Source organism: Sphingobium rhizovicinum, assembly GCF_042647625.1.
Classification (GTDB): Bacteria; Pseudomonadota; Alphaproteobacteria; order Sphingomonadales; family Sphingomonadaceae; genus Sphingobium; species Sphingobium rhizovicinum.
In genome coordinates this window covers 2,831,551-2,888,706 of record NZ_JBHRVU010000004.1, presented here as the reverse complement: position 1 = coordinate 2,888,706, position 57,156 = coordinate 2,831,551, and the positions used below count along the sequence as shown (strand labels likewise).

The following is a 57,156-nucleotide window of genomic DNA, read 5'->3' as shown; positions in this document are numbered from 1 at the left end:
TCGCCCGGACCGGGACTATCGGGATGACGGGCGGGGCTACCCGAAGAAGCGCAAGAAGAGCTTTCTCGAAGAGCTGTTCGATTAAGGAAAGGCCGGTCCCGATGGGGCCGGCCTTTTTCGTCGGTGCGAAGTAAGGAAGAAAGCGGCGATGCCGGCTTTCGCTGGGATGACGGGTAGCTTATGGCGAGCTGATGCAGCGATTGAGGAATTGGTTGGCGCAAGAGTTTGCGACCCTTGGGCCAAACAAAGTCTCGATTATCCTCTTTCCCCTCCTTCTCTTAGCTATTCCCATCGCTGCGCGCCGTGAATTGTTCTCCAGCCCAAGGAGTTTGACAGCCTACTGTATCACGGCCGGCTTGATAGCCTGCTGGTGGGGTTGCGAAATCCTGCGGGCGATAGTCCGCGCGAAGGATCGTCGCGGGCGCTAATGCGCCGCGCCCCAACTCGGCCCCGTGCCGATCTCCACGCCCAGCGGGACGCTCAGTTTCACGATCGGTTCGGCCGCCGTCTCCATCACCTGCCGGATGACCGCGCTGGCTGCGTCCACATCGCCTTCGGGCAGTTCGAACACCAGTTCGTCATGCACCTGCAGCAGCATCTTCACATTGGGCAAGCCCGCCGCCTCTAGCGCCGGTCCCATACGCGCCATCGCCCGCTTGATGATATCCGCGCTAGTGCCCTGAATGGGCGCGTTGATCGCGGCGCGTTCGGCGCCCTGTCGTTCATGCTGGACCGATGCCTTGATGCGCGGGAACCAGGTTTTCCGGCCGAACAAAGTCTCGGTGTAGCCCCGCTCGCGCGCCTTCTCGATCGTCTCGTTGATATAGATGCTGATGCCGGGGAAGCGTTCATAATAGCGGCTGATCATGTCCTGCGCTTCGTCCGCGCTGATCTCCAGCCGGCCGGCCAGCCCCCAGCGTGAAATGCCGTAGAGGATGGCGAAGTTGATCGTCTTGGCCCGGCCGCGCGTATCGCGATTGACCTCGCCGAACAACTGCATCGCGGTGGCGGCGTGAATATCCTCGCCATTGGCGAACGCGTCTTTCAGCGCAGGCACGTCGGCCATATGGGCAGCCAGCCGCAATTCGATCTGGCTATAGTCCGCCGCCAGGATGACATTGCCCTGCTCGGCGACGAAGGCGTGGCGGATCTGGCGGCCGACTTCGGTGCGGATCGGGATATTCTGAAGGTTCGGATCGGTCGAGGAGAGGCGGCCCGTCTGCGCGCCGGTCAGCGAGTAGCTGGTATGGACGCGGCCGGTATCCTTGTTGATCTGCGCCTGAAGCGCGTCGGTGTAAGTGGACTTCAGCTTCGATAGCTGCCGCCATTCCAGCACCTTGTCCGCGATCGGCGCGCCCTGCGCCTTCAACTGCTCCAGGATGGTGACGTCGGTGGAATAAGCGCCCGACTTCCCCTTCTTGCCGCCCTTGTACCCCAGCTTGTCGAACAGGATCGCGCCAAGCTGCTGGGTGGAGCCGATGGCGAAGGGCTGGCCGGCAATCTCATGAATCTCGGTTTCCAGCGCCGCGATCCCGGCGGTGAATTCGGCCGACAGGCGGGACAGCGCTTCGCGATCGACCTTGATCCCCTGATGCTCCATGCCCGCGATCACGCTGACCAGCGGCCGGTCGACCAGTTCATAGACGCGGTTGGCGCCCTCATTGGCGATGCGCGTCTTGAACCGTTTCCACAGGCGCAACGTGACGTCGGCATCCTCGGCCGCATATTCGGTGGCGCGGGGCAGGGGCACTTCGGCGAAGCTGATCTGGCTCTTGCCCGTGCCGACCACTTCCTTGAAGCTGATGCAGGTGTGATTGAGGTGGGTCTTGGCCGCCTCGTCCATACCATGCCCCGCCAGCGACTGTCCGGCATCCAGGTCGAAGCTCATGACGATTGTATCGTCATAGGGGGCGATCTCGATGCCATGGCGGCGCAGGACTGTCAGGTCATATTTCAGATTCTGGCCGATCTTGAGGATGGAGTCATCCTCCAGCAGCGGCTTGAGCTTTGCGATGACCAGTGCCTTGTCCAACTGCTCCGGCCGCTCGGCGAACATGTCGGTGCCGCCATGGCCGACCGGGATATAGCAGGCCTTGTTCGGCCCGGTCGCCAGGCTGATGCCGACCAGCTGGCAGGACACGGCGTCCAGCATGTCCGTCTCGGTATCGACCGCCACCAGACCTTCGGCATAGGCAGCGGCGATCCAGCGGTCGAGTGCCTCTTCCGTCACCACGGTTTCATAGAGACTGCGGTCGATCGCGGGTTCTTCCGCTGGCGCCGGGGCGGCGGGCGCGGCCGTTGCGCTGGCCGTCGCGGTCGCTGCTGCCGGGGCCGCAGCGGCAGGCGCGCCGAGGCGGTTGAGCAGCGTCTTGAAACCATGATGCGACAGAAATTCCTGCAAGGGTTCCTTGGGGATGCCCTTGAGCGTCAGATCGTCCAGCGGTTCGGGCAGGTCCATACTGTCATGCAGCGCCACCAGCCGCCGCGACAGCCGGGCCATATCGGCATGGGCGATGAGATTTTCCTGCATCTTTGATTTCTTCATCGCAGGCGCAGCTTCCAGCGCGGCCTCCAGCGATCCATATTCGGTGATCAGCTTGGCCGCCGTCTTTGGGCCGATGCCGGGGATGCCGGGGACGTTATCGACGCTGTCGCCCATCAGCGCCAGCACATCGCCCAGTTGTTCAGGCTGAACGCCGAACTTGCCGACCACATAGTCCGCGCCGCGCCGCTCATTCTTCATCGTGTCGTACATGTCGACGCCGGGCTGGATCAGCTGCATCAGATCCTTGTCGGAGCTGACGATGGTGACATGCCAGCCAGCGCGCACGGCGGCCTGCGTATAGCTGGCGATAATGTCGTCGGCCTCGAACCCTGCTTCCTCGATACAGGGCAAGGAAAAGGCGCGGGTCGCGTCGCGGATCATGGGGAATTGCGGGACCAGATCTTCCGGCGCTGGCGGACGGTTCGCCTTATACTGGTCGTACATGTCGTTGCGGAAGGTGTGCGATCCCTTGTCCAGCACGACCGCCAGATGGGTCGGCCCTTCCGCCTTGCCCAGTTCCTCCGCCAGTTTCCAGAGCATCGTCGTATAGCCATAGACCGCGCCGACCGGCTGGCCATGCTGGTTGGTGAGCGGGGGAAGCTGGTGATAGGCGCGGAAGATATAGCCGCTGCCATCGACGAGGTAGAGATGATTCTGGGTCATGGCGCGCAGGGATAGCGCCCCGCAGCCTTCAGGACCAGTCGCGCGTCAAAGCCTCTGCCGTGGCGTCCATCAGGCGCGGTTCGCCGCTGCCGGTCAGCGCATAGGACATGTCGCCGCGCCGCCAGTAGGCGACTGATTCCGTGCCTTCCTGCACCGCATCGGGCCGTTCTGGCGCGCGGCTGCGATCGCGCAGGGCAAAGAGCGAGAAATTCTGCCCGCCCTCCGTCTTCACCGCGATCACCAGCGCCGGGCCGCGTTCGGTGGGGAAGAGCTGAACGTCGGTCACGCGCCAGTCGTCGGGCAGATGCGGCATGGCGATGCGCGTATTGGACGCGATTTCGCGAGCGTCATAATGGGGCGTTTCCACCTGGGAAACCATGGCCGCGCGCATCATGGCGATGCGATGCGAATTGACTGCATAATCGACATAGTCGGGCGGGCCGGATGGACGCAGGAAGACCAGCGCCAGACCCGCCGCCGCGGCGAGCGGGGCGACCAGCGGCAGGGCGCGGCGCCAGTGCGGTCGGGGCGGCATGGCCGCCATTTGCGCCGCCGCCTGCGCCATTGCGGAGGAGGGCGGGGCGACCGGCGGGGCCATCATCTGAAGCGCGCTGCGGGTCGACAGGTCGGCCATCACCTGCGCCGCCTGATCGGGATTGCGGGCCAGATGGGTTTCCACCACAAAGCGGCGGGGCAGGTCCAGCTGGTCATCGACATAGGCGTCGATCTCCAGCGCGCTCACATCATTGGTCATCGCGTCCTCCCACAATCCGCAGGCGCGATCCGGCGCCGGCCCCTTCGCGCAGCGCGGCGCGCGCCCGTGACAGGCGCGACATGATCGTGCCGATCGGCACGCCCAGCACGTCCGCGGCCTGCTGATAACTCATCCCCTCGATCGCGGTCAGGTGCAGCACGCCGCGCTGGGGTTCCGGCAGGGCGCTGAAGCCCTGCGCGACCTCGGCCAGCCGCATATATTCTTCCTGCTGCGGATCTATGCTGGATAGCAAGGTTTCGGCAAAACGGTCGTTGCGGCGCGATTCCGCCGCCTGCCGCCTTTTGCCGGATACAAAGACATTGTGCACGATCGCCAACAGCCAGCGGGTGCGGCTGCGTTCGGGCTGATAGGTCGCCTTGCGCTCGATCGCGCGGAGCAGGGCGTCCTGCACGACATCGTCGGCATCGGCGTCATCACGGGCGAGCGCGCGCGCATAGCGGCGCATCGCCAGCAGGTCTGCCTCCATATCGCGCCGATCGTCCATCACCGCCCCTTATCCCGTGCCGGCGCGCGGCGGGCAAGCGGGCAGGCGCAGCGGCGGCGCGCGGTGGGGCAGCAGGCCGGCATAGGCGCGCACCACATCGTCTAGCACATCGTCCCAGCGATAGCCCGCCGTCGCTTGCGCCGCGGCCTGCCGCAATGTGGCGAGGCGGGCGGGGTGACGCATCAGCATGGTCGCGGCGTCGGCATAGCTTTGCGCATCGGCAGGCGGCAGGAGCAGGCCGGTGCGGCCATGGTCGATGAGGGCGCTGGCGCTGGGCACATCGGCCGACAGCACGGCCAGGCCCGACGCCATCGCCTCCAGATTGACGTTGCCAAAGGCTTCGGTGACGCTGGGGTTGATCAGCAGGTCGGCGCTGGCGACCGCCCGGCCCAGCGCTTCACCCGCCAGATGGCCGGCGAAGGTGGCGTTGGGCAGGCGCTGCGCCAGCCAGCTGCGCGCCGGGCCTTCGCCCACGATCAGCGGTCGGACAGCATGGCCCTGCGCCCGGATCGCCATAATTGCATCGGCAAAGACGCCCAGCCCCTTTTCCAGCACCAGTCGCCCGAAGAAGAGGGGGACGATGTCGCCTTCCTCATAGCCATGGGCGGCGCGGAAGGCGGGATCGCGCAATGCGGGCGAAAAGCTCAGCGGGTCGATCCCCCGGCTCCAGATCGCGACCCGATCCGCGCCATGGCGGGTTGCCATCTCGTCCCGGATCGGCGGGGTGGGGGCCAGGATCAGGTCGGCGTCGCCATAGAAGCGGTCGAGATAACGCTCCATCGAGCCGCGCAGGAAGGAAAGGCGATAATAATCGAGATAGGTTTCGAACCGGGTGTGCAGGCTGGCGACCACCGGGATGCCGCGCGAACGGCCATATTTCTGCGCCTGCCGCCCCAGCCGGTCGGGGCAGGACAGGTGGATGATGTCGGGCGCGAAGGCCGCCAGATCGCGGCGCACCCCCTTTGTCAGGCCGATGGCGACGCGATATTCGGGGCGGCCGGGAATCGAGAGCGAGGGGACCGACCGCACATCGCCGACCGACTGGAAGGCGGGCACCGGCGCGGTCGGCGAATAGATGCGCACATCCATGCCCGCCCGATGCAGAAGATGGCCGACCAGTCGGTTGAGCGCGCGATTGGCGCCATCGCGCACGCAATCATAATTGCCGGAAAACAGCGCGACGCGGATTGGCGGAGGGCTGGCGCGGCCGGGGCGCAGGGGGACGACATTATGGTCGGCCGGAAACGGACTATGGGCATTCATGACCGGCTTACGCCTGTCGCGGGACGTTTATTCCCCCGGCCGTTCGTCGCTTAGCTTCGCATATTTCCCGTAAAATTCGACATTTTGTTGCGCTCGCCTGATCCTATCGGAAAGGGGCGATGATGTGAGGAGAAAAGTGCGGGCCCGATTATGACGGTGGGGCGTCCTGTAGGACAGCGGCCCGCCCTGCGCGATCAGCGGTGATCGCGGTTCAGGCGGCCAGTCGCAGGAAGGGCACCGGCTCGGTCGAGCGGAGCACGATCGGCTTGCCTTCCGACGCCTCGAACAGTTCGCCGTCCAGAATGACGCTGCTCTTTTCGCCTTCGATGCGGATGATGTCGCCCTGTTCCAGATGGATGCCCTGCATCTTGCTCTTGCCCATGCGGTTGAACAGGCTGGCCCAGACGAGGCGGAGCACGGCCGGCAGGCTCTGGTCGACGGCCATCAACTTCATATTGCCACGACGGCTGTCGCCCGGTTGCACGCCCAGCAGCAATCGTTCCAATGTCGTGACGATCAACACCGCAAAGCGCCCCACCAACTGCCCGTCGCGGATCAGCGAGATGCGCACCGGGCTGCCCGAGGGCGGCAGGAAACGGGCGCGGATGCCGAACAGGAGCGACAGCACCACCGCGACGGCCGTGATGAAATGGCTAAGGCCATTGGACAGGCCCAGCGGATAAATCTGGTTGCGGCAATAGAGCATGGTGTCGGCCAGCCCCGCGCCGCCCAGGAACATGCCCAGCACCGGCCGCGTCTCCGCCTGCCCGTCCGACAAAGCGATCAGTTCGCGCGCGACGACATGATCGTCCACGCCCGCCTTGGCGATCTGCACGATCCGCTCCAGCGCCTTGATGGGATCGCCATGGATGCCCAGGTCCAGCGCAATCAGGTTAGTCTTGCCATTGGGCAGCACCGCGATCGGCGGCACCCGGCCCTTGAAATGTTCGCCCTGATAGAGTTCGGTCAGCGACGCCTGCACCGTGCCGTCGCCGCCATTGATGACGATGACGGCCGGATTGACGCGGGCGATCGTTTGGAACGCCCGGCCAATCTGGTCGACCTGCTCCACCTCATAGTGGAAGATGTCGGGATTGCTGGCGCAGTAACTGCGCACGCGCGGAAGCGTCTGCCGGTTGCCCGTGGATTTGGGATTGGACAAAAGGGCGACGCTTACCATGGGGGCCGATCACATATATTTGAGGTTGATCGTGATTTTCGTCACGCCCGGCCCGGCATGGAAGGCCGCCTTCTCCACCCCGGGCTTGCCCAGGTTGAAGATGCTGATCGACGGATTGTTGGAAAATCCGCCGCCGTCGCGCGAAATGTCGGTCTTGCCATTGCCATCGCGGTCGTGCCGCACGGCGATGCCATATTCGCCGGCCTTGGGCACCGGCACGCAAAAGCGCATCGCGCCATTCGCCGCCCGGACCGGCACGTCGATTCGATTGATCCACTCGCCCTTGGTCAGCCAAGCGGCCTTGGTGGCGGGATAGGACTGGATTCGCACCTTGCCGGTGGCGGCGGCGAAGCCGCGCACATCCACCAGCACCGCCGGCCCACGGGCATCGGCGCCGCAGCGTTCGAGATCGTTGGCGATTTCCTGCCCATGGGCCATGGCCGGGACCGCCGCGACCAGCGCGGCTACCGACATCAGACCATATGCAACTTTCAACATGACCATCAGACTCCTGGAAGCTATAGCCGACCGGATGGACCGGACGGCTTGCCCCTGTTCGCCCCGCTTACCTGACTCGCATATGGGATGGGTTTGCGGCCAAATCATGGTGATGGAACGACGACTTAGAGAATGCTGACCGCCACCGACCGTTATCTCGCCCGCCTGATCGCCCTGCCGATGCTCGGTACGCTGGTGATCGCCGCGATGCTGTTCATGCTCGACAAGATGTTGAGCCTGTTCGATTTCGTCGCGGCGCAGGGCGGCCCTGTCAGCGTCGTGTGGCGCATGCTGGCCAATATGCTGCCCGAATATATGTCGCTCGCCATCCCGATCGGGCTGATGCTGGGCATATTGCTGGCCTTCCGCAAGCTGGCGACGACGTCGGAACTGGATGTGATGCGCGCGGTGGGCCTGTCCTACGGCCGGTTGCTGCGCGTCCCCTATATGTATGCGATCGCGCTGGCGCTGATCAATTTCGGGCTGGTCGGCTTCGTCCAGCCGCTGTCTCGCCATGCCTATGAGGCGCTGCGCTTCGAATTGCGTTCCGGTGCGCTGGGCGCGTCGATCAAGGTCGGCGAGTTCACCACGCTGGGCAAGCGCATGACGCTGCGCATCGAACGCAGCCGGGACGAAGGCCGCAATCTTCAGGGCATTTTCGTGCGGGCGGTCAGCCGCAATGGCCAGTCGGTCGCGGTGACGGCGGCGCAGGGCACGTTCCTGGCCACCGACGATCCCGACACCATCATCTTCCGCCTGCGCGACGGCGTGCTGGTGAATGACGGGCCGAAGTACCAGACGCCGCGCATCCTCTCTTTCTCCAGCCACGACCTGCCGATCGACCTGCCCAAGATCGAGAATTTCCGCGGCCGCGACGTGGACCGGGAAAAGACGATTCCCGAACTGGTTGTGATCGGCAAGAATCACCAAACTCCCGACAAGCTGCGCAATGAAGTCCGCGCCAATTTCCACTATCGCATGGTGGAGGTTGTGTTCATGATGCTGTTGCCGCTTGCTGCGCTGGCCTTTGCCATACCGCCAAAAAGATCGACATCGGCGCTGGGCGTCTTTGTGTCGATCATCTTCATCGTCACCTATCACAAGATCAACCAATATGGCGAAAGCGTCGGCGCGCTGGGCAAGGTCGATCCCATCATCGCGCTGTGGGGGCCGTTCGTGCTGGCCTCCGCACTGGTGCTCTGGATGTATCATGTGATCGCGCACCGCCCCGGCGGTCAGCCGATCGGCGCGTTGGAATATGCGTTCAGCAAGATCGGCAAGCAGGCCGCCCGCCTGCTGCGCATGGGCCGCCGGCGCGGTTCGGCTTCGTCTGCCGCGGAAGGAGCGGCCTGATCCCATGAATCTCGATTTCTTCCCGTCGCGCCAGGTCAGCTTCTACATGATGAAGCTGTTCTTCACCCGCACCTTCGCCGTGCTGACGATGCTGGTGGCGATCCTGCTGACGCTCGATCTGCTGGGCGAATCGGGCGACATCCTGGCCTATGCCGGCAATGGCGACGCGCAGCTGTGGCATTATGCCGGGCTGCGCGCGCCGCAAATTGCCGCCACATTCCTGCCATTTTCGGTGCTGCTGGGCACGCTGATCATGCTGGCGACGCTTAACCAGAACAGCGAAATCATTTCGATGAAGGCGGCGGGCCTGTCCGCGCACCAGATTTTGGCGCCGCTGGTGGTGGCGGCGCTGGGCGTTTCGGTGCTCAGCTTCCTCTTCAACGAACGGATCGTGGTGCGATCGACGGCGGCGCTCAGCGCCTGGCAGGCGGTCGATTATGGCCCGGTTCCCACCGACAGCGGCGTGAAGGCCAATCCGTGGGTGCGTGACGGCAACAACCTCGTCAACGTCGCGATCGTTGCCGGGCGCGGCACGGCGGTCCAGTTGCGCAAGGTGGAGATCTACAACCGCATCAACAACAGCCTGACCACCATCGTCCAGGCGCCCAAGGGCCATTATGACGCAGCGAACAAAAGCTGGGTGCTGGAAAATGCCCGCCAGTTCGATGTCGCGCGGGGCACGATGAAGAATGTCGGCACCGTCCGCTTCGGCCGCGATATTCGGCCCGACCAGTTCACTTTGGCCAAGGTCGATCCCGATGCGCTGACCTTCACCGAATTGCAGGCTGCGATCACCGACCTGCGCGACGCGGGGCGGCCCACGGCAGAGCTGGAGGGTAATCTCTGGCACAAGATTTCCGGGCCGCTTTCGGCCATGCTGATGCCCATATTGGGGTCGGTCGCGGCCTTTGGCCTGGCGCGGTCGGGCCAGCTATTCCTGCGCGCGGTGATGGGCATGGCGCTGGGCTTCGCCTATTTCGTGGCGGACAATTTCTCGCTCGCCATGGGCAGCCTTGGCGCTTACCCGCCGCTGCTTGCCGCCTGGTCGCCCTTCTTCCTGTTCCTGCTGGTCGGGGAAACGGTGCTGTTCCGCACCGAAGAGTGATTTCGAGGGCGATGGCTCATCGCACGCCCTGGAAAACGGAAACCCGATTATAGCTCAAAATAAAAGGCCCCGGCGACCAAGGGACGTCGCGCGGGGCCTCCATGGGGGCGTTCCGACCCGCTACAAGGGGGAGGGGTGGGACCGGAACAACCCCGATATAGGGGCGGCAAATCCCGTTTCAAGGCGCAACTGAAAAATTGTTGGAAGCAATGGCCGGGAGGTGGCCTGCTAGTGATGCGGTGCTTGTCCGCCATTTGCCGGTCGCACAAAAAAAAAGGGGCGCCCGATAGCCCGGACGCCCCTTCCTTCGTGACGGTGGGAGCCGTTGTCAGAGGATCATACGATCGGATTGAACCGCATCATCCTCTGGAAGTCTTTTTGTTTCGCATCGCTTCATGCCAAAAATCGGTGCCCATTTTTGGCGCGATGCTTTACGCCTTGTAGACCTTGTCCACGGCGGCGCGGAACTTGGCCATGTCGTCGGCTGAACCGACGGTGACGCGCGAGACATTGGGCCAGATCGGCCAGTTGCGGCCGATCTGCACCTTTTCAGGGGTCGCGAACAGGGCGGCCTGCATCTCCTTGGCCGGCTTCTTCCAGTTGACCATGAACATATTCGCCTGGCTGCCGGGCTGCACTTCGATGCCCTTCTTGGTCAGCCACGCGATGGTTTCGTCGCGGTTGCCGATCATCTCTTCACGGCGCGCCTTGATGAGGGCGGCTTCCTTGTACACCGCATTGCCGCAGTGCATGGCGGTGATGGCGAGGCCGCCGGCCGAGGGACCGAACAGCGAGATGCGCTTTTGCACTTCAGGGTCCGCGAAGGTCAGGCCAAGGCGCACGCCGGCCATGCCGAACAGCTTCGAGAAGGTCCGCATGACAATGATGTCCTTGCGGTTGCCGATCAGCGAAGCGGCGCTGGGCGCTTCCGAGAAGTGGATATAGGCTTCGTCCACCAGCAGCATCGAGTCGGCGGGCTTGTTGTCCAGCAGCCACTTGATGTCGGCCAGCGGGGTGATGGTGCCGGTCGGGTTGTTGGGGGTGCAGATATAATAGAGGCCGGCGTTCGGGTTGGCGGCCAGCATCGCCTTCACATCATGACCCTTGCCGATCGCCTGGGGCGCCTTGGCAATGGGCGCCTTCATGTAATCGGCGGTGCGCCAGGCGGATTCGAAGGTCGGATCGGCAGTGACGAGGCCCTTGGTCGGCGAGCAATAGGCCGCGACGATGCTGACCAGCGGGCCGCCCGAGCCGGGCCAGGGCATGACCTGCGTTTCAGGGATGCCCTCGACAGCGGCGACGGTCTTGATCAGGTCGCCCTTGTAATTGTCGGGGTCGTACCAGTTGCCGAACGAAGCGGCTTCGGCGGCGGCCTGAACGCCCGAGGGGAAGGGGCCGGTCCAGCATTCGTTGGAGCCGATGCGCACTGCGCCCTTGACGCCGCGTGCGGCCTGCTGCTGCGCCATGGCGCTGCCGCTCAGCAGCGAACTTGCGGCGACGCCGGCGCCCAGCAGCGCGGCGACCTCGCCCAGCTGGCGGCGCGAATAGCCGCGTTCGATCAGATCTTCCTGCGCATCCTTGTTCAGCATCATGGTCATGTCGTCCGTCCCCGTCTGAATAGCGGTGTCTAAACACGTTCAAATCACATGGGACGAAACGAAAGGGCGGCGCATTTCCACAATGCGCCGCCCGTCGTTTTTTACTTTCCTGCGGAAAATCTTACGGCGCCGCTACGGGATGGGCCTCTTTCGGCGCATCCCGCAAACAGGTCAGGCCTTCCAGACCTTGTCGATGGCGGCGTTGAACTTTTCCATCTCTTCCATCGATCCAACGGAAATGCGCGAGATGTTGGGCCAGATCGGCCAGCTGCGGCCGATCTGCACATTCTGCGTCATCAGCGCGTCCATCATGCCCTTGGCGGGCTTGCCCCAGTCGACCATGAACATGTTCGCCTGGCTGCCGGGGATGACCTTGATCCCCTTGGCCTTCAAATGGCTGACGGCTTTTTCGCGGGCGGCGTTCATTTCGGCGCGGCGCGCCTTGATCAGACCTGCCTCGGTGATGGATGCGGTGCCGCAGGCGACGGCGGTCATCGGCAGCATGCCCGTCACCTGTCCGCCGTCATAGCGCATCATCTTTGCCATGAGCGCGGGGCTGGCGAAGGTGAGGCCAAGGCGCATGCCGGCCATGCCGAACAGCTTGGAGAAGGTGCGCAGGATCAGCACGTCGTCGCGCGTGGCGGCGAGCTTGGCGGCGTTGGGACCGTCGACCCAGTGGATATAGGCTTCGTCGACGACCAGGATCGCGTCCTTGGGCTTGTTGTTGGCCAGCCATTCAATGTCGGCGATCGGCGTGACGGTGCCGGTCGGGTTGTTGGGCGAACAGATATAATAGACGCCGGCATTGGGATCGGCCGCCAGCATCGCCTTGACGTCGTGGGCATAATCCTTGGTCAGCGGCACCTTCGTCACCTTCGCGCCCAGCCAGGCGCCGGTGCGCCAAATGGCTTCATAGGTCGGATCGGCGGTGACGATGCCCCGCGTGGGCGATGCATAGGCGACGGCGACGCGGCTCAAGGGATCGGACGAACCGGGCCAGGCGACGACGCGGTCAGCCGGAATGCCTTCGACCGAGGCGACGGCGTCGAACAGCTTTTGATGTTCATTGTCCGGCTCATAGCGATTGCCTTCCTTCACCAGCTTGAAGGCGGCTTCGGCGGCGACGGGAAAGGGGCCGGTCCAGCATTCGTTGGCGCCGATGCGCACCGCGCCGACAACCGCCTTGGCCGCCTGCTGCGCGCCGGCGCCGGTGACGTGAATGGCGGCAGCGCCGGCGCCCAGCAGCGCGGCGGCCTTCGCCAGCTGGCGGCGGGAATAGCCGCGGTCGATGAGATCCTGTTCAAATGCGGGTTCGAGTTGCGTGGCCATGTCCCATTTCTCCCTGCGGGCCTGTCGACGGCCCGTTCGATCCGTTGGACGATTGTACAGAATGTTCCCGCCATGCAAATAAGCTCTGATCAACAATATTGCGGCGCGGATGATAGGAAACGCCTTGGAAGTGGGCGCATCAATCTGATAGCGCAACTATTATGCCCAGTTCGCCCGCCGCCGCCGCCCGCCAGATCCTTGTCCGCCTTCAGGAAGTGATGGCCGCGCGCACCAGCGCGCAGGCGAAACTGAACAAGGTTGTCGAGATTATCGGCGAGTCGCTGTCGAGCGAGGTCTGCTCCATCTATCTGGTGCGCGAAGGCGTGCTGGAGCTGTTCGCGACGCGCGGGCTGAAGCAGGAGGCGGTGCATGTCACCCGCATGGCGATGGGGGAGGGGCTGGTCGGCCTGATCGCGACCAATGTCGAGGTGATGAACCTGGACGAAGCGGCGTCGCACCCCGACTATAGCTATCGCCCGGAAACCGGCGAAGAATTGTTTCACAGCTTCGCCGGCGTGCCGATCGTGCGGCGCGAGCGCGCCATTGGCGTGCTGAGCGTGCAACATGCCGATCCGCGCAAATATGAAGAGATCGAGATCGAGGCGTTGCAGACGGTCGCCATGGTGCTGTCCGAACTGATCGCGAACGCTGAACTGGCCGATGATGGCCCGGCCGATGCGCGGATCGCCGACACCGGCACGACCATGCTGCACGGCCTGCAACTGGTGATGGGCATGGCGCGGGGCCATGCGGTATTCCACCAGCCGCGCATCCATGTCGAACATACGGTTGCCGAGGATACGGAGGCGGAGCGGGCGCGCGTCATTTCCGCCTTTGCCAAGATGCGCGAACAGATTGACCGGATGACCGGCGCGGCCGAGTTCGGCACCGAGGGCGAGCATCAGGAGGTGCTCGAAACCTACAAGATGTTCGCCTATGACGAAGGCTGGATCAGGCGGATCAACGAGGCGATCGATAGCGGCCTGACCGCCGAGGCGGCGATCGAGCATGTGCAGCAGCGCACCCGGATGCGGATGCGCCAGATTGACGATCCGTTGTTGCAGGACCGGATGCACGATCTGGAGGATATGGCCAACCGCCTGCTGCGCATCGTGTCGGGCCAGCTGGGCACGGCGGCGCAACTGGGGCTGCGCGGCGACGCCATCCTGATCGCGCGCAATCTGGGGCCTGCGGAGCTGCTGGAATATGACCGGCGGCGGCTGAAGGGCGTGATCCTGGAGGAAGGGTCGTTGACCGCCCATGTCACCATCGTCGCGCGCGCCATGGGCGTGCCGGTGCTGGGCCGGGTGCGCGATGTGCGCCACCAGCTGAACGAAGGCGACCTGATCCTGATGGATGTGGGCGCCAATTCGCTGCTGATCCGCCCGAGCGCTGACATGGACGAGGCGTTCGAAAGCAAGCTGCATGTGACGCAAAAGCGCCGCGCCGAATTCGCCGCGATGCGCGATCTGCCGTCGGTGACCACCGACGGGCAGCGGGTGGAGCTGATGGTCAATGCCGGCCTGCGGGAAGATGCGCAGGCGCTGGACATTGTCGGCGCGGACGGCATTGGCCTGTTCCGCACGGAGTTTCAGTTTCTGGTGTCGGCCACCCTGCCGCAGCGGGAAAAGCAGCAGCGTCTGTACAAGGATGTGCTGGACGCGGCGGGCGACCGGCCCGTCATTTTCCGCACCGTCGACATCGGCGGCGACAAGGCGCTGCCCTATATGACGCGCGACGGCGACGAGGAGCTGGAGGATAATCCGGCGATGGGCTGGCGCGCGCTGCGGCTGGCGCTGGACCGCGACGGGTTGATGAAGGCGCAGGCGCGCGCTCTGCTGGAGGCGAGCGCAGGCAAGGTGCTGAACATCATGTTCCCGATGGTGTCGGAGCCATGGGAATATGAACAGGCGCGCGCGCTGGTGGAGCATCAGCGCGAATGGCTGGTGTCGCAGAAGAAGAAGATGCCGATCGCGGTCAAATATGGCGCGATGCTGGAAGTACCGGCGCTGGCCGAAGTGCTGGACATATTATTGCCGCGTCTCGACTTCCTGTCGATCGGCACCAACGACCTGACCCAGTTCCTGTTCGCCGCCGACCGCGCCCATCCCAAGCTGGCGGAGCGCTATGACTGGCTCAGCATCGCGGTGCTGCGGTTCCTGGATCGGGTGGTGCGCGCCTGTCAGGCGCATCAGGTGCCGGTGGGCGTGTGCGGCGAAATGGGCGGGCGCACGCTGGAAGCGATGGCGCTGATTGGCCTGGGCATCCGTCGCCTGTCGATCACGCCCGCGTCGGTCGGCCCGGTCAAGGCGATGATCCGCGCGATCGATGCGGCGCAATTGCAGGCTTTGATGCGCGAACTGCTGGACAGTGGAACGTCCGACATTCGCGGCCCGCTGACCCGGTGGGCGCAGGAGAGAAACATCGAATTGAGCTGAATTGCAGGGACATGGCGTTGACAAGGCCTGTCCCGCAGTGAGACAAGGCCCGGCCCACAAAGGTCGCGGGAGCAGCATGGCAGACGAAGCAGAACTGGAAACCGGCGCGAATGGCGCGCCGGAGGCGCAGCCCACTACCCCCGGCGCGAAGCTGCGCGCCGCGCGGGAAGCGCAGGGCCTATCGATCCAGGATGTTGCGACCCGAACGCACATTGCCGTGCGCCAGCTGGAAGCGGTGGAGCGCGACGATTACGCCTCTCTGCCCGGCATTCCCTATGCCGTGGGTTTCGCGCGCGCCTATGCCCGCGCCGTCGATCTGGATGAAGTGACGATCGCCGCCGAAGTGCGCCATGGCGTGCATGCCAGCGATCTGGGCGCCAATCGGTATGAGACGTTCGAGCCGGTCGATCCGGCCCGCGTCCCCCCCCGCCGGCTGGCATGGGTGGTCGCCGTCATCGTCGTCCTGCTGATCGCGGGCTATACGCTGTGGCGCACCCAGTTGCTGACCCCGCCCACCGGTGAGGAAATCGCGCAGGAAGAGGCTGCGCCTGCTGCCGCCCGGCCGGCCGGGGCCGCGCCGGTTGCGCCCGCCGCCCAGCCGGTCGTCTTCACCGCGATCGATGATGTCTGGCTGCGCATCGTTGACGAAACCGGAGAGCGGTTGAAGGACGGAACGCTGAAGAAGGGCGAGAGCTTCACCCTGCCCGAAGGGGCCAAGGGGCCGACCATCCTGACCGGCCGGCCACAGGCGCTGAGCGTGACGGTGGGCGGCAAGCCGATCGCGCCGCTGGGCGCGGCCGACCGCACCATCGCCGATGTGCCCGTCAGCGCCGAGGCGCTGCTGGCGCGCGGCACGACCGCGCCAGCCGCCGCCGTGCCGTCAGCCGCAACGCCCGCTGCGCGTCCTGCCCAGCGCCGGCCTGCGCCCGTCGGCACGCCGACCCTGGAAAGCCCGGTGCCGGCAGCGGCGCCGACCGCGCCGACAACGCCTGCGCCGTCCGCCGGGCAGGCCGGATCGGCCGGCTGAACGGATTGGCGAATTGGCCGGCCTAACTGGCGGCAACGTCGCGCTTTACCGCGGAAAATTACGCCTTATGGTTAGGGCGACCAAGTTAGTCGGGGATCCTCATGCGTCACGCCCTTTTTGCGACCACCGCCATTTTGCTGGCGGTCGCGTCACCCGCCGCCGCCCAGACTTCGGTCGAAGGACGGGTCGATCGGCTGGAAAAGGAAATGCGCGCCGTGCAGCGCAAGGTGTTTCCCGCCGGCACACCGCTGGAGGCGGAGATTACGCGCCCGGCCGCGCCGGTGGTAACGCCGGGCAGCCCGTCGGGCACGCCGATTTCCGACCTGACCGCACGGGTGGGGGCGCTGGAATCGCAGCTGGCCTCCATCACCGGGCAGGTGGAGGAGAATAATTACAAGCTCCGCCAGCTGGAGGAAGCGTTCAATAAATATAAGGCGGAAACCGACGCGCGGCTGGCCCAGCCCGAAGCCGCCTCGCCGGCGCCGCGCCCGACCGTGTCCGCACCCGTTGCCGTCGATCCGGCGCCGGCGGCCGCCAAGCCCGCTGCGCCCAAACCGGCCGCCGCCAAGCCAACTGCGCCAGCCCCCGCGAGCGAAGAGCGCAAGACGGCCGTTGCCGCGATCGAACGGCCGAGCTCCGGCGATGCTGCCAGCGACGCCTATAATTACGGCTTCCGCCTGTGGGACGCCAAATTCTATCCCGAAGCGCAAGGGCAGCTGAAGGCGACGGTCGAGAAATATAGCGCCAGCCCGATCGCCAGCAAGGCGCAGAATCTGCTGGGCCGCGCCTATCTGGACGATGGCAAGCCGGCGCTGGCGTCGGTCGCCTTCTATGAAAATTACCAGAAGCGGCCGCGGGGTGAGCGGGCGGCCGACAGCCTGGCCTATCTGGGCGAAGCGCTGATCCAGCTGAAGAAGCCGGCGGACGCGTGCAAAGTCTATGAAGAGCTGGAGCAGGTCTATGGCGATGGCCTGTCGTCCAGCCTGCGCGGCATGATGGCGTCGGGCCGCACGAAGGCGAAGTGCAGCTGAACGAGCAGGCGGCGGCGCTGACGGCGCGGCTGATCGCGGCTACGCGGACGCTGGTCGGGGATGATCCGGTGGCGCGTTTTGGCGTGGCGGTTTCGGGCGGACCGGACAGCATGGCGCTGCTGTATCTTGCTGCGCGCGCCTTTCCCGGCCGGGTGGCGGCGGTGACGATCGATCATCAGTTGCGAGCGGCGTCTGCGGACGAGGCGGCGATGGTCGCGGACTGGTGTGCAACGCAAGGCATCCCGCATGCAATATTGACCCCGGACCGGCCGGTCGAGGGCAATGTCCATGCCTGGGCGCGGGCGCTGCGCTATCGGTTGATCGAACAATGGCGCGCGCGCGCGGGGATCGACTGGATCATGACCGCCCATCATGCCGACGATCAGCTGGAAACGCTGATGATGCGATTGAACCGGGGATCGGGCGTGGCCGGGCTGGCGGGCGTGCGGGCGCGAACCGGGCGGGTGATCCGGCCGCTGCTGGGCGAGCGCAAGGCGGCGCTGGAGGCATTTGCGCAGGAACAGGCGCTGCCGCATGTGGTGGACCCGTCCAATGCCGATCCGCGTTTCGACCGGGCGGCGATGCGCGCGGCGCTGGCCCAAGCGCCCTGGATCGATGTGCAGGCCGGCGCGCGCAGCGCGGCGGCGCTGGCGGAGGCGGAGGCGGCGATCGCCTGGAGCGCGGCGGCGCTGGCGGCCGATCATGTCCGGGCCGATGGGGCGGGCTGGCGGCTGGATCGCACCGATTTGCCGCGCGAATATCTGCGGCGTCTGGTGCTGCATATGCTGGAGCAGGCGGGCGCGCCTCTGCCACGGGGGGATGGCCTGGACCGGGCCATTGCCGTCGCGACGGACGGTGGACAGGCGAGTCTGGGCGACTGGCTTCTCAAAGGCGGCGCGAACTGGACGCTGCGACCGGCTCCGCCGCGCCGTTGAAGATCGTTACGGAAAGGTTCCACGGGCAAACGTGCTATGCCCACGCTTTGCCGCTTTGATGCGGCGCAATGATCTTTTCTTAACCCGCTTCATGGTTAATCGTCGGGACGAGACTGCGGGGAATTTTGATCAATGATGGAATTTGCGGCCCTGACCTATGGCCTGCTGGCGAGCGTCATCCTTTCGGCGGCGCAACGGAACCGGAAACTGGCGCGGCCCCACCCGCCGCTGCTGCTCTATATGGGCTATCTGCTGTGCGGCCTGTCGGCGGGGCTGGCGCTGGCTTTGGGCTATGTCGCCCTCTCGCTGCTGCTGGGCCGCTGAAGAAAGCTGCATCCGCTTGCGCTTTTGCGGGCGCGACCTATCTTGGCGGGTGAAAGAGAGTGATGATGAACGACGAAAAAGACCCGCAGGGCAACCCCTGGATCAAAAGTGCGATGATTTGGGCGGGCGTGATCGTCGCCCTGTTGCTGTTCGTGTCGCTGTTCGACAGCCGCACGGCATCGACGGCGGGGACGGGCATCGCCTATTCCGAATTCCGGTCCAAGGTGCAGGAAGGCCAGGTCAAGGACGTCGCCATCGCGCCCGACAAGATCAGCGGCACGTTGTCGAGTGGGCAGAAGTTCAGCACCGTACCCGTGAATGATCCGGGTCTGACGGGGTTGCTGGACAGCTATAACGTCAAATATTCGGGGCAGGCCGAAGAACAGCCGAGCTTCTGGATGATCCTGATTTACCAGTCGCTGCCGTTCTTGCTGATCTTGGGCATCGCTTTCTTCGTGCTGCGCCAGATGCAGAAGGGCGGCGGCGCCGGTGGCGCAATGGGCTTTGGCAAGTCCAAGGCCAAGCTGCTGACCGAAAAGCACGGCAAGGTGACGTTCGATGACGTTGCCGGCATTGATGAAGCGCGCGAGGAATTGCAGGAAATCGTCGAGTTCCTGAAAGATCCGAGCAAATTTGCGCGTCTGGGCGGCAAGATCCCCAAGGGCGCGCTGCTGGTCGGTTCGCCCGGCACCGGCAAGACGCTGCTGGCGCGCGCGATTGCGGGCGAGGCGGGCGTGCCCTTCTTCACCATTTCGGGTTCGGACTTTGTCGAAATGTTCGTGGGCGTCGGTGCCAGCCGTGTGCGCGACATGTTCGAACAGGCCAAGAAGAACGCGCCCTGCATCGTCTTCATCGACGAAATCGACGCGGTCGGCCGCCATCGCGGCGCGGGTCTGGGCAATGGCAATGACGAGCGCGAGCAGACGCTGAACCAGTTGCTGGTCGAGATGGACGGCTTTGAGGCGAATGAGGGCATCATCATCGTCGCGGCGACCAACCGCCCCGACGTGCTGGACCCGGCTTTGCTGCGTCCGGGCCGCTTCGACCGTCAGGTCGTGGTGCCCCGTCCCGACATTGAGGGCCGTGAGAAGATTCTGGCCGTGCACATGAAGAAGGTGCCGCTGGCCCCCGACGTCAATCCGCGCACCATTGCGCGCGGCACGCCGGGCTTCTCGGGCGCGGACCTCGCCAACCTGGTCAACGAAGCCGCTTTGACGGCGGCGCGGCGGGGCAAGCGTCTGGTGGCCATGGACGAATTCGAATCGGCCAAGGACAAGGTGATGATGGGCGCGGAGCGTCGCTCCATGGTCATGACCGACGATGAGAAGAAGATGACCGCCTATCATGAGGCGGGCCATGCCATCGTGTCGGTCCATGAACCGGCGTCCGATCCGATCCACAAGGCGACGATCATCCCGCGCGGCCGGGCGCTGGGCATGGTGATGCGCCTGCCGGAACGGGACAGCTATTCCTATCACCGCGACAAGATGCACGCGAACATGGCCGTGGCCATGGGCGGGCGCGTGGCCGAAGAAATCATCTTCGGCTATGATAAGGTGTCGAGCGGCGCTTCGGGCGACATTCAGTACGCCACCAAGCTGGCGCGCGACATGGTCACGCAATGGGGCATGTCCGACAAGCTGGGTCCGCTGCAATATGAAGAGCAGCAGGGCGAAACCTTCCTGGGCTATTCGCAGAGTCAGCGTGTCCATATGTCGGACGAGACGGCCAAGCTGATCGACAAGGAAATTCGTGGACTGGTGGAGCAGGGCTATGCCCGCGCGCAGGAAGTGCTGAAGGGTCATGAAGACCAGCTGCACCTGCTGGCCAATGCGATGCTGGAATATGAGACGCTGTCGGGCGAGGAGATCAAGACCCTGCTCGACAAGGGGGAGATCACCCGCGACGACGGTACGACGATCAAGCCTTCGGTCGTTCCGGCAGCCGGCAGCTCGATCCCGCGCATCCGCAAGCGCAAGGGACCGTTTGGCGATCCGACGCCGGCCGGCGCGTAAAGCGCGCGACAGGTTGAGAAAAAAAAGGGCGCGGCTGTGATGGCCGCGCCCTTTTGCATTTTGGCGTAGCTGCGTTCCTGCATTGAAATGCGCGGCCGGAGCGGCGATGGGAGAAGGATCGACCGGAGCCTGCCATGACCCGCCTTTCCTTGCCCACTAGCCTGCACGATTTGCCCACCCCTTGCCTTGTTCTGGACGCCGGGCGGATGGAGCGGAATATCGATCGGATGCGCGCGCGCATGGCGGATCTGGGCGTGCCGTTGCGGCCGCACCTCAAGACCGGCAAGTCGATCGAGGTGGCGCAGCAGATGATGGCGACGCCGCAAGGGCCGGCGACGGTGTCGACGCTGGCGGAAGCGCGGCGCTTTGCGCAGGCCGGGGTGCGCGACATCGTCTATGCGGTCGGGATCACGCCGGCCAAGCTGCCCGAAATACTGGACCTGCGTGCGCAGGGCGTGGATCTGGCCGTGCTGCTGGATTCGGTGGAGCAGGCGGCGGCCGTGGCGGACGCGGCGCGCGAGTCCGGCGCGGTCATCCCGGCGCTGATCGAGATTGATTGCGACGGGCATCGGTCGGGCGTGCAGTCCGATGATCGCGACCGCCTGCTCGCCATTGCGGCGGCGCTGGGCGAAGGCGGGGCGCTGCGCGGCGTGCTGACCCATGCCGGGGACAGCTATGGCGCGCGCGGGGAGGCGGCATTGCGCGCCTGCGCCGAGGCGGAGCGGCTGGCGGTGGTGACGGCGGCGCAGCATCTGCGCGCGGGCGGCCATGCCTGTCCGGTGGTCAGCGTCGGCTCCACCCCCACGGCGCTGAGCGCAACCGATCTGGCCGGGGTGACGGAAGTGCGGGCTGGCGTCTATGTCTTCTTCGATCTGGTGATGGCGGGCATCGGCGTGTGCGATCATCAGGAGATTGCCCTGTCCGTGCTGGCGACGGTGATCGGGCATCAGGAAGACAAGGGATGGATTTTGGTCGATGCCGGATGGATGGCGTTGTCGCGTGATCGGGGGACGGCCAGTCAGGATGTCGACCAGGGCTATGGGCTGGTGTGCGGTGTCGACGGCGCGCCGTTCGGCGACCTGATCGTGGCGCAGGCCAATCAGGAACATGGCGTGCTGGCGCTGCGGACGGGATCGACGGGCAGGCTGCCCCGGCTTGCGATCGGCGACAGGGTCCGCATCTTCCCCAACCATGCCTGTGCAACGGCGGCGCAGCATGACCGCTATCATGTCGTGCGGGGCGACGACGCGGTGGAGGCGATTTGGCCGCGATTTGGAGGATGGTGACACGATGACCGAGTTGGAAACGATCGAAACGGGCGATGCGCCAGCGCCGGCGGGCCATTATGCGCAGGCGATACGGGTCAATGGCATGCTGTATGTGTCGGGGCAGTTGCCGGTCGAGGTGGATCGCACGGTGCGGTCCGATCTGGCGTTCGAGGATCAGGTGCGGCTGGCCATGGCCAATGCATTGGCGATCCTGAAGGCGGGCGGATGCGGCCCGGACCGGATTGCGCGCGTAACCGCCTATATCGTCGGCGTCGACAACTGGCCGCGCTTCAATATGGTCTATGCGCAGATGTTGGGGGATGCCCGCCCGGCGCGGACGGTGGTGCCCGTGACCGAACTGCATCATGGCTGTCTGGTGGAAATCGATGCGATCGGCGCCCCCGCGGCGTAATCAGTCCGGTGCGCTTTCTCCGGTGGGGCGAGTCGCACAATAAATCCCCCAAGGGGTCTGGCCGTTTTGCGGGTTAATGGTTACATGGGCCGCCACAAATCCCCCAGCGATCAGGTTCCCTCAGCCTGGTGCGCATAGCAGAAAGTGGCTTTTTCCATGGACATCCGCCTCGGCCTCACCTTTGACGACGTGCTGTTGCAGCCCGCCGAATCCGATGTGCTGCCCAGTCAGGCGGACACCAGCACTTATGTGACCAAGGCGATCAAGCTGAACATCCCGATCCTGTCGTCCGCCATGGACACGGTGACGGAGGCTGACATGGCGATCGTGATGGCGCAGCTGGGCGGCATTGGCGTGCTGCACCGCAACCTGACCGTCGAGGAACAGGCCGACGCGGTGCGCGCGGTCAAGCGGTTCGAAAGCGGCATGGTCGTCAACCCCATCACTATCCTGCCGACGGCCACGCTGGCCGACGCGCAGATGCTGATGCAGCGCCACAAGATCAGCGGCATTCCGGTGGTGGAGGCCAGCGGCAAGCTGGTCGGCATCGTGACCCATCGCGACACCCGCTTTGCCGAGAATCCCAACCAGCCGGTCAGCGAGCTGATGACCAAGGAAAACCTCGCTACGGTCAAGGCTGGCGTCGGCCAGGATGAGGCGATGCGCCTGCTGCATGCCCGCCGCATCGAAAAGCTGCTGGTGGTGGATGACGCCTATCATTGTGTTGGCCTGATCACGGTCAAGGATATCGAAAAGGCCGTCACCTATCCGCAGGCGACCAAGGATGCGTCGGGTCGGCTGCGCGTCGCCGCCGCCTCCACCGTGGGGGACAAGGGGCTGGAGCGCAGCAAGGCGCTGATCGATGCGGAATGCGACCTGATCGTCATCGACACCGCCCATGGCCATAGCAAGCAGGTGTCGGCTGCGGTGGAAGCGGTCAAGAAGCTGTCCAACCATGTGCAGGTCGTCGCCGGCAATGTCGCCACCGCCGAAGCGACCAAGGCGCTGATCGGTGCGGGCGCGGACTGCGTGAAGGTGGGCATCGGCCCCGGCTCCATCTGCACCACCCGCGTCGTCGCCGGCGTGGGCGTGCCGCAGCTGACCGCCGTCATGGATTCGGCCGAGGAAGCCGCTAGGCAGGGCGTGCCGGTGATCGCCGATGGCGGCCTGCGCACGTCGGGCGATGTCGCCAAGGCGCTGGCCGCAGGCGCGGGCTGCGTCATGGTCGGATCGCTGCTGGCGGGGACCGCCGAAGCGCCGGGCGAAACCTTCCTCTATCAGGGCCGCGCCTATAAGAGCTATCGCGGCATGGGCAGCGTGGGCGCGATGGCGCGCGGCAGCGCCGACCGCTATTTCCAGGCGGATATCAAGGATCAGATGAAGCTGGTGCCCGAAGGCATTGAAGGCCAGGTCCCGTTCAAGGGACCGGCCAAGGATGTCATCCACCAGCTGGTCGGCGGCGTGAAGGCGGCGATGGGCTATACCGGCAGCCGCACGATCAAGGATCTTCAGGAGCGCGCCCGCTTCGTCCAGATCACCAATGCGGGCCTGTCCGAAAGCCATGTCCATGACGTGACGATCACCCGTGAAGCGCCGAACTATCCGACGCGGTAAATAATATTCCTCTCCCTTTAAAGGGAGGGGGGAAGAATGGCATGACCCCATCCGCCCGTATCCAGGCTGCGATCGATCTACTGGACGCCATCATCGCGTCGGCGCGCGATGGCGGGCCGGCGGCCGATACGCTGATCGCGCGCTATTTCAAGGAACGGCGCTATGCCGGGTCGCGCGATCGGCGGGCCGTGCGCGACCATGTCTATGATGCGATCCGCCGCGTTGCCGAACGGCCCGAAACGGGGCGGGAGGCGATGATCGGACTGGCGCTGGAGTGGCCGGAGGTCGCCGCCTTGTTCGACGGGAGCGCCCATGCGCCGCTGCCGATCGAACCGGGCGAAGTCGGCGCGGCGGCGGGGGTGGTGCCATCATGGCTGCAACCGCTGCTGGCGGCGCCGGTGGAGCAGGCGGCTTTGCTGGGCCGGGCGCCGGTGGACCTGCGCGTCAATCGGCTGAAGGCGGTTCCGGCTGATGTCGCGCCGCTATTGCCTGATGCCGCGCCGATCGTCGGGCTGGCCGATGGGCTGCGCCTGCCCGAAGGGTCGCCGATCGAGCAGCATGCCGCCTGGAAGGACGGGCGGGTCGAGGTGCAGGATGCCGGCAGCCAGTGGATTTCGGCGGCCTGCGGCGCGCAGCCGGGCATGACGGTGGTGGACCTGTGCGCCGGGGCTGGCGGCAAGACGCTGGCGCTGGCGGCGGCGATGCGGGGCCAGGGGACGCTGATCGCGGCGGACACGATCCGCTCGCGCCTCGCCCGGCTGGAGCCGCGGGCGGAGCGGGCCGGCGCGACCTTCATCGAAACTTTGCTGATGGACCAGAGTCATGAGGCGCGCGGGCTGGCGGCGCTGAACGGTCGGGCCGATGTGGTGCTGGTCGATGCGCCCTGTTCGGGCACGGGCACATGGCGGCGCAATCCCGAGGCGCGCTGGCGGCTGACCCCGGCGCGGCTGGCGCGGCTCGTCGCGGAGCAGGCGCGAATCCTCGATTTCGCTGCGCCCCTGCTGGCGCCGGGGGGCGTGCTGCTCTACGCTACCTGCGCGCTGACCGACCGGGAGGGGCGCGATCAGGTGGAGGCTTTCCTGACCCGCCATGCCGGGTGGGCGGCCGAGCCGATCGACCTGCCGGTGGGGCGGCCGCATGGCGCGGGGCTGTTGCTGACGCCCGGCCATGACGGCAGCGACGGCTTCTATTTTGCGCGGCTCAAGCGGGGGGCTTGAAACAGACCATGGACAAAGGCGCGCAAAACCGCGACACTTTTGCCCCGGACCCTATGCCTGAAACATGGCTGGAGATAGTAATGCGTTTTACCCCCGCCTCCATCGCCCTGGCCGCCGTGCTGACCACCGTGTCGAGCATGGGGCTGAGCCAGAAGCCCGACAGCCAGATCAGCCCCCAGTCGGTGGAATGGCAGAAGGCGGGCGAAACGGCGCGCAAGGCGGGCAATCTGAACGGCGCGACCGATGCGCTGGAAAGCGCGCTGGCGATCGACCCGCGCAACCGCGCCGCCTTCATTGAACTGGCCGAAGTGGCGCGGGCGCAGGGGCTTCAGGGCAAGGCGATCCGCCTGTACAAGGAAGCGTTGCTGCTGGACCCGACCGACGTTGCGGCGCTGGCCGGGCAGGGTGAGGCGATGATGGAAAAGGGTGCGGTCGCGCGCGCCAAGGAAGTGCTGGCCCAGGCTCAGGCGCTCTGCAAGGGCAATTGCGCCCCGGTCGGGCAACTGGCCGCCGCGATCCAGAAAGGCCCGCCCGCCGTCGCCATGACCGACAAGACGGCTGGGCCTGATGCCAAGGCCGCGCCGGTGGAAAAGCCCTGATCGGGGCTTGGGGCGAGGGTTAAGGCTGCGACAGAGTTTTCGTGCCAAGTGCCGTGGATCAATCTAAGCGTGCTCTAAATGGCGGCCTTGGGTGGTTTCCTGCCATAAGCCCCTCCCCTTCAGGGGAGGGGTTGGGGTGGGGAGCGTCGCGTCAGCGACGCTTTACACCGATAGATTGTAAGCTCGCTGCGCTCGCACCCACCCCACCCCCTCCCTTGAAAGGGAGGGGCTAATTATGTCTGCCTTTGGCCGCTTCGAGGCACACACTCCTTCGTCATGCCGGGCTTGACCCGGCATCCCGCCCTTGCTGTCCTACATGTCCACACGCAGCTATGACCTGACTTTCCATATGCGATACGCAAGAAGTTAGCGAATTTCCGCCAATGGCCGCCTTCCGTTATCATGAATTTGCCTACTACGCCTGGAGCGTGATAACTTTGGCTCGAAACAAACGGGGCAAGATAAACGCATCCTAATCTGAATGCGTACCGCCTTACACCCGCACTTCGCGCCATTCGCCCGGAGCGATGCCGTCCAGCGTCCAGTCGCCGATGCGCCAGCGCACCAGTCGCAGCGTGGGGTGGCCTACGGCAGCAGTCATGCGGCGCACCTGCCGGTTGCGGCCTTCGCGGATGGTGAGGCTTATCCAGCCATCGGGCACGCTCTTGCGCACGCGGATCGGCGGATTGCGCGGCCATAGATCGGGGTCGGCGATGCGTTCGGCTTCGGCCGGGCGGGTGAGGCCGTCCTTCAACTGCACGCCGCGCCGCAGTGCCGTCAGGGCCTCCTCGCCAATCTCGCCTTCCACCTGCACCAGATAGGTTTTGGCCGTCTTGAACTTGGGATCGGCGATGCGCGATTGCAGGCGGCCATCATCGGTCAGCAGCAGCAGGCCCTCGCTGTCCCGATCCAGCCGGCCGGCCGGATAGACGCCGGGGATGGCGATGGAATCGGACAGGGTTGCGCGCGTCGTTTCGCTGCCCCGGTCGGTAAACTGGGACAGCATGTCATAGGGTTTGTTGAACAGGATCAGGCGCGACATGGGCAATCCACGATGGGCCGGTTCAAGCGCTCAAAATCCGGGCGATCGCGACAAATTCCTCGACGCTCACCGTTTCGGCGCGGCGTTGCGGGTCGATGCCCAGCGCCTCCAGCGCCTCCAGCGCGCCGGGCAGCCCTTTCAGGCTCTGGCGCAGCATCTTGCGCCGCTGGCCGAAGGCGGCGGCGGTCAGGCGCTCCAGAAACTTCAGTTGCACGTCCTCGGGCGCGGGCTTTGGCGTGATGTGGACGACCGCCGACATGACCTTGGGGGGCGGGGTGAAGGCGCTACGATGCACCTTCATCGCGATCCGCGCGTCGCTGCGCCACTGGGACAGAACGGCCAGGCGGCCATAATGGTCGGTGCCGGGCTTGGCGACGATGCGTTCGGCCACCTCCATCTGGAACATCAGCGTCAGGCTGTTCCACCAGGGCAGGGGCGACCAGTCGGCTGACAGCCAGCCGACCAGCAAGGGCGTGCCGACATTATAGGGCAGGTTGGCGATGATATGCGCGCCCTGACCGGCTTCGGCCAGGGCATCGACCTGCATCGCATCGCCGGAAATGACACGGAGCTGGCCGGGGAAGGCATCCGTCAGTTCGGCGAGTGCGGGGAGGCAGCGATGGTCGCGCTCGACCGCGACCAGACGCGCGCCCGCGCGCAGGATCGCGCGGGTCAGGCCGCCGGGACCGGGACCGACTTCGAATGCCGGGGCGTCCTTCAGCGGGCCGGGAATGGCGGCGATGCGATCCAGCAACTGCTCGTCGAGCAGGAAATTCTGGCCCAGCGCCTTGCTGGCGTTGAGGCCATGGCGCGCAATGACATCGCGCAGCGGCGGGAGAGCGGGACGGGTTTCAGCCATGGGCGATGCGCGCGCGCGCCGCTTCTGCCGCCATCTTGAGCGCGGCCATCATCGCGCCGGGATTGGCGGCGTCGGTGCCGGCGATGCCGAAGGCGGTGCCATGATCGGGCGAAGTGCGCACGATCGGCAGGCCCAGCGTGATATTGACGCCATCGTCGAAATTCAGCGTCTTGATCGGGATCAGCGCCTGATCATGGTACATGCACAACGCGGCGTCATAGGCTTCGCGGGCGCGGGCATGGAACATGCCGTCGGCAGCGAGCGGGCCGACAATGTCGAGGCCATCGGCGCGCAGCAGTTCGATGGCGGGACGAATTACGTCGATCTCTTCGCGGCCCAGCGCGCCATTTTCCCCGGCATGGGGATTGAGGCCGGCGACGGCGAGGCGCGGGCGGGCGATGCCGAAATTGCGTTGCAGCCCCTTGGCCGTGGTCAGCGCGCGGGCGCGGATCAGGTCGATGGTCAGGACCGATGGCACATCGGCCAGCGCGATATGGATGGTGATCGGCACGACTTTGAGCGACGGGCCGGCCAGCATCATCACGGCGTTATGCGGCGCGACGCCACAGCGTTCGGCGACAAATTCGGTCTGGCCCGGATGCGTGAAGCCGACGCCGTACAACTGCTCCTTGCCCACCGGCGCGGTGACGATGCCCGCCGCCGATCCCGAGCGCGCGAGGCCGACGGCGACTTCCAAAGCCTGAAAGGCGGTGCGGGCACCATCGACGCTGGGCGCGCCCGGCACGATGTCCCCCGCTTCGGCGACCTGGAGGCAGGGCAGCGCCGTGTCGAAGACGGCGGCGGCTTCCTCCGGGCTGTCGATCCGCGCGACCGGGCCAAGCCACACCGCGCGGATCGACGCGATGTCGCCCACGGCAAAGAAGGGCGGCAGGCCGCGAGCCTGCCGCATCACCCAGCTTTTGGCGACGATTTCCGGGCCGATCCCCGCCGGATCGCCGAGTGAGACGGCGAAGGGGGGCAAGGCTGCCCCCGCCGGCGGGACGGCGTCAATTATATTCGATGATGGCATCGCGGCGAAGATCGCGCAGATAGATGCGGGCGCGCTTGTTGACCCGTTCTTCTTCCAGCTGCGCCATGATCTGGTCAGCATTGGGGGCGTTCGCCGAAGCAGGATCGTCGCGGCCGCAGACCACCAGCACGCGCACGCCGTCGGTGATGGAACCAAAGGGCGGGGTCGCTTCGCCAACCTGAAGATTAGCCAGGATTTCCTGCAACTGCGGCGGCAGGTCGCGCACCTTCACATTGTCATTGTCGACCACGTCGGCGCCGATCTTTGCGCCGACCTCATTGGCCTGGCCGCACCCCTTGATTTCCTTGACCGCTGCGGCGAAGCTGGCAGCCTTGGCGCTGGCCTGATCCTTGGTCGTTCCCTGCGGGAAGAGGACCGACAATTGCTTGAGGCTGAGCAGCGCGTCGCGCGGGTCGGCGGTCAGCACCTTGCGCTTGTCCATCACATAGATGATCGAAACGCCGCCCACGGTGTCGATCGGACCGGCGATCTGGCCGACCTGCATCTCGTTCGCGGCCTGCGCCAGTTCGGCCGGCAACTGGGTGGGACGGACCCAGCCCAGATCGCCGCCGACCGATTGGGTCGATGCTTCCGAAAACTGCCGGGCATAGGCGGCGAAACTGCCACCCTTCTGAATCTGTTCGATGATGTCGCGCGCGTTGGCGGCGACCTGCGCGTGATTTTCCGGCGTTGCGGATAGATAAATCTCGCTGATGCGGACTTCGTCGCTGCCCTTGGCGGCGTTGAGCCGATCGACCACCGACTTCACTTCTTCTTCCGACACGTTGACGAAAGGCTGGATGTTGCGGCGTTGCAGGCGGCTCCATGCCAGTTCGCCCTCGATCTGGCGCTTGATGCTGGCCGATGAACTGCCCCGTTCACGCAGATAGGTTTCGAACTGGCTGGGCGACTGGCGGAAATTGGCCGCCACGCGCTCATAGCTCTGGTTCACTTCGGCCGGATCGACACGAATGTCGTTGGCGGCGGCTTCCTGAATCTGGAGCGTTTCGTCAATCAGGTTGCGCAGCACCTGCACGCGCAGCCGTTCCTTCTCCTCGTCCGACACCTTGCCGCCATTGGCGGTGATGATGAGGGCGAGGCGCTGGTCGACGTCGGTGCCAGTGATGATCCGGCCGTTGACGATGGCGGTCGCCTTGCGGACATTGGGGTCGCTCTTGCCAAAGACGGTTACGTCCTTGGGCAGGTTCAACTGTTGCGACGCGACGCCGTCATCGTCGGCAACCGTCTGGGCAGACACCGAATGAACGCCAACGCCCAGCAGCGCCGAGGACAGAAGCAGGGTGCGCAGGCCCGAACGAACGCCCCGAAGCAGGCGATTGGGCGAGGAAACGACAAGCAGCATCGTCGGCAAAAATCTCCAATACGGTCCGGCGCAGGATGCGTCAGTCCGCCTTAACCAGCCCTGACAGGGACGCGGGAAGCGTGATCCTTATATGCCAATATTGCGGAAAGCTAGCCGTAGCGCGAAGCCATTGCCCTTCCGCGCGTCGCCATTGGTCTGATAGTCGCGCCGCCAGGTGAAGCCCAGCGTCAGGCAATCATCCTCATAGGCGATGCCCAGGCGATGGCGAACCGGCTGATAGCCGTCCGATACGCTGACCGGATCTTCCTTCGCATCGGTCAGGTCGATGACCGTGGATCCAAATATCGACCAGAAGCGGGCGAATTGCACCCGGCCGCCCAGCCGCAATTCTTCCCGGTCCTGCAAATCTTCCAGCCCCGATATGGCGTCGCGGTTGAGCCGCAGATAGCCGACCATGGCGTAGGTTTTCTTGCTGCCGACGGTAGCGTCGATCTCGTTACGGCGGACGGCCAGACTATCCTTGTCCACCCGGAAACGATGGGTGAGGGCAATGAAATCCTTGTAACGGATCGTCGTGCGGCCGACGATGTCGGACATGCGGTCCGACAGGCCGGTGCCGTCGGGCAGGATGCTGGTGCGGTCGGTCAGCCGATAGCTTTGCCCCACATTGCTCTGGAGCGAGAAGTTCGGCAGGTCCAGACTATATTCCAGCCCATAGACGACGCGCGAGCTGTCCTCGAACCGATCATAGCCCGCGAAACGGTTGAGCGCGAAGAGGTTGCTATCCTCCAGGTCGACGGCGCGGGCGTCTTCGTTGGGCAGCGACAGGTTGGCGAGATGCGGGGCGGCCACGATCTGGACGCGCGGCGCAATCCGCTGCACCCCGCCGAAGGCTTCGCCCACGAAGGGCCAGCGCATATCAACCGCAGCGGCGGCGATGCCGCGCGCCTGCCAGCCCGGTTGCCCGGCATAGCTGGAAACCGACGTCAGGATATTGTCGCTGCTGTGATAGACGTCGCCGCGTAGATAGCCGGTGAAGGTGACTTCCTGCCCCAGCCCGGTCAGCGTGCGCAGATTCCATTCGGCGGCGGCAAAGGCGCGCTGCGTATCCTGACCGCTGGTGCGGGTGATGGCCAGGCTGTTTGCCTGAAGCTGAAGCACGCCGCCCAGCAGCGGATCCTTCATCCGCAGGCGATAGTCGATGACGGGCAGGGCGATCGGGGTCTGCCCCTGCGAATCGCCCTGACGCAGCGTCTGCACCGCCCAGCCGCGAATCGAGAAATAGCTGTTCTCGCCGATCCGCTGTGCGCCGACCGTCGATCGCAGCCGGTCTTCGCGACTAATGTCATAGCGGCGCAGGAAGGTGCGGTCGGTGGCCAGGCGCAACGATCCGTCCAGGCTCCATTCGGGCGACAGCTGCATCGCGCCGCTGGCGTCGAAATAGCCGCGCAGATCCTTTTGCGCGCTAGCGGGCGTGGTGCTGGCGGCGTCGCCAATGCCCACGCGCTGGCCATGGGTGATGTAACCAGTGACCTGATAAGCGCCCCGATCCCAGAGATGGCGATAGGTGCTTTCCAGCATCGGCAGCGTGTCGGTGTAGACATGCGGCGTGACCGTCAGGTCGCGATTGGGCGCCAGCTTGAAATAATAGGGCAGCGCGACTTCAAAGCCATTGTTGCGGTCATAACGCAAATTGGGCACCAGCAACCCGCTGCTGCCGCCATCGCCAACCGGGTGCGACAGGCCGGGCAGCGGGATCAGCGGCAGGCCGAACAACTCTATCGTGGCGTCCTTGTAACTGACGCGCTGGCGCACCGGGTCATAGATGACGCGGACGGCGTTGATCTGCCAGGTCGGTTCCTTGGGGCAGCCGTCGCTGCCCTCCACCGTGCATCCGGTATAAGCGGCGTGGTGCAGCGTATAGATGCCGCTGACCCGTTCGCCCTTGGCCGACGCCAGCCGGCCGCCTGACTGGAGCACCAGCAGCATATTGTCGACCGCGCCGTCCTTCAGCGTGTCGGTGACGTCGAAGCGGTCGCCATAGGCGATATTGCCTTCGGGATCGGTGACGGAGACATTGCCCTGCGCCTCCACCTTGCCGCTGTTGCGGTCCCACACGACCTTGTCGGCGCGCAGGCGATTGCCGTCGCGCAGCAACTGGACATTGCCGTTTGCGGTCACGACTTCGGCGTTGCTGTCATATTGCAGGCTGTCGGCGGCAAAGCCGATCTGATCGTCGCCATCGGGCACCGGCGCGTCGGGCGCGCTGATCGGGGTTTGCGGCTCGTTCAGCTGTTGCGCCAGCGCGGCCGGCGCCGCTGCGAGCGCGACGCCGCCCAGCAATGCGGCGCGGAAGGAAAGGGGGAACAGGGCGTTTGGCAAGCGTTGGGGCCTCATAGACGGGCGCTTCTGGCCTTCCCGCCTATCGCACCGATGGCCGGTTCGCAATCGTCCGCGATGCAGGACAGGTGGCAAAATCGGTCGAACGGCTTTGCCAGACGGGGAAAGCCGCACTATCTGGCAATCAACAGCGCGGTTTTCGCCGCCCAAGGCCCAAGAGGAAAAAAGCCCAGATGGATATCCAGTTCAGCCCGACCCGTCCCGACGCCGACACTTTGAGCTTCATCGTGCCCAAGGGTGGATTCGATGCGCTGCCGCTGGCCGCAGCGCCGGTGCTGGCGGCGGGCGCGGCTGCATCGCGCTTTACGGGCGAAGCCGGATCGAGCTTCGAAAGCTTTGTCGAGGAGGGCGGCAAGACCGTGCGCGTGCTGCTGCTGGGCGTGGGCGCGGCAAGCGAGCAGGATTATGAAAAGGCCGGCGCGGCGTTGACGGCAAAGCTGAACCTGAGTGGCGCGAGCCACGCCGCGGTCGAATTTTTCGGCGGGGCGAGCGGCGAGCAGGCGGCGCATCTGGCGTTCGGGGCGCTGCTGCGCAGCTGGCGCATCGACACCTATCGCACGCGCCAGAACGAGAAGGCCAAGCCGACGCTGAAGACGGTGACTCTGGTCGCGACTGGCGCGGAAGCCGCCTGGGCCAAGCTGTCGGCGATCGCGGCGGGTGTCGCCTTCACCCGCGAACTGGTGTCGGAGCCGGCGAATATCCTCTATCCCGAAAGCTTCGTGGAGCGCTGCCAGCACCTCGCTGAACTTGGCGTCAAGATCACCGTGCTGGACAAGGCGGCGATGGAGAAGCTGGGCATGGGATCGCTGCTGGGCGTGGCGCAGGGTTCGGTGCGCGAAGCGCGGCTGCTGGCGATGGAGTGGGACGGCACGGATGGCGCGGCTGAAAAGCCGGTCGTCTTCGTCGGCAAGGGCGTGACCTTCGACACGGGCGGCATTTCCCTGAAGCCCGGTGCGGGCATGGAAGACATGAAGTGGGACATGGGCGGCGCGGGCGCGGTCGCGGGCGCGATGAAGGCGCTGGCCGGGCGCAAGGCGAAGGCGCATGTCGTGGGCATTTGCGGCCTTGTCGAAAATATGCCCGACGGCAATGCGCAGCGCCCCGGCGACGTCGTCACATCCATGTCGGGCCAGACGATCGAGGTCATCAACACCGACGCGGAAGGCCGGCTGGTGCTGTGCGATGCGCTGACCTGGGCGCAGCGCACCTACAAGCCCGACGTGGTGATCGATCTGGCCACGCTGACCGGCGCGATGATCGTGGCGCTGGGGCATGAATATGCCGGCCTGTTCGCCAATGACGATGGCCTGGCCAATGATCTGATCGCGGCGGGGCAGGCGGCGGGCGATCCGCTGTGGCGCTTCCCGCTGCTGCCCGCCTATGACAAGCTGATCGACAGCCCGATCGCCGACATGAAGAATATGGGCGCGCGCTATGCCGGGTCGATCACGGCCGCGCAGTTCCTCAAGCGCTTTATCGAAGATGGCGTGAAATGGGCGCATCTGGACATTGCCGGCATGGTCTGGGCCGACAAGCCCGGCGCGACATGGGACAAGGGCGCGACCGGCTATGGCGTGCGCCTGATCGACCGGCTGGTGGCGGCGAAGTTCGAAGGCTGATCGCGCGCCGTGCAGGTCGATTTCTACCAGTTGAGCCGCGATCCCGTGGAACAGGTGCTGCCCGCCATTGCCGGGCGCATCCTGGGCCTGGGCGCGCGGCTGCTGGTGGTGGCGCAGGGGGAGGATCGGCTTGCGCGGATTTCCGAAGGCTTGTGGGCCGGGCCGCCCGACAGCTTCCTGGCGCATGGCCGGGCGGGCGAGGGTGGCGCGGCGCACCAGCCGATCCTGCTGGGCGTAACCTGCGACGCGGCGAACGGCGCGCGCCATATCGCGCTGGCCGACGGGCTGTGGCGGGAAGAGGCGATCGACTTTGAGCGCGCCTTCTTCTTTTTCAACGACGAAACGATCGAGGGTGCGCGGGCAAGCTGGCGCGACCTGTCGAAGCGGGACGGCATCGTCGCCCGCTACTTCCGGCAGGATGGCCGCAAATGGGTGCAAATGGCCTGAGCCGGGCCATGGCGAAGCCTCTTGCGGTGGAAGGCGGTCGCGTCTAAAGGGCGCGCAACTTTATTTCCCACCATCTGGAGTATTGAGGGCCATGGCCGTCACCCGCACTTTCTCGATCATCAAGCCCGACGCGACCCGTCGCAACCTGACCGGCGCGGTCGCCAAGATGCTGGAAGAAGCCGGTCTGCGCATCGTTGCTTCCAAGCGCATCCGCATGAGCCGCGAGCAGGCCGAAGGCTTCTATGCCGTTCACAAGGAACGCCCTTTCTTCGCCGATCTGGTCGCTTTCATGATTTCCGGCCCGGTCGTCGTCCAGGTTCTGGAAGGTGAAGACGCCGTGAAGCGCAACCGCGACATCATGGGCGCCACCAACCCCGCCAATGCCGACGCCGGCACCATCCGCAAGGAACTGGCCGAATCGATCGAAGCCAATTCGGTCCATGGTTCGGACAGCGAAGAAAATGCTGCGATCGAAATCGCCTATTTCTTCAAGCCTGAAGAAATCGTCGGCTAAAAAGACGATCATCCGCAAGGATGGCGAAAGGCCCGGCGCTCCGATGGAGCGGCCGGGCTTTTTCTTTTCCGCTTCTTCCGTTCGTTTCGAGCATAGTCGAGAAACGGTCAGGACAGAGTTGGCTGCTTCTCGACTACGCTCGAAGCGAACGGAGTGAGGCGAAAATCAATGCGCCTGTCCGGCAGCGGCGGGGGCTTCGACCTTCACCGGATCGGTGGCGCGCGCTTTCAGGAACAGCTGCCATGAACTGACCGCCAGCACGGTGGCAAGCAGGGGTTGCAGCACCTTGTCCGGGGCGTGGGAGGAGAGGTAACTGCCCACGATCACGCCGGGGATCGACCCGATCAGCAGGTTCATCAGCAGCACCCCGTTGACGTCGCCCATCAGCCAGTGGCCGGTGCCCGCGATCAGCGCCAGCGGCACGGCATGGGCAATGTCTGACCCGACGATGCGGGCGACCGGCAGGCGGGGATAGAGGATCAGCAGCACGGTTACGCCGATCGCGCCCGCGCCTACCGAAGACAGCGAAACCGCAGCGCCGATCAGGGCGCCCAGCGCCATCGTGCCATAGACGGTGGCGCCATGCGAATGGGTCGCGCCCAGATCGGCGCGATGGCGGAACAACCATTTGCGGCCGATGACCGCGACCGCCGTGACCGCCAGCAGAGTCGCCAGCGCCAGCAGGATGACATGCTCGGTCGACTTGCCCACTTCGCCGATCCAGCCCAGCACCAGCAGGGTCAGGATTGCTGCGGGAACGCTGCCCATCGCCATCCGCCGCACGATCGGCCATTCGATGGTGTCGCGCCGGCCATGGACGGCCGACCCGACAATCTTGGTGAGCGCGGCGAACAATAGGTCGGTGCCCACCGCCGTCTTGGCGCTGACGCCGAACATCAGCACCAGCAGCGGCGTCATCAGCGAACCGCCGCCAACCCCCGTGACGCCCACAAGCAGGCCGACCAGCAAGCCGGCGACCGCATGAAACAGGTCGATCGATGCCATCAGGCTCATCGCGATTGTCTTTTCCTTATTGTCCCAACCCTGCGTTCTGCCTTCCAGCCGGTCGCGGCGGACAAGACAAGCGGGTTTCGGGTTTCAGGGGGGCAAGCAGGGCTTGGGCCTATTTGCTGGTCAGCCGCGCCCAGCGGGCGTCGATCCGGGCCTGGGCGCTGTCGACGCTGAGCTTTTCCACGCGGGAAAGGCCGCGCAGCGACAGGCTGTGCCCGGCTATCCAGCGGCCTGCGACGCCATAGCCGACATCATAGAGGGCGATATTTTCATGCGCGTCGCCGCCAACCACGAAGCGCGTCGTGATGGCGACCGGCAGCCGTTCGTCACCCACGCTGTCGTCGGGCAGCTTCGCCTTTGCCCGCGCTTTTTTCAGCGCATCGGCGAACCAGCTCGCCTCGATCCGCGGATCGCCGGTGGTTTCGACGGGATCGATGCCGAGCGCGCGGGGGAAGATGATGGTCTGGCTCTGGACGATCTGCTCGGGATCGGCGGGCCTGAGCGTGATCTGGTCGTCCTTTACCGCTTGCGCATTGAGCACCAGCGCGCCCGCGCGACTGGACGCCTTGCGGCCTTCCGCAACCTTATCGGCGCGCTCATCCCGCTTGTCCGACCAGTTGAGATAGAGAGTGAGGGCGGAGATCGACACCGCCAGCACCGCCACGCCTTCGCCCAGCGTAATCCAGCGCCGCCGGATGGCGGCGGCTTCGGCGGCGCGGGCTTCCTTGGGAGTTTCGGGCGTGTCGGACATACGCTTTATACCGCCTGCGGCGGCCCTTCGAATCGATCAATCACCCAGTCTTCGGCCTGCGCCCCGCCAATCCATTCCTGCATCCAGGGATGGGCGATGATGGCGCGCATATAGGCTTCGGCAAAACGGGCGACGGGCAGTTGATAGGTGATGAAGCGGGTGACGACCGGCGCGAACATCACGTCCACCGCGCCGAATGCGCCGAACAGGAAATCGCCTTCGCCGCCATGGCGGGCGCGGGCCTGCGCCCACAGCTCCATCATGCGGGCAATATCCTGCGCCACCGCCTGCGACGGGGGCACGGGATCATATATCCGCCGGATGTTCATGCTGTGCTCGCGGCGCAGCGCGGCGAAACTGCTATGCATTTCGGCCGCCATCGACCGGGCCATGGCCCGCGCGGCGGGATCGGTCGGCCAGAATTTGTCGCCGCCGGCCTTTTCATTGAGATATTCGACGATGGCCAGGCTGTCCCAGACGACAATATCATCGCCATCCCACAGGATCGGCACCTTGCCGGAGGAGGGAGCGAACTCGTCGCCTTCCCGCCGTTTCTCCCATGCTTCATCATAGAGGGGGACGACGACCTCCTCGAAGGGGAGGCCGGACAGCTTGCACGCCAGCCAGCCGCGCAGCGACCAGCTCGAATAGGCTTTGTTGCCAATGAACAGCTTCATCATGCGCCCGTCTTAGACGGGGTCGGGGCGACAAGTCGAGATGCTTGCATTTTGCGGCCTGTGGTTTGGCTCTACCCTGGTTGGGGGTAGGCGCATGCGTGACTTTCGCCTACCGCCATGCCAACAAGAATCTCGGTCGCATCTTCAACGCCGGCGCAACGCGCTGCACACTGAAAGGATCGACCGTGACCCTCGTCATCACCAATAATGTCGTTACTACCGCCGATGATGACCACGCCATCGATAATGGCAATCAGCTTATTTATGTCGCAGCCACGGGGCTGGTCGCCGCCCAGGGGGACGCTGCGGGTATTGTTTCGCACACTTTTCTGCAACTGAATGTTGCAGGTCAGATATTTGGGGGGCGCTATGGCGCCTGGGCCAATGGTCTCAATAGCGCGACCATAAACGTCAGTGGAACGGGCTCGATTGTTGGGGGTTCTGCCGCGATTTTCCTCACCGGAACGGCCAGAATTCAAAATGCCGGCTATATTTATGGCTTTGATGCGATCGTGAGTGATACCGATTTGGGTTCTTCGACCATCATCAACAGCGGCTCAATCATGGCAAGCAGCGTAGCTATTTCCATTGTCACCAGCCAATTCTACTCTGTGACCATTCAGAATTCGGGTCTGATAAGCGGCGATGCCTATGCCGTAATCACAGGCGATTCTGCGGACACGGTCACCAATAGCGGCACGATCATTGGTGACCTGATGCTGGGCAGCGGCAATGACAGATTCAATAGCCGGGCCGGCATGATAGACGGCACGGTCTATGGCGGCGACGGCGACGATATTTTGATCGGCAGCGCCTATGATGACGTTTTGAACGGTGGATCAGGTGCAGACCGACTGGATGGCGGAGCGGGTATTGATACGGCCACGTACAGCCTTAGCAACAGCGCAGGCGTGACCGTCGATCTGATGGATATGTCGGTGAATACCGGTTTCGCGGCGGGGGACCAGCTTTATTCAATCGAAAATCTGACTGGCAGCAGCGCGGGCGACAATATCTTCGGAGATAATGGGGCCAACATGTTGAACGGTGGTGGTGGCGGTGATTTTCTGGTGGGTCGGGGGGGCGATGATGTCCTGAATGGCGGCACCGGCGGCGACACGCTGATCGGCGGCCTTGGCAATGACATCTATTATGTCGACAATGTGCTGGATGTGGTGGTGGAACTGGATGGCGAGGGGGCAGATACCATCTATTCCACGGTCAGCTACAGTCTGACCACTGCATTGGTGGAAACCATGGTGCTGACGGGCACCGCCGCTGTCAATGCTACCGGCAACAACCGGGTCAATCGGCTGTATGGAAATGACGGCAACAATATTCTCACAGGGCTGGGCGGCAATGACACATTACATGGTGGGGCCGGGGCGGACACGCTGATCGGTGGCGCAGGAGATGACACCTACTATGTCGATGACGCCGGTGATCAGGTGATTGAACTGGATGGGCAAGGCAATGACCGCATCTACTCCACCGTTACCTATTCTCTGGCGGGCACAATCGTTGAAACGCTGATTCTGACCGGGTTTGGCGGCACTGGTGCGACAGGCAACGGTCGGGCCAACACTTTGATCGGAAATGATAGCTTTAACAGCCTGTCCGGTCTGGGGGGCAATGATGTGCTGATCGGCAATGGTGGCAATGATACGCTGGACGGTGGTGAGGGTAGCGACACGCTGACTGGCGGTCAGGGTGGTGATTCGTTCCGTTTCTCCACGACGCTGGGTAGTGGAAATGTGGATCGAATCACCGACTTTTCGCCCGTTGACGACACTATTCGACTGGATGACGCAATCTTCACCAACTTCATTTCCGGGGTTGCGGTGGAGGACGGCGCTTTTCGCGTTGGCGCTTCGGCGATCGATGCCGACGACCGTATCCTCTATGACAGCGTTACCGGAACGCTGCTCTATGACGCGGATGGCGTGGGCGGCGTAGCGGCGGTTGCTTTCGCCCGGATCGATCCCGGTCTGGCCCTGACCTCCGCTGATTTCGTCATCGTCTGAAACGGGGCTGGCGGCGCCTTCGCCGGCGCTGCCATGGTTGCTGCCTGTCCATTTATTCGATATAATTATGACATCATAATTATTGAGGAGGAACGGCGATGTCCCTGTTGCAGGCAACGCGAGAGCGGCCGATCGCTACGGCGAGCGGCTATGTGATGTTGCTGGTTCTGCTGGGGTGCATTGGCGGCGGCCTGTTCGCGCTCAGCCTGATGGCGGTTGGTGGCGCGGGCATGGGCGCGCTGTTGCTGCTTCTCTGCGTCGTCATCTTCATCTTCGTGCTGGCCGGTTTCTATCTGATCCAGCCCAATCAGGCGGCGGCGATCCTGCTGTTCGGCGATTATAAGGGGACGGACCGGCGGAGCGGGCTGCGCTGGGTGCTGCCCTGGCTCACCCGGCAGAAGATTAGCGTGCGGGTCCATAATGTCACATCGGAAAAGCTCAAGATCAACGACAAGCGCGGCAATCCGGTCGAGATCGCGTCCAATGTCGTGTGGCGCGTGACCGATACGGCGCAGGCGCTGTTCGATGTGGATGACTATAAGGCCTTTGTCGAAATCCAGATCGAAAGCGCAGTGCGGGTGATCGGATCGCGCTATCCCTATGATGATTTCGAGCATGAGGAAAAGACGCTGCGTGGCGATGGCGCCCATGTCGCCGATGAATTGCAGGCGGAGTTGCAGGATCGGGTTGCGATCGCCGGCGTGTCGATCGACGAATGCCGCCTGACGCATCTGGCTTATGCGCCCGAAATCGCGCAGGCCATGCTGCGCCGTCAGCAGGCCGAAGCGGTCATCGCGGCGCGGACGCGACTGGTGGAAGGGGCGGTGACGATGGTCGAACTGGCGCTGGACCAGTTGTCGGCCAAGAATGTCGTCGAACTGGATGATGAACGCCGCGCCGCCATGGTCAGCAATCTGATGGTCGTGCTGTGCGGCGAGCGTGACACGCAGCCAGTCGTCAATGCAGGCACGCTCTACCAATAGGATCGGGTGTGAGCGACAAGGATACGCCTCCTGCGCGCAAGGCCTTTCCCTTGCGCATCGACCAGAGTCTGTACGACGCGCTGGAGCGATGCGCTGCGGCTGAGTTCCGCAGCGTCAATGCGCAGGTCGAAATGCTGTTGCGCGAAGGGTTGAAGCGGCGCGGCGTGGCGCTGGCCGCGCCCGAAGCGCGGCGGCGAGGGCGCCCGCCCGGGCAGGGCTGAACGCCGCATCGGCATCTGCAGAAAAATGGAGGCCCGAGCCGGAATCGAACCGGCGTGCAAGGATTTGCAGTCCTCTGCGTCACCACTCCGCCATCGGGCCTCGATGCGGTGGAGGCGGCAAATGTGCGGCTTTGACGGCAAAGTCAAGTCGGATCAGGATGAGGTGACGCAAGAATCTTGGCGGCCAGCGCGCAAAGCCGCTTGGCGCGGGCCTCCGGCTGATTTAGAGGTCCGATGATCCCCTTAGTGTATTGCATTGCCAATACAGTTGTGCCAAGCGAGGAACTATCGTGACCGAGCAGAACTTTTCTTCGATGCGAGCCGCCATGGTCGACAGCCAGTTGCGCACCAGCGACGTGGACGACCAGCGCGTCATCGCGGTAATGGCCAAGGTGCCGCGCGAGGATTTCGTCCCCGCCGACCGCCGCGCCATGACCTATGTCGACCGTCCGATCCCGCTGGACGCCGGCCGCGCGCTCAACCCGCCGCTGGTCACTGGCCGCCTGCTGAAGGCTGCGCAGATCGTTGCGGGCGACAAGGTGCTGCTGATCGGCGCTGCGACCGGCTATGCGGCCGCGCTGCTGGCGGAGCTGGGCGCGCAGGTGACGGCGGTCGAGGAAGAAGGCGGGGCGGACATCGCCGTGCCCGGCGTGACCGTGGTGCGCGGCGCGCTCGCCGCCGGCGCTTCGGCTGGTGCGCCCTATGACGTGCTTTTCATCGACGGCGCCGTGGAGGAAGTTCCCGCCGCGCTCGTTCAGCAGCTTGGCCAGGACGCCCGCGTCGTGACCGGCGTGGTCGACCGCAGCGTCACCCGCCTGTGCAGCGGACGCGTGGTGGATGGCGTGCTGGGCCTCAGCAGCCTGATCGATATGGAAATGGTGGTGCTGCCGGGCTTCGGCGCACCCAAGGCTTTTGTGTTCTGATAATGACAGGCGGGGGGAGATGACAGCGAAGCGCACCTACACACGGCATCGTGCCGCAGCTGCCTTGTTGTTGCTGACCTCCGCCCTGGCTGGCGCCGTTACCGCCCCCGTGCAGGCCGAAACGCTGCAAGGGGCGCTGGCCAAGGCCTATGCGTCCAACCCCACGCTGACCGCCGCGCGCGCCGGTCAGCGGGCGACGGACGAAAATGTGCCGATCCAGAAGGCGGCTGGTCGCCCCGGTCTGGACGTGACCGGCAGCTATAGCGAAAGCATCCTCAAGCCCACGATCAGTTTCACCTCGCCCCAGCGCACGGTGAATGCGCAGGCTAATCTGAGCGTGCCGGTCTATAGCGGCGGCACGGTGCGCAATGGCGTGAAGGCCGCCAAGATCCGCGTCGCAGCGGGGCAGGCGGGGCTGCGCGGCACCGAAGCCAGCATCTTTTCCCAGACGGTCGCGGCCTATATGGATGTGATCCGCGACATGGCGATTGTGTCGCTCAATCAGGCCAATGTGAAGGTGCTGGAGGTCAATCTCCAGGCGACCAACGACCGGTTCGAGGTGGGCGACCTGACCCGCACCGACGTCGCCCAGTCGCAGTCGCGTCTGGCGCTGGCGCGGTCGGATTTTCAGACGGCGCAGGCGAACCTGATCACCAGCCGGGAAAATTACATCGCCCTGGTCGGGCAAGCCCCCGACGCGCTGGAGGCGCCGCCGCAATTGCCCGGCCTTCCCGCCGATCCCGATGTGGCGGTGCAGGTCGCGCTGAAGGACAATCCCGATATTCTGAGCGCGCAAAAGCAGCGGGAGGCCCGCCGCTATGATGTGAAGGCGGCGCGCGGATCGGTGATGCCGACGGTTTCGGCCTTCACCCAGGCGGGCTACACCAACTATCTCCATTCGCTGGGCGGCACTGCGCAGGACGCCGAAGGCAATGCTGTGGAAGGGCCGCAGATCAACAAGCAGGCGGCGGCCGGCGTGCAACTGACCATCCCGCTCTATCAGGGTGGACGCCCCGCCGCGCAGGTGCGACAGAATCAGGCGCTCGAATCGCAGGCGATCGAGCAGGAGATCGAAACCGAGCGCGGCGTCATCGCCCAGACCCGCGCCGCCTATGCCAGCTGGCAGGCGTCGCTCCAGACGATCGAATCGAGCAACAAGGCGGTCGATGCCGCCGACCTGTCGCTGGAAGGCGTGCGGGCGGAAAATTCGGTCGGCAGCCGCACCATCCTGGACATCTTGAACGCCGAACAGGAATCGCTCAACGCCAAGGTCCAGCTGGTGACGGCGCAGCGCAACGCCTATGTCGCCGGCTTCTCGCTGCTGGCGGCGATGGGCCATGCCGAAGCCGACGATCTGGGGCTGGAAAGCGGCGCGCTCTATGACCCGATGGTCAATTATGACCGGGTGAAGGGCAAATGGTTCGACTGGGATTTCGATTCGGCGGCCAAGCCCGTCGCCACGCGCACCGTTGACACGCCGGCGCAAAACGCCAATGTCGACCCCCAGACAGCAAGGCAGCCTTAACCGCTTGTTAACCCGGCCGGGTAATCATAAAAGCGTGAAGGGTGCGCAATGCGTTTTGGACGGGGACTATCCATGGGTGACATGACCAAGGAACCCTCGATGGAAGAGATACTCTCGTCCATCAAGCGGATCATTGCCGAAGAGGGCGAGGAGGCGGTGCAGGCCGCACCCCGGCGCACGCGGGGCGAGGCCAGGCCGGCTGCATTGCCGCCGCTTCAGCCGATCCCCCAGCCGGTGATCGAGGAAGTGCTGGAACTGACCGAAGAGATTGCGGAGGAGGAAGCCGTGCCCGCTCCCAAAGCAGCACCCAAGACCGTTGCCGCCGAAACCGACGATTCGATCCTGTCGGTCGAAAGCGAAGTGGCTGCGCGTCATTCGCTGTCCGCCCTGTCCTCCATGCTGGTCACGCCAAAGGATGGCGGCGACAACACGCTCGAAGGACTGGTCCGTTCGATGCTGAAGCCCATGCTGAAGGAATGGCTGGACACCCGCCTGCCTGCCATGGTCGAAGATATGGTCGCCAAGGAAATCGCCCGCATCACGGGGCGTTGATCCTCCCGCCCCCTACCGCTTTTTTGGTACGGGGCGTGAACCATATCATGATGGACAGTTGCACCCCGATCCCCGGATAGAAGGCCGGGTTTTCAAGGGGGTTTCGATGATGCAGGCAAGCCGGCGCACGCTCGTTCGTGGCATGATGGGCGCGGGCGTCGCCGCTTGCCTTCCCTCGTTTCCGGCCATGGCGGCGTCCAGTGGCGATGCCGCCGACATGGCCCGTTTCATCGCCGCCCTGCCCAAAGCGGAATATCATGTCCATCTGGAAGGGACGCTGGAAGCGGAGATGAAATTCGCGCTGGCGAAGCGCAACGGGCTGGATTTGCCCTTTGCCGATGTCGCCGCGATGAAGGCCAGCTATCGCTATCATGACCTGCCCAGCTTCCTGGCCATCTATTATGACGGCATGCAGGTGCTGCGGACGCAGCAGGATTTTTACGATCTGGCCTATGCCTATCTGGCCAGGGCCGCGTCGCAGAATATCCTCTACGCCGAAATGTTCTTCGACCCGCAGGAGCATCTGAAACGCGGCGTGCCGATGGCGGCGGTGATCGGCGGCATCACCCGCGCGCGACAGGATGCGGCGGCGAAGCTGGGCGTCCGGTCGCAGCTCATACTCTGCTTCGTGCGCGACCTGACGGCGCAATCGGCGATGGCGGCGCTGGATGCAGGGCTGCCTTTTCGCGATCAGCTGGTCGCGGTCGGGCTGGACTCCGATGAAAAGGACAATCCGCCGACCAAATTCGCGGCCCATTTCGCAAAGGCGCGCGCCGCGGGGCTGAAGGTGACGGCGCATTGCGACCTCAACCAAAAGGACATTCTGGATCATCTGCGGCAGGCGATCGTGGAGTTGCAGGTCGACCGTATCGACCATGGCGGCAATATATTGGAGTCGCCCGAACTGATTGCGGCGGCGAAGGCGCGGAACCTGACCTTCACCGTCTGCCCGACCTTTTCCGGCACGGTGCGCGGGGAAGCGCCGCCGGTCGATGTGGTGCGCGGCATGATCGACGCGGGCCTTACCCTCACCATCAATTCCGATGACCCCGCCTATATGGGCAGCGAATATCTGAACGATGTATTGGTGAAGGCGCAGGCGCGCAGCGCGCTGACCAGGAAGGAACTGGTGATGCTGTCGCGCAATGCCTTCAACGCAGGGTGGATGGACGAGGGGTATCGCGCCGCCTGCCTCGCGAAGCTGGACGCTTTTGCAAAGGCGGAGGGGGTCGCCATCTGACCGGACTTGTCCGCGTTACTTTCAGAAGCGCGCGGGCTTGTCGGTACAGCCGTCCAGGACTAATCCTTGTCCATCATCCGTATCGCCCGCCGCCCCATGACGTCCTGTCGGGGCGCAGGCGATCGATCTGGAAAGCCTGTCTCATGAAGAAAATTCTGACCGCTGCGCTGGCCGCCACCGCGCTGGCGCCTGCTATGCTTGCGCTATGCTCGACATCTGCTGTCGCCCGGCCCTTCACCCCCGCCGACATGGTGGGTCTGGACCGGGTCGGCGCGCCGGCCGTGTCGCCGGATGGCAAATGGCTGGCCTATCAGCTGCGCAGCACCGATCTGGCCGGCAACAGGGGGCGGACCGACCTCTATCTGCTCGACATCAGCAAGGCCGGACAGGCTCCAAAGCTGATCGCGTCGAAGCCGGACAAGAATGAAGCGTCGCCGGTCTTTTCGCCCGATGGCTCCGCGCTCTATTTTCAGTCCAACGCCAGCGGCGACGATCAGCTGTGGCGCGTGGCGTTGTCCGGCGGCGATCCGGTGCAGATCAGCAAGGCGCCCGGCGGCATTTCCGGTTTTCTGCTCAGCCCGGACGGCGGCAAGGTCGCGCTGTGGGCCGATCGCCCGGTGGGCGCGAAGACGATCGATGACATGAAGCCGGATGCGCCCAAGGAAGCGGGATCGGGCCGCGTCTATGACCAGATGTTCGTGCGCCATTGGGACACATGGTCCGATGGCCAGCGATCCCAGATTTTCGTCATGCCGGTCGCCGGCGGCCCCGCCGTGTCGGTGATGGGCGGACTTGTCGGCGACAGCCCGTCCAAGCCCTTCGGCGGCGCGGAGGAAATCGCCTGGGGCAGGGACGGCAAGACCCTGTTCTTTGCCTTGCGTGAGGCGGGCCGGATCGAGCCATTGTCGACCAACCTCGATATTTTCTCTGTGCCCGCCGATGGCAGCGCCGCACCGACCAACCTGACCGACGCCAATGACGCGACCGACACGCTGCCTACCGTGTCGCCGGATGGCCAATGGCTGGCCTATGTGGCGATGGCGCGGCCGGGCTATGAGGCCGACCGGCAGGTGCTGATGCTGCGCAACATCGCCAGCGGCGAGACGAAGGCGCTGACGCAAGGCTGGGACCGCTCGGTCGCGTCGATCGCGTGGGAGGCGACCGGCAAGGGGCTGCTCGTCACCGCCAATGACGTGCTCGACAATCCGGTGTTCCGGGTCGACGCCGCGTCGGGCAAAGTGGTGCGCCTGACGGAGAAGGGCCATGCCGGCAGCGTCGTGCCGCTGCCCGGCGGTGGCTTCGTCTATGCGCTGGACAGCATCCAGTCGCCTGCCGATTTCTGGAAGATGCCGGGCGGGAAGGGCAAACCCGTCCGCCTGACCGATGTCAACGCCGCGAAGCTGGCGGGCGTGGATGACGTGTCGGTTGAACGCTACAGCTTCAAGGGCGCCAATGGCGACACCGTCTGGGGCCAGATCGTGAAGCCCAAAGGCGCAACGGGCAAGCTGCCGGTCGCCTTTCTGGTCCATGGCGGGCCGCAGGGCAGCTTCAACGATTCATGGTCCTATCGCTGGAATCCCAAAGCCTTTGCGGCCCATGGCTATGCCGCCGTCATCGTCGATTTCCATGGCTCCACCGGCTATGGGCAGGCTTTCACCGACGCCATCAACAAGGATTGGGGTGGCAAGCCGCTCGAAGACCTCAAGCTCGGCCTCGCCGCCGCCGCGGCAAAGGACGCGCAGGTCGACGCGGGCAACGCCTGCGCGCTGGGCGCCAGCTATGGCGGGTACATGATGAACTGGATCGAGGGGCAATGGGCCGACGGTTTCAAATGCATCGTCCAGCATGACGGCGTGTTCGACGCCCGCGCCATGGCCTATGAAACCGAGGAACTCTGGTTCGATGAATGGGAGCATGGCGGTCCCTATTATGAAAAGCCGGAGGAGTTCGAAAAATGGAACCCGGTCAACCATGTCGCCGCATGGAAGACGCCGATGCTGGTCGTGACCGGCGAAAAGGACTTCCGCATTCCCTACACGCAGGGACTGGCCGCCTTCACCGCGCTCCAGCGGCGGGACATCCCGTCGAAACTGCTGGTCTTCCCGGATGAAAATCACTGGGTTTTGAAGCCAAAGAACTCGCTACAATGGTATGGTGAGGCGCTGGGCTGGCTGGACAAGTGGACGGGGAAATGACTTTGATTTTTGTCTGCGCGTCCTATATCCTTTGTGATGGAGAATGAGCGATGACCAAGGTTAAACCGAGCGATCTGCCAACCAAGACTGTGCGTGCGCCTAACGGTGAAATCGTGCGATTGAAGGTCGTCCAGTCGGATAGCGAAACCTTGCCATACGATCTTCTGGCTGCTTTCCGATCGAATGTTCGCAGCATCCGGGATGAGCGTCGCCGGAAGGCCCGCGATGCGGCCGACACCGCGCAAGCCTGAAAAACCGATATTGTGGATCGTTGCCGGACCCAACGGGTCCGGCAAGAGCACACTTTACAATCGGACCGACATTGAAGGGTGGGGCGGTTCGGTCTGGATCATAAACCCTGATCTTTTAACTGTCAGTATCGTGGAGCAGGAGCGGCTGCCACTGGATGAAGCTAATCTGGAAGCGGTCCGACGCATCGAGCACTGGCTTTATGCCTCTCTGGAGGTCTATCAGACGATCGGCGTTGAGACCGTCCTGTCTTCCAAAAAATATCAACCGCTGGTGATCAAGGCTAAGGCTGCCGGATTTCAAGTCAGGATGATCTATGTCGTTCTGAAAAGCGCAGAGTTGCAGGCAGAGCGTATCAACATTCGTGTGTCGGAGGGCGGACATTTCGTTCCGACGGACAAGGTTGCGAGCCGCAGGGCGCGCTCATTTGAACAATTGGCGTGGTTCGTGATGAATGTCGATGAATGCTATATCTATGATAATTCGACGGGTGAGCCGACCTTGCTGGCCCACAAGATGGAAAGCGGCATCTGGCTATGGGATGTCTTGCCTCCCGATTTAGCAGCAGCTTTCAAGGGTGCTGCCGTGCCAATTGCCGGTTTTGGTTAGCAAGCATTGGAAAAATCCGGTGGACATGGTTATGGGCGCACCCATGACCGAACTGCCCAAAACCTTTGACCCTGCCGACATCGAATCCCGCTGGTACGCCCATTGGGAGGAGAAGGGCCTGTTCCGCCCCGAACGCCCGGACGCGACGCCCTTCACCATCGTCAATCCGCCGCCGAATGTGACGGGCAGCCTGCATATCGGCCATGCGCTCGACAACACGTTGCAGGATATTGTGATCCGTTACGAGCGGCTACGCGGCAAGGATGCGCTGTGGGTGGTCGGCACCGATCATGCCGGCATCGCGACGCAGATGGTGGTGGAGCGCCAGCTCAACGCACAGCAGCAAAAGCGCACCGATTTCACCCGTGACGAGTTCGTCGCCAAGGTGTGGGAATGGAAGGCCGAAAGCGGCGGCGCGATCACGCGCCAGCTGCGCCGTCTGGGCTGCTCCATGGACTGGGCGAACGAACGCTTCACCATGGACGAGGGTTTTTCGAAGGCGGTCATCAAGACCTTCGTGGAACTGCACAAGCGCGGGCTGCTGTACCGCGACAAGCGGCTGGTGAACTGGGATCCGCATTTCCGCTCGGCCATTTCGGACCTTGAGGTCGAGACGGTCGAGACGAAGGGAGGCTTCTGGCGCTTCCGTTATCCGCTGGCCGATGGCGTGACGCTGGCCGACGGCAGCGACCATATCGTCGTCGCCACCACGCGCCCGGAAACGATGCTGGCCGACATGGCGATCGCCGTGCATCCCGACGACGAGCGCTATAAGTCCGTCATCGGCAAGGACATCCTCCAGCCGATCACCGGGCGGCGCTTTGCGATCGTGGCCGACGAACATGCTGACCCGGCGCTGGGCACCGGCGCGGTCAAGATCACGCCGGGCCATGACTTCAATGACTTTGATGTGGGCAAGCGCGCGGGCTTGAAGGCCGGCGAGATGCTCAACATGTTCGATGCCGACGCCAATGTCGTTCAGACCGCCGACGGCCTGATCCCCGATCGCTTCCTTGGCCTGCACCGCTTCAGGAAGGATGGCGTGGTCGGCGCCCGCGAAGCCGTGGTGGCGGAGATGAAGACGCTCGGCTTCCTTGTCCCCCATGTCACGAAGAATAAGGAAGGCGAGGAGGTCGCCGCCGATTTCGAGCCGCGCACGATCCAGACGCCGTTCGGCGATCGCTCCAACGTGGTCATCGAACCCTGGCTGACCGATCAATGGTATGTCGACGCGGAAAAGCTGGCCATTGCGCCGACCAAGGCCGTGCGCGACGGCGCGATCGAGATCGTGCCCAAGAGCTGGGAAAAGACCTTCTTCAACTGGATGGAAAATATCCAGCCCTGGTGCGTGTCGCGCCAGCTCTGGTGGGGGCATCAGATCCCGGCATGGTTCGATGAAGACGGCAATCCCTATGTCGCCGAAAGCGAGGCGGAGGCGCAGGCGCTGGCCGGCAACAAGGTGCTGACGCGCGATCCCGACGTTCTCGATACCTGGTTCTCGTCCGCGCTCTGGCCCTTCGGCACGCTGGGCTGGCCGGAACCGACCGAGAAGCTGTCGCGCCACTATCCCAATGATCTGCTGATCAGCGGCTTCGACATCCTGTTCTTCTGGGACGCGCGTATGGCGATGCAGGGGATGGAGTTCATGGGCGATGTTCCATGGCGCAAGCTCTACCTCCACGGCCTCGTCCGCGCGGCCGATGGGCAGAAAATGTCCAAGTCCAAGGGCAATGTGGTCGATCCGCTGGGCCTGATCGACAAGTTCGGCGCGGACGCGCTGCGCTTCTTCATGGCGGCGATGGAAAGCCAGGGCCGCGACGTGAAGATGGATGAGAAGCGGGTCGAGGGCTATCGCAACTTCGCGACCAAGCTGTGGAACGCCGCGCGCTTCCTTCAGTCGAACGGCGTCACCGCTTCGGCCACGCATGAAGCGCCGCACGCCACGCTGCCGGTCAACCGCTGGATCATCGCGGAAACGGTTGCGACCGTGCAGGCGATCGACACGGCGATGACCGAACTGCGCTTCGACGCGGCGGCCAACGCCATCTATCATTTCGTCTGGGACCAGTTTTGCGACTGGTATATCGAGCTTACGAAGGGCGCGATGGATGACGAGACGAAGGCCGTCGCTGGCTGGGCGTTCGACCAGATATTGGTCATGCTGCATCCCTTCATGCCCTTCATCACCGAAGAATTGTGGCATCTGACGGGGACGCGGGAGAGCGAACTGATCGTGGCGCAATGGCCGGTGGCGCTCGCTGCCGTCGACACCGATGCGCAGGCCGAAATCGACTGGCTGATCCGCCTCGTCAGCGCGATCCGCACCGCGCGGACCGAACTCAACGTGCCGCCGGGCGCGAAGCTGCCGATGGTCGTGCGCGATGGCGCCGAGGAGACGCAGCGCCGTCTCGACCGTCAGGGCGTGGCGCTGGCGCGTCTGGGCCGGGTGGAAAGCCTGACCTTTGGCGAACCGCCGGCGGGTGGTGCGGCGCAGATCGTGGTGGACGAAGCGACCTTCATCCTGCCGCTGGAAGGCGTGATCGACATTGCGGCGGAAAAGACCCGTCTCGCCAAGGCGCTGGCCGCCGCAGAGAAGGAGCGCGATGGTCTGGGCGGTCGCCTGTCCAATCCCAGCTTCGTCGAAAAGGCCAAGCCCGAAGCCGTCGCCAAGGCGCGCGAGGACCATACCGAAAAGACCGCCGAGGCGGAAAGGCTGAAGGCGGCGTTGGACCGGCTGGGCTAAGCGGTTAAAGAAGAAGCATGTGCTCCTGCGCAGGCAGGAGTCCAGGTTGCCAGGTCATGCCGGTTCGCCCTGGGCTCCTGCCTGCGCAGGAGCCCTTATTAGGGAGGGCCGGGGTATGCGTGGACAGAGCAAGGGTGGAAAAGACCTGACGCAGGGACCGATCGGATCGACCCTGCTGCTCTTTGCGATTCCAACGCTGGCCTCCAACATCCTCCAGTCGCTCAACGGGTCGATCAACGCCATCTGGGTCGGCCGCTTTCTGGGCGCGCAGGCGCTGGCGGCGACCGCCAACGCCAATATCATCATGTTTCTGATGTTTTCGGTCGTGTTCGGTTTCGGCATGGCGTCCACCGTGGTTATCGCGCAATCGGTCGGCGCGCGCGATCTGGATGCGGCGCGGCGTGCTTTTGGCTCTGCGGTCGGATTCTGCTCGATAGTGGGGCTGGGCGTGGCGATCGCCGGCTGGATCGGCGCGCCGGCGCTGCTGCGGTTGCTGGCGACGCCGGCAGAGGCGTTCGATCTGGCGCTGGTTTATCTGCGCGTCATCTTCTTTGCGATGCCTGCAACCTTGCTGGTGGTGATGATCATGATGGGCCTGCGCGGCGCGGGCGATGCGCGCACGCCGCTGATCTTCATGATCGTCAGCGTCGCGGTGGACCTGATCCTCAACCCGGTGCTGATCCTGGGGCTGGGACCGATCCCGGCGTTCGGCATCGCCGGATCGGCGGCGGCCACGGCGGCGGCGGGCTTCGTCAGCCTGATCGGCGTCATCGCCTTCATCTATGCAAAGGATTTGCCGCTGCGGCTGCGCGGTCCGGAACTGCGCTATCTGTGGCCGGCGGCCGACCAGATGCGCGTGCTGGTGGGCAAGGGGTTGCCCATGGGCTTGCAGATGATCGTCATGTCAGCCTCCGGCCTCGTCATGATCGGCCTCGTCAATCGCGAAGGGTTGCTGGTGACGGCGGCCTATGGCGCGGCGCAGCAGATATGGACCTATCTTCAGATGCCGGCGATGGCGATGGGCGCGGCGGTCAGCGCCATGGCGGCGCAGAATGTGGGCGCAGGCCGGTGGGACCGGATCAGCCGCATCACCGGCTTTGGCATGGGCTATCTGTTCGCCATCACCAGCGCAATGATCGCGATCATCCTGTTGTTTCATGCGCCGTTGCTGTCGCTGTTTCTGGGCAGCAATCAGGCTGCGATCGACGCGGCCTGGAACATGCAGATGCTGGCCAGTTGGAGCTTCCTGCTGTTCGGCTGCACCATGATCCTGTTCGGGGTGATGCGCGCCAACGGCGTGGTGGTGGCGCCGCTGGTGATCCTGACCTTCACTTTGTTCGGCGTGCGGCTGGGCTTTTATCATCTGGCCTATCCGGTGATGGGGGCGGACGCCCTGTGGCTCAGCTTCCCGGCCGGATCGATCGCATCATTGTCGCTGGCGGCGCTGGTCTATCTGCACGGCGGCTGGCGCAAGGCGAAGCTGATCGCGCCGATCCATAGCGAGGAATGCCGCGAAGCGGTGAACAGCGAAACCGAACCGGCCGGGCGCATTGCGCCAACAGGCTGATGCGGCTTTGATCTTCGTCATCCCGGCGCACGCTGGGAGGACGAAAATGATTGCAGATTTCAGCGTCCCTGACTGCGCCAGCGGGTGATGGTGCGTTCGAGAATGTCGTTCTCGCTGCCCGACTGCCGCCATAGCTCGGTGAAGCTGGGATCGCTCGACGCGGGGCGGCGATGTTCTTCCAGATTGTCGAGCGCCACGCGGATCGGCACGGCGACGCCTTCGCCGCAGATGATCGCCTCCCGGTTGCGCAGGGCGGGGATGGAATCGAGGAAGCCGCGCGCGCCTTCGGGCATGGCGGCCTTCACGAAGGCCTGATCCCGGTCATTGTTGAGGCGCATCGATATGATCGTGCCGCATTGCGACAGCACGCCTTCGGCAAGGTCGGACGGACGCTGGGTGATCAGGCCCAGCGATACGCCATATTTACGGCCTTCCTTGGCGATCCGCTCCAAAATCTTGCGCACCGCCTGACCTGATCCGGTCGTGCTGTTGGGAATGTAGCGATGCGCTTCTTCGCAGACCAGCAGGATCGGCCGTTGCGGCTCGTCGCGCGCCCAGATGGCATAGTCGAACACCAGCCGCGACAGCACCGACACCACGGTCGATGTGATGTCGGACGGCATGGCCGACACGTCGATGATGGAAATGGGCTTGCCATTGGCGGGCAGGCGGAAAATCTTGGCGATGAACTGCTGCATCGTATCGGCGACCAGCATGCCTGAAAACATGAAGCTGTAGCGCGGATCGGCCTTGATCTCGTCGATCTTGGTTTTGAGGCGCATATAGGGCAGCGAATTGGTGCCCTTGTCCAGCTTGCCCATTTCATTTTGCAGGATGGTGGTCAGGTCGGACAACAGATAGGGGACCGGTGAATCCACCGTCAGCCGGCCGATGCTTTCGGCAAGCCGGTTCTTCGACCGCGCGGCGAGCAGGCATTTGGCGAGGATGTCGCTGTCGACCGTGCGGTCCGCGCCCTGCGATGTGACGAACACTTCGCAATGTTCCTCGAAATTCATCAGCCAATAGGGCAGGGCCAGATTGCTGACGTCATAGACCGCGCCATTGCCGGCAAAGGCCGCGCCATATTCGCCATGGGGATCGATCATGACGATATGCCCCTGTGGCGACAGGTCGCAGATGCGGTGCAGGATCAGCGCGGCGCTGGTCGATTTGCCGGTGCCGGTGGAGCCGAGCAGCGCGAAATGTTTGCCCAGCATCGAATCGACATAGAGCGCGGCGCGCGTGTCGCTGGTGGGGTAGACGGTGCCGATCTGAACATGCGGCCGATCGTCTGCGGCGTAGATTTGCTGCATGTCGGCGCTCGACACCGGGAAAATGTCGGTGCCCGGCGTAGGGTAACGGGTGACGCCGCGCCGGAAATGATAGATGCGCCCGGTCAGCTTTTCCTCATCGCCTTCGCCCAGAAAGTCGATGTCGGCGACGATGCCCTTGCTCGCCTGATCCAGCGTCATGGCGCGGACGCTGGCGATCAGCCAGCTATTGCCCACGCGCATCTTCACCTGGCTGCCGACCTGCCCGGCCATGGCGATGGACGGGTCTTCATCCTGCCCCAATATGGCGAGGCGATGGGCGTCGATCAGCACCTTCGAACTGGAGCCGGCAATCTGGAACACCATGCCCATTGACTGGTCATGGGCCATGGATGCCGCGGCGGAAGTGAAGGATTGAGCGCCCGGCATATGGGTCATCGGCCTTTGTCGTCCCCTGCGCCGGAACGTCTTCCGGCAAGAAAGCAGGGTTTATCCCGGATAGGTAAAGAATGACTTAGTCCTGATTCCTGCACGGCTGGTGCCGGTGTGCGGCGCAAAAATTGACGACGGATGGCGCCACCCCCATCTCGACCAAGATGCGACGGATCGGAACATGGACCGGCTTGCCGCATTGTCGACAGGATAAGCCCGAGGATGCCGCCTTTTGTCCCTGACCTTGCCGACCGATAGCGCCAGGCGCTCCGATGCGATCGCAATCGCGCGGGTCGTGTGCATATTGGGCGTCGTCTATGTTCATGCCTGGACGGGGCAGAATGGCGAAGCCCTGGCCGCCCTGCGCGGCACGCCGCAGGATGACCTGCGCTGGTTCCTGATGGAAATGTTCGGGCGCAGCGCGGTGCCGCTGCTGGGCCTGATCTCTGGCTGGCTGGTCGCGGCGTCCAGCCGCACGCGCGACTGGGGCGACCACGTCCGGCGCAAGGCGCGCACCATCCTGTTACCGATGATCCTCTGGAACATCATCGCCATCTTCCTGGTGTCGGGCGCGGCGCGGCTGTTCGGCCTGTCTGCGCCCCTGCCGCAATCCGTCTGGTGGACGGTGGATGAGGTGCTGATCCTCACCCGCAATCCCGACATCAATGTGCAGATGCCCTTCCTGCGCGACCTGTTCCTCTGCATGGTCGCCGCGCCGCTGCTGGTGCGCCTGCCCGGCTGGGTGCTGGCGCTGATTGGCCTGACAGCGGCGGCCTGCCATATCGCCGGGCTGGGGCCGCCGGTGCTGATGCGCGCGTCGATCCTTTTCTTTTTCGTCACCGGCATATTGGCGCGGCGCGGCGGCTGGGCGGATCGGGTCGTGAATTGGCATTGGCTGCTGGCGCTGCTGCCTTTTGTGCTGCTGATGAGCGCGCAACTTTATCGATCGGTGACGATCGGCGATGGCGGTCCGCGCATGGCGCAGACCGCGCTCGATCTGTCGGTGCGGGTGGCGGCGGCGCTTGCCTTCTGGCGGCTGTCCTGGGCGCTGGCGCTCAGCCCTGCACGGGACTGGTTGCTCCAGGTCGAACCTTACGCCTTCTTCCTTTTCTGCGCCCATCTGATCCTGATCTGGCTGGGCGGGCCGGTGCTGGGCGGGCTGTTCGGGCGAATGGGCGAACCGCTCTATCCGCTGTATCTGCTGACTCAGCCATTGATCGTGCTGGGCATCGTGATGCTGGTCGGCGGGGCGCTCCGCCGCATCGCGCCCGGCGCCGCGACGATGCTGAGCGGCGGGCGGCTGAAGCGGGAGACTCAGGCCAGTTCGCGGGTCGCGATGGCCTGAGCCGCCGCCATGGCGATGGCGAAGCTGCGCTTACGCGCGGCGGGGTCGAAAATCTGCCCGGTCAGGATCAGCTCATCCGCCTGCGTGCGGCGCAGGAAAGCGGCCAGGTCGCGCTCCACATCGGCCTGCGTGCCGATGCTCGACACGCTCAGCACATCGGCCAGCATCGCGCGCGCCTGCATCGGTAGGCTATCGAGATAGCCGGCGACGGGCGGTTGCAGCTTGCCCGGATTGCCGGTGCGCAGCCGCACGAACGCCTGTTGCATCGATGTGGCGATCAGATGCGCTTCCTCCGCATCGTCAGCGGCAAAGACATTATAGCCCGCCATCACATAGGGATATTTGAGCTGCGCCGATGGCCGGAAATCGCGGCGATAGATGGCGATCGCCTCGTCCAGCGCGGCGGGGGCGAAGTGGGAGGCAAAGGCATAGGGGAGGCCCAGCATCGCCGCCAATTGCGCGCCATAAAGGCTGGACCCCAATATCCAGAGCGGCACCTGCGCGCCCGCGCCGGGCGTCGCCTGAATGCCCATTCGATCATCGCCGGCGAAGAAAGCCTGCAACTCCATCACGTCGCGCGGGAATTGATCGGGGCCGCCCGACAGGTTGCGGCGGATCGCCTGCGCCACCCGCTGGTCGGAACCGGGCGCACGGCCCAGCCCCAGATCGACCCGGCCGGGGAACAGCGCGTCGAGCGTGCCAAACTGTTCGGCGATCAGCAGCGGCGCATGATTGGGCAGCATGATGCCGCCGGCACCGATGCGGATGGTGGATGTGGCCTGCCCGATATGCGCCAGCACGACAGATGTGGCGGCCGATGCGATGCCGGCCATGCCATGATGTTCCGCCACCCACAGCCGATGATAGCCCAGCGCTTCGGCATGGGCGGCCAGATCGGCGGCGTTGGCGAGGGCGTTGGCCGCATTCTCCCCTTCACGGACGGGGACCAGGTCGAGCAGGGAATAGCGTGTCATGCCCGCCATATGGGGGCATGATTGGTTTCACTTCAAGACGGAATTATCCGGCGCGGCCGAAACTGGTCGCAGGCGTGTCGACCCTGCGGCCGAACGTGGCCGGGCGGCGCGGGGCCAGCGGGCTGGCGTCGCGATCCAGCAGCGCCATGGTTTCGGTGAAACAGGGGCGCAGCGCGACGACCGTTTCGATCAGTTCGTCCGGGCCTTCGCGCGTTTCCACGCAGCGGCGGGCGGTCATTTCGATCTCTTCAGCCATGCCGCTCAGGCGATAGGCGCCGAACTGCGCCGATTCCCCTTTCAGCGTATGGGCCGGGGTGACAAGGGCGGCGGCATTGCGGGCGCGGAACGCTTCCTCAATGGCCGTGATGGACTTGACGCCATCTTCCCGGAAGTAGCCCAGGATGCGCAGGAATGCGGCGCCCAGTTCACCCCGGGTCCGCGCAAAGTCGGTCCAGCTGACCAGATCGGTCGATTGATAAGACACCCGCCACTCCACTTACGTGCAGCGATGAAAATAGGCTTTTCGCGTAAACAGGGGGTTAAAGCGTGGTGGATCGCAATGGATTTTGGCGCGCGATTCCGGTTGGCTTCACCCCTGCCGGCTGAGCGTAAAACGCTGCCCGTCCAGAGCGGAAAAGGCCCATCCCTGCTGCTGCGCCAAGGCCGTCAGTTCGCCCGGCGCGATCGGATCGTCCGCTTCGATCAGGATGGCGTCGGCGCTCCGCATCGCCCGCGCCGCGCGCAGGGCGGGCCAGGGGCATTTCATCCCCCTGGCGTTCACATGCAGCGGTTCGGCGTCCATCGCTTTATTTCGTGGCGAACGGATTTTTCTGGCTGCGCAGCGTTAACCGCACCGGCACCGCGCCAAAGCCCAGTTCCTTGCGGATGCCGTTCACAAGATAGCGGCGATAGCTTTCGGGCAGGTCGTCCAGTCGCGTGCCGAACAGAACGAACGT

At 64.5% G+C, this 57,156-nt stretch carries 51 protein-coding genes and 1 tRNA gene (2 of these 52 cut by a window edge); 30 read left to right on the top strand and 22 right to left on the bottom strand.

Annotated elements, in window-relative coordinates:
• A protein-coding gene (locus ACFOKF_RS15080; RefSeq protein ID WP_380796646.1) for a TFIIB-type zinc ribbon-containing protein crosses the window boundary here: on the top strand, positions 1 to 85 show its end. 209 nt of this gene lie to the left of the window's left edge; only the last 85 of its 294 coding nucleotides appear in the window; its start codon lies beyond the left edge, outside the window; the stop codon is at positions 83 to 85.
• Positions 86 to 424: 339 nt separating this feature from the next.
• Here ACFOKF_RS15080 and polA read toward each other — a convergent pair whose 3' ends face one another.
• The 6 genes from polA to ACFOKF_RS15050 all read right to left on the bottom strand — a co-directional run bounded on the left by polA (position 425) and on the right by ACFOKF_RS15050 (position 7,414).
• The gene (gene polA / locus ACFOKF_RS15075; RefSeq protein WP_380796645.1) at positions 425 to 3,208 is read right to left on the bottom strand and encodes a DNA polymerase I; all 2,784 of its coding nucleotides are present in this window, start codon (positions 3,206 to 3,208) and stop codon (positions 425 to 427) included.
• Positions 3,209 to 3,236: 28 nt separating this feature from the next.
• Positions 3,237 to 3,962 carry an anti-sigma factor family protein gene (locus ACFOKF_RS15070; protein WP_380796643.1) on the bottom strand — a complete coding sequence of 242 codons (726 nt, stop codon included), beginning with the start codon at positions 3,960 to 3,962 and terminating at the stop codon, positions 3,237 to 3,239.
• Positions 3,952 to 4,467 (bottom strand): sigma-70 family RNA polymerase sigma factor, encoded by a 516-nt coding sequence (locus ACFOKF_RS15065; RefSeq protein WP_380796641.1) that lies wholly within the window; start codon positions 4,465 to 4,467, stop codon positions 3,952 to 3,954. The genes ACFOKF_RS15070 and ACFOKF_RS15065 overlap by 11 nt, the downstream gene beginning before the upstream one ends.
• Before the next feature lie 9 nt (positions 4,468 to 4,476).
• Positions 4,477 to 5,730, bottom strand: a complete 1,254-nt coding sequence (locus ACFOKF_RS15060; RefSeq protein WP_380796640.1) for a glycosyltransferase family 4 protein — start codon at positions 5,728 to 5,730, stop codon at positions 4,477 to 4,479.
• A 211-nt stretch (positions 5,731 to 5,941) separates the two neighbouring features.
• Entirely contained in the window at positions 5,942 to 6,910 is a 969-nt protein-coding gene (locus tag ACFOKF_RS15055) for a diacylglycerol kinase family protein (protein ID WP_380796638.1), read from the bottom strand.
• A 9-nt stretch (positions 6,911 to 6,919) separates the two neighbouring features.
• Positions 6,920 to 7,414 (bottom strand): DUF2141 domain-containing protein, encoded by a 495-nt coding sequence (locus ACFOKF_RS15050; protein WP_380796637.1) that lies wholly within the window; start codon positions 7,412 to 7,414, stop codon positions 6,920 to 6,922.
• Between the two features lie 126 nt (positions 7,415 to 7,540).
• Here ACFOKF_RS15050 and lptF point away from each other — a divergent pair, with 126 nt between their 5' ends.
• A complete protein-coding gene (gene lptF / locus ACFOKF_RS15045) occupies positions 7,541 to 8,761 on the top strand; it encodes an LPS export ABC transporter permease LptF (RefSeq protein ID WP_380796635.1) in 1,221 nt (406 codons plus the stop codon).
• A 4-nt stretch (positions 8,762 to 8,765) separates the two neighbouring features.
• The gene (lptG, locus tag ACFOKF_RS15040) at positions 8,766 to 9,866 is read left to right on the top strand and encodes an LPS export ABC transporter permease LptG (RefSeq protein ID WP_380796634.1); all 1,101 of its coding nucleotides are present in this window, start codon (positions 8,766 to 8,768) and stop codon (positions 9,864 to 9,866) included.
• Positions 9,867 to 10,297: 431 nt separating this feature from the next.
• On the opposite strand, the gene ACFOKF_RS15035 is transcribed toward lptG, so the two are convergent.
• Together ACFOKF_RS15035 and ACFOKF_RS15030 are read right to left on the bottom strand one after the other, a co-directional pair.
• Complete coding sequence (locus ACFOKF_RS15035) at positions 10,298 to 11,464, bottom strand: pyridoxal phosphate-dependent aminotransferase (protein ID WP_380796632.1); 1,167 nt, start codon at positions 11,462 to 11,464, stop codon at positions 10,298 to 10,300.
• 171 nt (positions 11,465 to 11,635) lie between these two features.
• Positions 11,636 to 12,793, bottom strand: coding sequence for a pyridoxal phosphate-dependent aminotransferase (locus tag ACFOKF_RS15030; RefSeq protein WP_380796630.1), 1,158 nt, complete (start codon positions 12,791 to 12,793; stop codon positions 11,636 to 11,638).
• A gap of 161 nt (positions 12,794 to 12,954) precedes the next feature.
• On the opposite strand from ACFOKF_RS15030, the gene ptsP reads away from it, so the two are divergent.
• From ptsP to ACFOKF_RS14975, 11 genes are all read left to right on the top strand, one after another.
• Entirely contained in the window at positions 12,955 to 15,231 is a 2,277-nt protein-coding gene (ptsP, locus tag ACFOKF_RS15025) for a phosphoenolpyruvate--protein phosphotransferase (RefSeq protein WP_380796629.1), read from the top strand.
• A gap of 76 nt (positions 15,232 to 15,307) precedes the next feature.
• A complete protein-coding gene (locus ACFOKF_RS15020) occupies positions 15,308 to 16,258 on the top strand; it encodes a helix-turn-helix domain-containing protein (protein WP_380796627.1) in 951 nt (316 codons plus the stop codon).
• A gap of 101 nt (positions 16,259 to 16,359) precedes the next feature.
• Positions 16,360 to 17,289 carry a YbgF trimerization domain-containing protein gene (locus tag ACFOKF_RS15015; RefSeq protein WP_380796626.1) on the top strand — a complete coding sequence of 310 codons (930 nt, stop codon included), beginning with the start codon at positions 16,360 to 16,362 and terminating at the stop codon, positions 17,287 to 17,289.
• Positions 17,280 to 18,224 carry a tRNA lysidine(34) synthetase TilS gene (gene tilS / locus ACFOKF_RS15010; protein ID WP_380796624.1) on the top strand — a complete coding sequence of 315 codons (945 nt, stop codon included), beginning with the start codon at positions 17,280 to 17,282 and terminating at the stop codon, positions 18,222 to 18,224. Before ACFOKF_RS15015 ends, tilS begins: the two co-directional genes overlap by 10 nt.
• A 132-nt stretch (positions 18,225 to 18,356) precedes the next feature.
• Entirely contained in the window at positions 18,357 to 18,548 is a 192-nt protein-coding gene (locus tag ACFOKF_RS15005; RefSeq protein WP_298397335.1) for a hypothetical protein, read from the top strand.
• A gap of 65 nt (positions 18,549 to 18,613) precedes the next feature.
• Positions 18,614 to 20,563 (top strand): ATP-dependent zinc metalloprotease FtsH, encoded by a 1,950-nt coding sequence (ftsH, locus tag ACFOKF_RS15000; protein ID WP_380797822.1) that lies wholly within the window; start codon positions 18,614 to 18,616, stop codon positions 20,561 to 20,563.
• Positions 20,564 to 20,697: 134 nt separating this feature from the next.
• A complete protein-coding gene (locus ACFOKF_RS14995) occupies positions 20,698 to 21,849 on the top strand; it encodes a DSD1 family PLP-dependent enzyme (RefSeq protein ID WP_380796622.1) in 1,152 nt (383 codons plus the stop codon).
• Positions 21,850 to 21,853: 4 nt separating this feature from the next.
• Positions 21,854 to 22,243: a RidA family protein gene (locus ACFOKF_RS14990; protein ID WP_380796621.1), complete on the top strand. Its 390-nt coding sequence runs from the start codon at positions 21,854 to 21,856 to the stop codon at positions 22,241 to 22,243.
• A gap of 156 nt (positions 22,244 to 22,399) precedes the next feature.
• Positions 22,400 to 23,857, top strand: a complete 1,458-nt coding sequence (gene guaB, locus ACFOKF_RS14985) for an IMP dehydrogenase (protein ID WP_380796619.1) — start codon at positions 22,400 to 22,402, stop codon at positions 23,855 to 23,857.
• Between the two features lie 41 nt (positions 23,858 to 23,898).
• A complete protein-coding gene (locus ACFOKF_RS14980; protein ID WP_380796618.1) occupies positions 23,899 to 25,074 on the top strand; it encodes an RsmB/NOP family class I SAM-dependent RNA methyltransferase in 1,176 nt (391 codons plus the stop codon).
• 80 nt (positions 25,075 to 25,154) lie between these two features.
• Entirely contained in the window at positions 25,155 to 25,673 is a 519-nt protein-coding gene (locus ACFOKF_RS14975) for a tetratricopeptide repeat protein (protein ID WP_380796617.1), read from the top strand.
• Positions 25,674 to 26,166: 493 nt separating this feature from the next.
• Here ACFOKF_RS14975 and ACFOKF_RS14970 read toward each other — a convergent pair whose 3' ends face one another.
• The 5 genes from ACFOKF_RS14970 to ACFOKF_RS14950 form a co-directional block, all read right to left on the bottom strand.
• Positions 26,167 to 26,715: a pseudouridine synthase gene (locus tag ACFOKF_RS14970; RefSeq protein WP_380796615.1), complete on the bottom strand. Its 549-nt coding sequence runs from the start codon at positions 26,713 to 26,715 to the stop codon at positions 26,167 to 26,169.
• A 22-nt stretch (positions 26,716 to 26,737) separates the two neighbouring features.
• Positions 26,738 to 27,574 carry a 16S rRNA (adenine(1518)-N(6)/adenine(1519)-N(6))-dimethyltransferase RsmA gene (gene rsmA, locus ACFOKF_RS14965; protein WP_380796613.1) on the bottom strand — a complete coding sequence of 279 codons (837 nt, stop codon included), beginning with the start codon at positions 27,572 to 27,574 and terminating at the stop codon, positions 26,738 to 26,740.
• The gene (gene pdxA, locus ACFOKF_RS14960; protein ID WP_380796612.1) at positions 27,567 to 28,604 is read right to left on the bottom strand and encodes a 4-hydroxythreonine-4-phosphate dehydrogenase PdxA; all 1,038 of its coding nucleotides are present in this window, start codon (positions 28,602 to 28,604) and stop codon (positions 27,567 to 27,569) included. Before pdxA ends, rsmA begins: the two co-directional genes overlap by 8 nt.
• Positions 28,582 to 29,967, bottom strand: coding sequence for a peptidylprolyl isomerase (locus ACFOKF_RS14955; RefSeq protein ID WP_380796609.1), 1,386 nt, complete (start codon positions 29,965 to 29,967; stop codon positions 28,582 to 28,584). Before ACFOKF_RS14955 ends, pdxA begins: the two co-directional genes overlap by 23 nt.
• Positions 29,968 to 30,054: 87 nt before the next feature.
• Positions 30,055 to 32,325: an LPS-assembly protein LptD gene (locus ACFOKF_RS14950; RefSeq protein WP_380796608.1), complete on the bottom strand. Its 2,271-nt coding sequence runs from the start codon at positions 32,323 to 32,325 to the stop codon at positions 30,055 to 30,057.
• 176 nt (positions 32,326 to 32,501) lie between these two features.
• Between ACFOKF_RS14950 and ACFOKF_RS14945 the strand changes: the two genes are divergently transcribed.
• From ACFOKF_RS14945 to ndk, 3 genes are all read left to right on the top strand, one after another.
• A complete protein-coding gene (locus ACFOKF_RS14945; protein WP_380796607.1) occupies positions 32,502 to 33,947 on the top strand; it encodes a leucyl aminopeptidase in 1,446 nt (481 codons plus the stop codon).
• Between the two features lie 9 nt (positions 33,948 to 33,956).
• Entirely contained in the window at positions 33,957 to 34,394 is a 438-nt protein-coding gene (locus ACFOKF_RS14940) for a DNA polymerase III subunit chi (protein WP_380796606.1), read from the top strand.
• A gap of 91 nt (positions 34,395 to 34,485) precedes the next feature.
• Complete coding sequence (gene ndk, locus ACFOKF_RS14935; protein WP_093010670.1) at positions 34,486 to 34,908, top strand: nucleoside-diphosphate kinase; 423 nt, start codon at positions 34,486 to 34,488, stop codon at positions 34,906 to 34,908.
• 165 nt (positions 34,909 to 35,073) lie between these two features.
• Here the strand turns inward: ndk and ACFOKF_RS14930 are convergent, their stop codons facing one another.
• The 3 genes from ACFOKF_RS14930 to ACFOKF_RS14920 form a co-directional block, all read right to left on the bottom strand.
• The gene (locus ACFOKF_RS14930) at positions 35,074 to 35,922 is read right to left on the bottom strand and encodes a sulfite exporter TauE/SafE family protein (RefSeq protein ID WP_380796605.1); all 849 of its coding nucleotides are present in this window, start codon (positions 35,920 to 35,922) and stop codon (positions 35,074 to 35,076) included.
• Between the two features lie 109 nt (positions 35,923 to 36,031).
• Entirely contained in the window at positions 36,032 to 36,670 is a 639-nt protein-coding gene (locus ACFOKF_RS14925) for a hypothetical protein (protein WP_380796604.1), read from the bottom strand.
• 5 nt (positions 36,671 to 36,675) lie between these two features.
• Complete coding sequence (locus ACFOKF_RS14920; protein WP_380796603.1) at positions 36,676 to 37,350, bottom strand: glutathione S-transferase family protein; 675 nt, start codon at positions 37,348 to 37,350, stop codon at positions 36,676 to 36,678.
• A gap of 95 nt (positions 37,351 to 37,445) precedes the next feature.
• On the opposite strand from ACFOKF_RS14920, the gene ACFOKF_RS14915 reads away from it, so the two are divergent.
• From ACFOKF_RS14915 to ACFOKF_RS14905, 3 genes are all read left to right on the top strand, one after another.
• Complete coding sequence (locus ACFOKF_RS14915; RefSeq protein WP_380796602.1) at positions 37,446 to 39,371, top strand: beta strand repeat-containing protein; 1,926 nt, start codon at positions 37,446 to 37,448, stop codon at positions 39,369 to 39,371.
• Positions 39,372 to 39,469: 98 nt separating this feature from the next.
• The gene (locus ACFOKF_RS14910) at positions 39,470 to 40,354 is read left to right on the top strand and encodes an SPFH domain-containing protein (RefSeq protein WP_380796600.1); all 885 of its coding nucleotides are present in this window, start codon (positions 39,470 to 39,472) and stop codon (positions 40,352 to 40,354) included.
• 8 nt (positions 40,355 to 40,362) lie between these two features.
• Positions 40,363 to 40,575 (top strand): toxin-antitoxin system HicB family antitoxin, encoded by a 213-nt coding sequence (locus ACFOKF_RS14905; protein ID WP_380796598.1) that lies wholly within the window; start codon positions 40,363 to 40,365, stop codon positions 40,573 to 40,575.
• A 26-nt stretch (positions 40,576 to 40,601) separates the two neighbouring features.
• Here the strand turns inward: ACFOKF_RS14905 and ACFOKF_RS14900 are convergent.
• Positions 40,602 to 40,675 (bottom strand) — tRNA-Cys (locus ACFOKF_RS14900).
• 190 nt (positions 40,676 to 40,865) lie between these two features.
• Here ACFOKF_RS14900 and ACFOKF_RS14895 point away from each other — a divergent pair.
• From ACFOKF_RS14895 to ACFOKF_RS14855, 9 genes are all read left to right on the top strand, one after another.
• The gene (locus tag ACFOKF_RS14895; protein WP_380796597.1) at positions 40,866 to 41,498 is read left to right on the top strand and encodes a protein-L-isoaspartate O-methyltransferase family protein; all 633 of its coding nucleotides are present in this window, start codon (positions 40,866 to 40,868) and stop codon (positions 41,496 to 41,498) included.
• A 19-nt stretch (positions 41,499 to 41,517) separates the two neighbouring features.
• Positions 41,518 to 43,023 (top strand): TolC family outer membrane protein, encoded by a 1,506-nt coding sequence (locus ACFOKF_RS14890; RefSeq protein ID WP_380796595.1) that lies wholly within the window; start codon positions 41,518 to 41,520, stop codon positions 43,021 to 43,023.
• Between the two features lie 72 nt (positions 43,024 to 43,095).
• The gene (locus ACFOKF_RS14885; protein ID WP_380796593.1) at positions 43,096 to 43,575 is read left to right on the top strand and encodes a DUF2497 domain-containing protein; all 480 of its coding nucleotides are present in this window, start codon (positions 43,096 to 43,098) and stop codon (positions 43,573 to 43,575) included.
• A gap of 106 nt (positions 43,576 to 43,681) precedes the next feature.
• A complete protein-coding gene (add, locus tag ACFOKF_RS14880) occupies positions 43,682 to 44,815 on the top strand; it encodes an adenosine deaminase (protein WP_380796592.1) in 1,134 nt (377 codons plus the stop codon).
• A gap of 143 nt (positions 44,816 to 44,958) precedes the next feature.
• The gene (locus tag ACFOKF_RS14875; protein WP_380796591.1) at positions 44,959 to 47,010 is read left to right on the top strand and encodes a prolyl oligopeptidase family serine peptidase; all 2,052 of its coding nucleotides are present in this window, start codon (positions 44,959 to 44,961) and stop codon (positions 47,008 to 47,010) included.
• Positions 47,011 to 47,060: 50 nt separating this feature from the next.
• Positions 47,061 to 47,261, top strand: coding sequence for a hypothetical protein (locus tag ACFOKF_RS14870; RefSeq protein WP_380796589.1), 201 nt, complete (start codon positions 47,061 to 47,063; stop codon positions 47,259 to 47,261).
• Entirely contained in the window at positions 47,236 to 47,868 is a 633-nt protein-coding gene (locus ACFOKF_RS14865; protein WP_380796588.1) for an AAA family ATPase, read from the top strand. Before ACFOKF_RS14870 ends, ACFOKF_RS14865 begins: the two co-directional genes overlap by 26 nt.
• A gap of 43 nt (positions 47,869 to 47,911) precedes the next feature.
• Complete coding sequence (locus tag ACFOKF_RS14860) at positions 47,912 to 50,611, top strand: valine--tRNA ligase (RefSeq protein ID WP_380796586.1); 2,700 nt, start codon at positions 47,912 to 47,914, stop codon at positions 50,609 to 50,611.
• 115 nt (positions 50,612 to 50,726) lie between these two features.
• Complete coding sequence (locus tag ACFOKF_RS14855) at positions 50,727 to 52,178, top strand: MATE family efflux transporter (RefSeq protein WP_380796584.1); 1,452 nt, start codon at positions 50,727 to 50,729, stop codon at positions 52,176 to 52,178.
• A gap of 59 nt (positions 52,179 to 52,237) precedes the next feature.
• Here ACFOKF_RS14855 and ACFOKF_RS14850 read toward each other — a convergent pair whose 3' ends face one another.
• Entirely contained in the window at positions 52,238 to 53,887 is a 1,650-nt protein-coding gene (locus tag ACFOKF_RS14850; RefSeq protein ID WP_380796582.1) for an ATP-binding protein, read from the bottom strand.
• Positions 53,888 to 54,113: 226 nt separating this feature from the next.
• On the opposite strand from ACFOKF_RS14850, the gene ACFOKF_RS14845 reads away from it, so the two are divergent.
• Complete coding sequence (locus ACFOKF_RS14845; RefSeq protein WP_380796580.1) at positions 54,114 to 55,226, top strand: acyltransferase family protein; 1,113 nt, start codon at positions 54,114 to 54,116, stop codon at positions 55,224 to 55,226.
• On the opposite strand, the gene ACFOKF_RS14840 is transcribed toward ACFOKF_RS14845, so the two are convergent.
• From ACFOKF_RS14840 to der, 4 genes are all read right to left on the bottom strand, one after another.
• On the bottom strand, positions 55,196 to 56,200 hold the full coding sequence (locus tag ACFOKF_RS14840; RefSeq protein WP_380796579.1) for an LLM class flavin-dependent oxidoreductase: 1,005 nt from the start codon (positions 56,198 to 56,200) through the stop codon (positions 55,196 to 55,198). The two genes, ACFOKF_RS14845 and ACFOKF_RS14840, sit on opposite strands and share 31 nt — an antisense overlap.
• Before the next feature lie 43 nt (positions 56,201 to 56,243).
• A complete protein-coding gene (locus tag ACFOKF_RS14835; RefSeq protein WP_380796578.1) occupies positions 56,244 to 56,684 on the bottom strand; it encodes an Hpt domain-containing protein in 441 nt (146 codons plus the stop codon).
• 105 nt (positions 56,685 to 56,789) lie between these two features.
• Entirely contained in the window at positions 56,790 to 57,002 is a 213-nt protein-coding gene (locus ACFOKF_RS14830) for a sulfurtransferase TusA family protein (RefSeq protein ID WP_380796576.1), read from the bottom strand.
• 4 nt (positions 57,003 to 57,006) lie between these two features.
• Positions 57,007 to 57,156 carry the final stretch of a ribosome biogenesis GTPase Der gene (der, locus tag ACFOKF_RS14825; protein WP_380796575.1) on the bottom strand. It continues 1,215 nt past the right edge of the window, so only the last 150 of its 1,365 coding nucleotides appear in the window; its start codon lies beyond the right edge, outside the window; its stop codon occupies positions 57,007 to 57,009.

Bases quoted from the DNA above. Each gene is read 5' to 3' on its own strand.
- polA (WP_380796645.1), bottom strand. From the start codon at position 3,208: ATGACCCAGAATCATCTCTACCTCGTCGATGGCAGCGGCTATATCTTC.
- ACFOKF_RS15070 (WP_380796643.1), bottom strand. From the start codon at position 3,962: ATGACCAATGATGTGAGCGCGCTGGAGATCGACGCCTATGTCGATGAC.
- ACFOKF_RS15065 (WP_380796641.1), bottom strand. From the start codon at position 4,467: ATGGACGATCGGCGCGATATGGAGGCAGACCTGCTGGCGATGCGCCGC.
- ACFOKF_RS15060 (WP_380796640.1), bottom strand. From the start codon at position 5,730: ATGAATGCCCATAGTCCGTTTCCGGCCGACCATAATGTCGTCCCCCTG.
- ACFOKF_RS15055 (WP_380796638.1), bottom strand. From the start codon at position 6,910: ATGGTAAGCGTCGCCCTTTTGTCCAATCCCAAATCCACGGGCAACCGG.
- ACFOKF_RS15050 (WP_380796637.1), bottom strand. From the start codon at position 7,414: ATGGTCATGTTGAAAGTTGCATATGGTCTGATGTCGGTAGCCGCGCTG.
- lptF (WP_380796635.1), top strand. From the start codon at position 7,541: ATGCTGACCGCCACCGACCGTTATCTCGCCCGCCTGATCGCCCTGCCG.
- lptG (WP_380796634.1), top strand. From the start codon at position 8,766: ATGAATCTCGATTTCTTCCCGTCGCGCCAGGTCAGCTTCTACATGATG.
- ACFOKF_RS15035 (WP_380796632.1), bottom strand. From the start codon at position 11,464: ATGACCATGATGCTGAACAAGGATGCGCAGGAAGATCTGATCGAACGC.
- ACFOKF_RS15030 (WP_380796630.1), bottom strand. From the start codon at position 12,793: ATGGCCACGCAACTCGAACCCGCATTTGAACAGGATCTCATCGACCGC.
- ptsP (WP_380796629.1), top strand. From the start codon at position 12,955: ATGCCCAGTTCGCCCGCCGCCGCCGCCCGCCAGATCCTTGTCCGCCTT.
- ACFOKF_RS15020 (WP_380796627.1), top strand. From the start codon at position 15,308: ATGGCAGACGAAGCAGAACTGGAAACCGGCGCGAATGGCGCGCCGGAG.
- ACFOKF_RS15015 (WP_380796626.1), top strand. From the start codon at position 16,360: ATGCGTCACGCCCTTTTTGCGACCACCGCCATTTTGCTGGCGGTCGCG.
- ACFOKF_RS15005 (WP_298397335.1), top strand. From the start codon at position 18,357: ATGATGGAATTTGCGGCCCTGACCTATGGCCTGCTGGCGAGCGTCATC.
- ftsH (WP_380797822.1), top strand. From the start codon at position 18,614: ATGAACGACGAAAAAGACCCGCAGGGCAACCCCTGGATCAAAAGTGCG.
- ACFOKF_RS14995 (WP_380796622.1), top strand. From the start codon at position 20,698: ATGACCCGCCTTTCCTTGCCCACTAGCCTGCACGATTTGCCCACCCCT.
- ACFOKF_RS14990 (WP_380796621.1), top strand. From the start codon at position 21,854: ATGACCGAGTTGGAAACGATCGAAACGGGCGATGCGCCAGCGCCGGCG.
- guaB (WP_380796619.1), top strand. From the start codon at position 22,400: ATGGACATCCGCCTCGGCCTCACCTTTGACGACGTGCTGTTGCAGCCC.
- ACFOKF_RS14980 (WP_380796618.1), top strand. From the start codon at position 23,899: ATGACCCCATCCGCCCGTATCCAGGCTGCGATCGATCTACTGGACGCC.
- ACFOKF_RS14975 (WP_380796617.1), top strand. From the start codon at position 25,155: ATGCGTTTTACCCCCGCCTCCATCGCCCTGGCCGCCGTGCTGACCACC.
- ACFOKF_RS14970 (WP_380796615.1), bottom strand. From the start codon at position 26,715: ATGTCGCGCCTGATCCTGTTCAACAAACCCTATGACATGCTGTCCCAG.
- rsmA (WP_380796613.1), bottom strand. From the start codon at position 27,574: ATGGCTGAAACCCGTCCCGCTCTCCCGCCGCTGCGCGATGTCATTGCG.
- pdxA (WP_380796612.1), bottom strand. From the start codon at position 28,604: ATGCCATCATCGAATATAATTGACGCCGTCCCGCCGGCGGGGGCAGCC.
- ACFOKF_RS14955 (WP_380796609.1), bottom strand. From the start codon at position 29,967: ATGCTGCTTGTCGTTTCCTCGCCCAATCGCCTGCTTCGGGGCGTTCGT.
- ACFOKF_RS14950 (WP_380796608.1), bottom strand. From the start codon at position 32,325: ATGAGGCCCCAACGCTTGCCAAACGCCCTGTTCCCCCTTTCCTTCCGC.
- ACFOKF_RS14945 (WP_380796607.1), top strand. From the start codon at position 32,502: ATGGATATCCAGTTCAGCCCGACCCGTCCCGACGCCGACACTTTGAGC.
- ndk (WP_093010670.1), top strand. From the start codon at position 34,486: ATGGCCGTCACCCGCACTTTCTCGATCATCAAGCCCGACGCGACCCGT.
- ACFOKF_RS14930 (WP_380796605.1), bottom strand. From the start codon at position 35,922: ATGAGCCTGATGGCATCGATCGACCTGTTTCATGCGGTCGCCGGCTTG.
- ACFOKF_RS14925 (WP_380796604.1), bottom strand. From the start codon at position 36,670: ATGTCCGACACGCCCGAAACTCCCAAGGAAGCCCGCGCCGCCGAAGCC.
- ACFOKF_RS14920 (WP_380796603.1), bottom strand. From the start codon at position 37,350: ATGATGAAGCTGTTCATTGGCAACAAAGCCTATTCGAGCTGGTCGCTG.
- ACFOKF_RS14910 (WP_380796600.1), top strand. From the start codon at position 39,470: ATGTCCCTGTTGCAGGCAACGCGAGAGCGGCCGATCGCTACGGCGAGC.
- ACFOKF_RS14890 (WP_380796595.1), top strand. From the start codon at position 41,518: ATGACAGCGAAGCGCACCTACACACGGCATCGTGCCGCAGCTGCCTTG.
- ACFOKF_RS14885 (WP_380796593.1), top strand. From the start codon at position 43,096: ATGGGTGACATGACCAAGGAACCCTCGATGGAAGAGATACTCTCGTCC.
- add (WP_380796592.1), top strand. From the start codon at position 43,682: ATGATGCAGGCAAGCCGGCGCACGCTCGTTCGTGGCATGATGGGCGCG.
- ACFOKF_RS14875 (WP_380796591.1), top strand. From the start codon at position 44,959: ATGAAGAAAATTCTGACCGCTGCGCTGGCCGCCACCGCGCTGGCGCCT.
- ACFOKF_RS14870 (WP_380796589.1), top strand. From the start codon at position 47,061: ATGACCAAGGTTAAACCGAGCGATCTGCCAACCAAGACTGTGCGTGCG.
- ACFOKF_RS14865 (WP_380796588.1), top strand. From the start codon at position 47,236: ATGCGGCCGACACCGCGCAAGCCTGAAAAACCGATATTGTGGATCGTT.
- ACFOKF_RS14860 (WP_380796586.1), top strand. From the start codon at position 47,912: ATGACCGAACTGCCCAAAACCTTTGACCCTGCCGACATCGAATCCCGC.
- ACFOKF_RS14855 (WP_380796584.1), top strand. From the start codon at position 50,727: ATGCGTGGACAGAGCAAGGGTGGAAAAGACCTGACGCAGGGACCGATC.
- ACFOKF_RS14850 (WP_380796582.1), bottom strand. From the start codon at position 53,887: ATGACCCATATGCCGGGCGCTCAATCCTTCACTTCCGCCGCGGCATCC.
- ACFOKF_RS14840 (WP_380796579.1), bottom strand. From the start codon at position 56,200: ATGACACGCTATTCCCTGCTCGACCTGGTCCCCGTCCGTGAAGGGGAG.
- ACFOKF_RS14830 (WP_380796576.1), bottom strand. From the start codon at position 57,002: ATGGACGCCGAACCGCTGCATGTGAACGCCAGGGGGATGAAATGCCCC.